Below are 41,773 nucleotides of genomic sequence, written 5' to 3'. Positions count from 1 at the left end.
GGAAGGGGGAGGTCGCCCCCTCCGGCACCAGGCCCTCGCGGCGCACCGTCTCCAGCCACCCCTGCTGAAGCAGGGCGGCTGACCGGGGGCCGTCCTCGGGCCGCACCAGCACCTGGAACTTCGGAGTGCAGCCGACCTTGGCGCACGCCTCACGGTGGACGAGGGCGGGGACGTCCGCGCCCAGGAAGGCCTCCACCAGCCTGCGGGCGTCCGTGAGTGACACCTCCGCGCACGGCACCAGCTCCGAGTCCGCCAAGATCCTCTGCGCTTCGTCTGGAGTCATGAGGCTAGAGGTCGCTCTCTTGGGTGAGCTGGTTGAGCCGCAGCAGATAGGGGGCACGGTGAGCACGGCGGCCCATGGCATGAATTGTCCTCCAGGTTGCATGAGCAGGCAAGCAGCCCGGAGTCCTGCGATCAGCGGGAGCTCCTCGAACAGTCTCCGGCACAAGCTGCCAGGATCAGGCAGTTGTTGGCATTGGGAATGGCCATCACCCCAACAGATTGGCGATGTCCTTCACCGGCTGCGGAGCGGCCTCGGTGCTCCCCAGCGCGCCCATGACGCCTCCGAAGAGCATGGAGGCCGGGTTGGCGCGGCCCTTCGTGATGGACCCGACGACGCCCTCCGCGACGCCCTTCAAGGTGTTGACGTAACCGGTCGCGGCGCCCTCGAGGACTCCCTTGAAGCCCCCTTCCGAGTTGCCCACGCCCGTCAGGACGTTGCTGACCCCCGGCAGGAACCACAGGGCCTTGCCCGCCTCGCCCGCGAACCACTGGAAGTTGTCCTTGTTGCTCCCGTCCGCCTTGACGTGGGTGTCCTTCGTGGTCGGCAGCTGGTGCTCGCCCAGGAAGGAGTATCCCTTCTCGGCGAAGTCCTTGAGCATGCCGGCCTCCGTGCCGTGGCGCGCATCGCCGCTCTTGGTGATGCCCTCGATGTTGCCGTCGCCCTTGCCGTTCTGGACCTTGTTCGCGCGGTCTCCACCCGTGGAGGCCTTGGCGCTGTCGATGAACTCCAGCACCTGCGTCAGCCGGTAGACGCCGTCGGCGTTCTGCTTCGGATCCTTCAGGTCCAGCTTGGGGTCGACGCCCGTCTGTTTGCACAACTGCTCGAACTTGATGTCCTTCTGGCGGCCCAGCTTCTTCAACACGGGCGAGTCGTCGACGATCTGCGCCGCGGACCGCGTGTCCCCGGCCGGCCGCTTGTCGTGGGCGCTCGGGACGCCCGAGGCGGAGGACTGCGCAGCCGGAGCCGCCGGCGGGAGCTCCGGCGTGCGGGGCTGCCCGCGGAGGATGACCGCCGCGGGCTCGAAGCAATCCACCGGGCTGAAGCCCCGCGCGGGGGTGCCCCGGGCCCCCACGTCCTGAACGGGCCCCGCCGACAGCTGCTGCTTCGGGGTGACGGGAGCGGACGGAGCAGCGTTCGGGCGCAGCACGGAAGACGAGAGGGCCGAGGGCTTGGCGAGGATCATGGGGTCACCGGGTTCGGGACATCGGTGCGCTGCCTCACTGCAGCGCGGATGCCAGCCAGGTGCCCCCCCGCAACCCGTCGATTTCCCTGGGATGGGATGCCTTGGAGAACGCGCGCCAGGCCCCCAGCCGGTGACCGTGGTCACCAGGGGGATGGCGCCAGTCACCAGGGCGCCCGCGCCTGCCCGGAGGCTGCCTGGGGAACGGTCATGTTTCACGGGTGGGGGTTTCGGACGTTTCGCGGCCCCGCGGGGTAAGGGCACGCTTTGAGTCAGGAGGCGTTACTCCCATGGGAAGGCAGCGTCAGCGCTGCCTTCCCGGCTTCCGGCCGAAGCTGGAAGTGCCACCCCGGGAGGAACCCATGTCGCTGAAGCTCCTGTCGCGGACGGTCGCGTCCGCCTGCGTGCTGTTCCTGCTGTCGGCGTGCCGGAGCGCGGGCAATCCCATGCCGCCACCCGGTGACACACCCTGCCGTGGCACCGCGTCCGTGCAGACACCGGTGCGCGAGAAGTTCCTCTCGGTCGCGAAGCCGGTCCCCGGTGAGTACGTCGTCGTGCTCAAGGCGCCCCGGGAAGGAGACGTCGCGCTGGCGCCGGTGGTGGACGCGCAAAGCCTCACCGAGCGCTTCGGCGGCAAGGTCTTCCACGTGTACGCGCACGCGCTGCGGGGCTTCGCCACGCGCATGAGCGAGAAGCAGGCCCGTGACATGTCCGCCGCGCCCGAGGTGGCGTACGTGCAACAGAATGGCGTGGTGACGCTCGACGAGAGCCAGCCCGATGCGACGTGGGGGATTGACCGCATCGACCAGCGCGACCTGCCGCTCAATCAGCTCTACCTGTACCAGACGCAGGGCCGGGGCGTGCACGTGTACGTCATCGACACGGGCCTGCGCCCCACGCACCGGGAGTTCGCCGGGCGGGCGGACATCGCCTTCGATGCCGTCGGCGATGGTCGCAACGGCGTGGACTGCAACGGCCATGGCACCCACGTGTCCGCAACGGTGGGCGGCAACGTGTATGGCATTGCCAAGAGCGCGTCGCTGCACGCCGTGCGCGTGCTGGACTGCGCAGGCTCCGGGACGACGGCGGGCGTGGTGGCGGGCGTGGACTGGGTGACGGAGCACCACCAGTCCCCGGCGGTGGCCAACATGAGCCTGGGCGGCGGGGAGGACGCGGCGCTCGACGATGCCGTGCGCCGCTCCATCGCGTCGGGCGTGACGTATGTGCTGGCGGCGGGCAACGAGAACCAGGACGCGTGCAAGCGCTCTCCCGCGCGCACCGCCGAGGCCCTGACCGTGGGTGCCACCACCCGCGCGGACCGGCGGGCGTCCTTCTCCAACCATGGCGACTGCGTGGACGTCTTCGCGCCCGGCGAGGACATCCTCTCGGCCTGGGCCAGCGATGACACGGCGACCCGAGCGCTGAGCGGCACGTCCATGGCCTCCCCGCATGTCACCGGCGTCATCGCGCTCTTCCTGGAGGCCCATCCCACCTCCGCGCCGCAGGAGGTCAGCACCGCCATGACGGGCAACGCCACGCCGGACAAGGTGGCCAACCCCGGGCGCTGCTCACCGAACCGGATGGCCTACTCGGGCTTCATCGCACCCTCGCGGGCCCCCACCGTCCGGAACGGCGGGGAGTAGGCACGCCCCGGGGGGGAGAGCAGGCAGGACGCAGTGCGCTCGACGTGGCGGAAGGGGCCTTCCGCGTGCTCACGGAGGTGGATGTGGCGGAGGGACTGGGGTTCAGAAGCCCTTGAGGAACCGCTGCGTCCGCTTGGGGTCCTTGATGCCGTCAGGTGACATGATCATGTAGCGGTCATGCGCCTTCTGGGCCTTGGCCTTGTTGCCGACCAGGGTATAGGCGTTCTCCAATCCCAGCCAGGCCCGCCGGAGGCTGGCCTTCTTTCGGGTGACTTCCTCCAGCAGCTTCACGGCCTGCCTGTGGTTGGCGGGCGTCCCCGGCTGAAGCTTGATGAGCGTCAGTCCCAGCTCCAGCTTGGCCTCGATGGAGTCCGGCTTGAGGGACAGCGCGTTCTGGAGGACGGCGGCTGCTTCCGGGTACCGCTCGTCCCGGACGGCCGTGCGGCCCACTTCCAGCATGTCAGCGAAGGTCTCTGGCTTCGCGATGCGGCCCGAGGCCGATGACAGGGCGTTCGCGTCGTCCAGGACCTTCACCACCGTCGCGCGGCTGGAGTGCGTGACGGGGGCAAGGTCCATGAAACGCTGGTAGTGGGTGATGCTCGCATGTCTGTCGTTGAGCCGTGCGTACAGGGTGCCGAGCTGTAGCTGGCAGTCCGCGTCACCGGGAAACCGCGTCTCGCACTGGAGCGCCAGCTTCAGGGCCGGCTGGAGCTCCCCTTTCTGGATCAGCGCCTGGGTGTGTTGCTGCAATTCAGCCAGGGACAGGTCCGCCCCCAGGGGCGTCTCCGCCGCCGCGTCACGAGGGGACTCCAGGCCGCTCAGCGCCGCCGCCACCGACGCGCGCCGTGCATCGTCGGGCGGTGCGAACCCCAGGAAGGCCCGGTAGTGGAACGCCCCCAGGGCGTCGTTGTGGAGCAGGGCGTGGGTGCTGGCCAACATCAGGTGGCAGTCCGCGTTCTGCGGGAGCGCGGTGAAACAACGGGTGGCCAGTTGCAACGCTTCCTCCAGCTTCTTCTCCTGCTGGAACTGGCGCACCTGGCCCTGGGCCCGCGCGACCGCCGTCGCCGTCCAGGCCTGCCCTGCCATGGGCGGGTGGACGTCCGAGGGACGCGCCAGGGGGAGAACCTCCCCGGGAGTGATGGCGTGCGGTTCGACAGCGTCAAGGAACCAGAGGCTCCCGGCGCCGATGGCCACGGCCCCCACGCCCAAGCCCAGCAACAGCTTCCGGGACATGGGCCTGGACGGAGCGAGCGCGGCGGGGGAGTCGCCATCGGGGAGGGGAATCTTCCCGGTGTCGATGGCGGCCCTGGGCCGGGAAGGCGTCCTCGCGAGCTGCGATTCGCCCTTCCGCCACGAGCGCAGGTCCTCCAAGAACGAGGTGGGAATCGACAACTCCCGTCCCTGCTGTATCAGGTCCTCGCGGAACAGCATCCGCACCAGGTGCGCGATGCTCAGCGAGGAGAAGCTCGGGTGGTAGGCATGGAGGAAGCGCCCCAGGGCCTCACCGAAGGCATGGCTGGAGTCGAAGCGCTCGCTCTGGTCCGGGTGCAGGGCCTTGCGGACGATGTCGTTGAGTTCCGCGGGCAGGTTCGGACGCGCCTCGCGGAGGGACGGCAGTTCGCCAGTCGCCACGCGCAACATCACGGCAGGGGCCGGGCCATCCAGGGGCAGCCTGCCGCACAGCAACTCATACAACACGATTCCCGTGGCCCAGACGTCCGAGCGGGCATCCACTTCCTCTCCGCGCGCCTGCTCCGGGGAGAAGTAGAGGTATTTGCCCTTCACCACGCCGGGCGCCGTCTTGAAGCCGCGGATCAGCCGCGCCTTGGCGATGCCGAAGTCGACGATCTTGACCTGCCCCTCGTAGCCGATGAGCACGTTGTCCGGGGAGATGTCCCGGTGGACGATGCCCAGGGCCGTGCCGCTGCTGTCGGTGCGCGTATGCGCGTAGTGCAGGCCCCGGCACATCTCCATCACGATGGAGACGGCGATGGGGACGGGGAGGGCGGGCATGCCGCTCTTCACGGCGCGCTTGAGGACGCGGTGGAGCGGTTGGCCGTCCACGAACTCCATGGCGAGGAAGTACTCGCCCTCCACACGGCCGAAGTCGAAGACCTGGGCCACGTTGCCATGGGACAGCGTGGCGGAGATGCGCGCCTCGCTGATGAACATGGAGATGAAGGCCTCGTCGTTGGCATACTCCGGCAGGACCTTCTTGATGAGGACCGGCTTCGTGACGCCCGCGTCGCCCATCAGCTGGGCGCGCCACGTCTCCGCCATCCCGCCCCGGCCCAGCCAGGACACCAGCTCATACCGTCCGAAGGTGTCGCCAGCTTCGAGTGCCATGGGCCGGCATTCTAGACGCAGACACCCGGGAACGCGGAATCCGGAGCTTCGGCGGATGTCCGGTCCGCGAGCATGCGGACCGGCGGGGTGCTCGCTCAGGAGCAGGCGCCGTGGCGGAACGGTTCTTCTCATTCAACTGGGGCGCGTCCTCACCGCGCCGCTCCAGGCAGAGGGCCGCGTGGGCGGAGTACGGCCTAGGTCACCAGCCCATCGAGCGCCTTCTTCATGGCGGCCATGCCGGCTTCGATCATCGGGCCGACGACGGCGCTGGCTTCGTGAGGAAGGAAATCGGCGGTCCAGACGACCCGGCTCCCCGTGCCCTCCGCGAAGACCTGGACCGCTCCGTTGTAGTGGGTCAGCGGTCCACCTTCTGCTCCCCACACGAGGCGCCGTCCGTCGTCGTCGACCGTCACGATGGGCTCCCGGACCACCATCCCGTTGCCGAAGGTGACCACGCGGGCTCCCGGCTCGAGGCGCGTGTCGACAACGAACCCGGGCACCAAGCGCGTGTGCAGCGCGCCGATGTCACGGATCGCATCCCAGACCCACTCGGGCGCGGCACGCGTCGTGATGTCCTTGCGGATTGAAGCCATGGTCTGTGCTCCTGGTAGGGTGCCTCTTGGGTTGAGCCACACCTCTAGAAGTTGCTCGCCATCTTCTCTTGGAGAATCTTGCGATCTCCGCGCGAGGCCTGCCGGAATGCGCGCGGCGAGACGCCCGCCGCTCGGCGGAACGTCCGCACGAAGTTCGAGAGGTCCCCGAAGCCAACGTCGTACGCGATGCGGGTGATGGGGGCATCCGTCGAAAGCAGGCGCGCAGCCTGACGAAGGCGCATGCGCACGAGATACTGGTGCGGCGTGACACCCAGCACGCCGCGGAAGACGCGGAGGAAGTGGAACGGGCTCAAGCCGAGCTCCGCTGCGAGCCCCTCGAGCGTCAGCGGCTCACCCGCCTGCGCTTCGAGGAGGAGCGCGGCTTCCACAGCCCGCCGTCGATCCCGCGCGTGCATCCGCAACGGCGCCTCGCGTTTCCCGGAGACGGTGCCCACGAAACGCGCCGCGAACACGAGCGCCACCTCGTCCAGTCCGAGGTGGGTTCGTCCCTCGGCCGTCTGCTGCGCGAGCTCCCCCAGCATCATCAGGGCCGGGACCGGTGGCAGGGCGCCCACGCGCCACACGTCCAGGGAGGCTCCGAGCGCATCCACGAGCGCGTCAGAGAGCTGGAACGATAGGCACTCGTCGCCCGCGAGATGATGCTCGTGCGTACAGCGGTAGTCGTCTCCCGCATGCCCGACGAGCGTTGCGCCGGCCACGAGTTCATGCGCCGTGCCGCGGGAGTGGTATCCGAAGCTTCCACAGCGGACGTATGACAGGGAGAACGCCGCGTGCTGCTCCTCGACGGAGCCCTCGCCCGGCTTCGCGTCGCACCGGTAATCCAGGACGGCAACGGAGCGCGAACGGTGCAGGACGGTGACTCGCATCAGCGCGGGCTAGCAGGGAAGGGGGAGGAAGACTTGGAGAATCTTGCTCGAATGCTCAACCGGCGCGCGCAGCCCGACGGGGTCCTTCACGTCAGAGAAGCTCCGCGAGGCGTGCTCGATCCGCATCGACCTGGAGCTGGCGGGCAGCGATGGCCGCCGCACGCCCCAGGACCCCGGTATAGGTGGGAAACGAGAGCGGAACGCGAGCCAGCTCATCCACTCGCATCCCCGCCGCGATGGCGATCGCCGCCGTCTGGACCAGGTCGACCGCCCGCTCACCCACCACGTGGCAACCGAGGATCCTCCGCGTGGCGCGGTCGACGATGAGCTTGCAGAACCCGGTCGTCCGACCATCGATGAGGGTCCGCGTCGTCGAGTCGAAGCGCACCACCGCCACGACGACGTCGTGCGTTTGACGCGCCTTCGCTTCGGTCAGGCCCGCTTGCGCGTATTCGGGATCGGTGAAGCTGCCAATCGGAGACACCCCGTCCGTGACGGCGATCATCGGCGTGTTCGCCGTGTTGGTGCCTGCGACGAACCCGTCCTGCATCGCCTGGGGGACCAGCATCATGCGCCCGGTCACGTCTCCCGCGGCGAAGATGTGCGGCGCGGAGGTTCGCAGATGGGCGTCGACGCGCACGAAACCTCGCGAGTCGGTCTCGACGCCCGCGGCCGCGAGGTTGAGCGCGGAGGTGTTGGCCGTCCAGCCCACTGCGACGACGACGAGCGCGGCCTCGGCGCTGTCTCGCGCGCCGTCCCGGGAGAAGACCATCCGCACGCCCCCCGGCGTCCTTTCAAAGCGCTCAATCGAGCCAAAGGCCTCGCGCACCACCATGCCGGCCTGACGAAAGGACTCCGCGACAGCGGTGGACACATCCTCGTCCTCGGTCGGCAGGATGCGCGCTCCCGCCTCGAAGAGCTGTACCCGCGTGCCGAACGCCGTGAAGATCGACGCGACCTGGGCTCCCGTGGCGCCACCGCCGACGACCACCATCGTCGGCGGAACAGCGGTCAGGCTCCACGCATCGCTGTGGGTCGCCGTGAACTCGAATCCCGGGATCGGGAGGCGCCGGCTCACGCCGCCGGAGCAGAGGATGAACTTCTCCGCTCGCAATCGCAGCCCGCCCTGGGTCTCGAGGGTGTGTGGGTCCACGAAGCGCGCCGCGCCTGCGTGCTCGTGCACGGTGACCCCCGCTGCGGCAATCTGTTCGCGCAGGGCCGCCTGAGCGCGAACGTCGCCGGCCACCTCGCGCACCCGGGTGAGCAGTCGCGCGTAGTCCAGCACGGGCTCGGACACGGAGATGCCATAGCGCCCCAGTTGCCGGGCGTCGCGGAGCAGCCGTGCCGCCTGCGCCAGCGTCCTCACCGGCACCGGTCCGTCGTGGGCCGCCATGCCGCCGAACTCGTCGCGAGTGACGAGGGCGGTCCGGGCGCCCAGGTCGCCAGCGCGGAGCGCCGCGAGCAGCCCCGCAGGGCCGGCACCGATGACCACGACGTCCATGCTCGCCGGTCCGTTCATGTCCGCAGCTCCGCCAGCCACCGCAGCGCTCTCAGCCCGGGCATGAAGCAGTACTCGCCTCCGCGCGTGATCACGAACCGCGGCAGGCCTTGCAGACGCCTGGGGATGGGCCGCTTCGGGAATGAGAACACGCCGGTCCCGTCGTTCGCGCCGGCGACGGGGTCCTTCGCATCTCCCAACCCGAGGAAATCACCGCCGTTGACCCACTCGGCTTGCACGAACTCGAACTGCCGTCCGAGGTGCGCGCCGATGAAGGCAAACATCAACCCCCGGTCGGCGCCATCGTCCTCGATGACTCCCTCGGGCAGCTCGGGCCCGTAGGCGGTTCCGCGCCGGATCATCCGATGGAGCCTGACCACTCCGGCGACGGACGCATCGCGGGGGTTCGCTCGCCGGACGTGCGACGCGGGGGGCGTCTTGTAGCCGGTCGGGTCATCCGCGAAGTGGAAGTCATTGTTGCGCGACGCATCGGCGCCCAGGTCGGGAGCGTCGTGGTGGGGGCACAGCGCCAGCGGCGCGCCGCTCCGCCACCGCCCCATCATCTTCGCGGCCATGAGCTCTTCGTCCTCCGGGCTGCTCGCGGTGTTCTTCAGGTACTGCCTGAACGTGGCCACCCGCTGATGAAGCTTGCGGAAGGCGACGTACGTTCCATTGCGCCCCAGGACGTCAGGCTGGGGCCTCGGGGACACGCCGCCCGTTTCGTCGGGGTAGCCGAGGACGAACTCGCCTGCCTTGAGCGGCTCCTCGTGGGGATTGCTTCCTGGAATGCCGCTGCCTTCGACGGCCGGATGGCTGATGCCGTCCTTGAATCCGAACGGCTCCTTGCCGGTGCTCAGGGCGTGGCAGTCCTGACGCCAGATCGCCGTGATGCCGCCAAGCTCGCTCAGGGCCTTGCGCGCGCGCTCCAGCGCGGCTTCGAGCTGGACCTGATCCGGCGAAAGCGCTGTCAGCACGACGTGGACATCGCTCGTTCCCAGCGGCGGTTCCCAATGTTCGGGGCTGCTCTCGCCGTCGTCTCCCAGCGCCTTCGCCCGGGCGGCCATTCCCTGCCGGAACTCCCACGCGAAGGTGTCCAGGGAGTCCCGCGGTACGCCCAGCGCCTCGAGCCCGTGATACGTGAGCGCGACGCTGAGCGAGCAATCGGAGGTCGGGCTGCTCGGATGGGCGGCCGCGGTCACCGCCGAGCCGAGCCGCCGCATCAACTCCCGTCCCGCGCTCCGGTCGTCGATTCGCAGGAGGATGTAGGTCGCGACGTACGGAGAAGGCCGGGGCCGCAGCACTCCGCTCTGGATGTCGTCAAGTTCGAGCATCTCAATGGGCCGTGGCGAGGTTCTTCCAGAAGCGCACGAGGCTCTCGTCCGCCCCGAACAAGGTGCTGAAGACGGTGGAGTCGGCTACCAGCACATCGCCAGCCCTGCCGTCGCCCGGCGGCAGCCACACCAACGCATTGAACTCGGTGTTTCCCGCGTTCGTGAAGGGGTGGGGCCGGGTCCGGTCGATGGGCTGTTTCGCCAGGACGCGGACTGAACGGGAATCCTCCGCCGTGACCGCGTAGTGCGGCAGGTGCAGGTGGAAGTTGAAGTTCTGGACTCCGGTGAGCCAGCCCCGCGTGTCCAGCTCTTCCATCACCGTCAAGGGGGCGCTTCGGTTCGTTCCTTCGACGACGGCGGGGCGGAGACCCCAGCGATTCTCGACAGGGATTCCCAGCCCCTTCATCAGCGAGCGCGTATAGCCGCCGAAGCGTTGCTGACGAGGCACCAGCGCGTCGCCATGGTGGGCGTATTCCAGGGCGCGCTCCTTCAGGTCCGGCGAGTGCCCGACGTCGTGGTGCGGGCCGATCACCAGACAGGTTCCTTCGCGCTCGAGGAATGCGCGGACCGCTTCTATCTCCTCCGGGGCAGCCTCCTGCCCGGTGACGTTGTGGTCCAGACCGAAGATGAGCAGGGTGTCCGCATCGGCGAGGACCCGCTCGTCGAGCGGCAGGGTGAAGCCCGCCTGGTCGACCCGCTGAAACATGGGGACCTTGTTCCCGGTGACCTCTTCCATCACCTGCTGGAACTTCACCCACGCCCAGAAGAAGAGCTCCAGTGAGCCCGCGACTCCCTGTTGGAACCTCAGTGGGTCCGCCCACTGGGGGGACTCGTAGTCTGGCCAGAGTACCCGGCGGACCTCGGCCATCGTCGAGAAACGATTGTCCATTTCGTCAGGCGTCCGGTTGGCTTCTCCGGGGTAGCTCCAGGACGTGTAGACACTGACCCGCCGGTGCCCCCTCGAGTATTTCCTCGGCGTGTGGTTCTGGTTGTACGTCCGCCCGAACGCTTCGCTCATGACTGGCCCCTACTGCATCTGCTCGAGCATCTCGGTGAACGCGGCCTTGAGCTTCAGAGCCTTCTTGATCTCATCGCTCGTGAAGTACGGGTATTCGCCATACTCAAGAAAGCTGGTGCACTGATGGTCTCGGAGGAATTTGACGAACGCAGGCGTGTTGGTCTTCCAGTCCAGGGGAAAACCCTCGAGGTTCTCGAAGGCGGTGTTGATTCCAGACCTGGTGAAGAGAACGACCGCGTCCTCGGTGTATTTGTCGAAATCGGTGTCGAAGATACCCTGGTACATGAACCGGGTGTCATCATCGAAGAGCACCCAGCGCAGGTAGTGGAGCTTGAGCGGCGCGAGAAAGCCGGGGTCGGCCTTGAGCGCTTCGGCGATCCTCTGGCCGTAGCCGCGAATCGTATCAGCGCGCCCGGGCTTGACGTTGGCGACGATCGTGAAGCCATAGCAGGCAGGCGTCTTCGGAAAAATCGGACCGTACTTCCCCCTTTCGAGGTGCTCGGTCGACCTGGGTATGGCCACGGCCTGGGGCTTGATCTCCATCGAGGGGCTCCCTTTGCTCGGACACTTCAAGTTCGTGGTGGATCCCGGAATCAGCAAGGGCGCCATCGCTTTCGAGCGGAGGAGCACACGAGGAGTAGCAAGGCGGGGCCCCCGTCCCGATGGCCACGGGAAAGAGGCGGTCGGACGGAGGGGCGTCTTCATCGTCTTCGTCGAGGCGCTCGACGATGGCGGCAAAATGGTGGTCAAGCGTGGCGCCAAACGGAGCCCCGCCATTGCTGTGGATGCGCCCTGGCGCCAGTCCGGCCGCATGCTGACGGGAGGCTGGGGGCTTCTTCAGGCGAGCGCCTCGGTCTGGATGCCGCAGGACTTGCACTTGCGCGGCTTGAAGTACGAGACGGCCCCGGTGGTGACCCGGGTGGTGACCGCGCCGGCCAGCCAGCCAACGGTCGCCGAGTAGGCCGTGGTGGCGACGATGGAGCCCAGGGCCATCCACCACCCGCCCGCCGCGGTCACCACGCCCGCCGCGCCCATCGCGCTCACGGCGCCCACGGTGCCCACCCCCAGCTCCGCGTAGATCGTCATCCCCGAGGCGCAGTGCGCGCAGTAGACCTTCTTGCACGCCGAGCAGCGGTGCCACAGCCGGACCAGACTCACCCGGCTGCCATGCACGGTCCTGCAGCCGCTGCACGTCAGCCCGGCGTGGTTGCTCGACGTGTACCAGCCGACAAGCCGCGCCACGGGGCCGACATACGGCAGGGTGGGGATCCAACTGCCTTTGAGCGTCAGCCCGAAGCTCCCGAAGTCCGCCTTGTCCCAGGCGGAATCCGTGCTCAGTGCCTTGTCGAAGGTGTCCAGGATGTCCAGCCGGCCCTTCGGTGACGGGCTGCCCGCGCTGACCACACGCGCGTAACCGGGGTCGGTGAACTCCCCCCACATCTGGGAGGCTTCGGCATAGGTGGTCGGCAGGAGTTCATTGTCAATCCCCAGACACGAGCCGAAGATCTTCCAGCCATATTGGATCTGATCCGACTTCAACGACTGGAGGCGCTTGTCGTAGCCGGCGATCCGCTTCTCCCACGTGGCGATCTCGGCCCGCACACCATCTGCCCCCTTCGGCGCCAGCTGGGTGGCCAACTGGTCCGCCCAGGCCTCTCCCATGCCCTTTGCAAGCAGCCCCTCGTTGAGCTCTTCCTTCGAGAAGGTGCTGTCCCGCAGTGCCTTCTTGAGAAAGGTCAGGGCTTGCTTCTCCCACGCACTTCTCTCCTCGACGCTGAAGGCCGGCGTAAAGGAGAACGTGAGCAGGGTGAAGAGCGCGGACCCCTGGTTGTAGAAGGGGCGAAGCGTGTCCTTGTCCTTGTGCGTCTGGAATCGCGCGACGTGCATGATTCCGAGCAACAGCGACGTCGCGAGGAATCGCTTCCTGTCGAGGATGCGATCCAGGATGTACGCCGTCTCGAAGACGCGCGACTTCACGAGGCCCTTCTTGGTGACCACCTGGGTCTTGCTCAGCAGCGCGATGATGTCCTTGTGGCGGTACGTCTCCTTGAAGGAACTGCGGAGCGCTTCGAGGTTCACGCGGAAGGACTCCGCCGTGGCGTCGATGGCGGAATTGAGTCGGGTGAGGAACGTACCCGCGCTCATCTCCCCGGTGATGGTACGGGCCGTCGCGGCGGAGGTGCCCGTGAACAACTCCGCCGCGATGTTCTCATCATTCAGCGCGACATCACTGTTGCCGAGCAGGTTGTTGAACAGCTCCAGCATGGAGACGTAGTGGACGCCTTCCTCGACGACGGTGTGCTTCGCATACTCTTCCTTGTACGCGAGGAAGATCTTCAGGATCTTCGCGAAGACATTGTTGTTCGCTTGAGCCAGGGCAAAAAAGCTGTCGCCGCCCATCGCCTCATCGAGCTCGTCGTCCCGGTTGACGAATTTGTACATGAACGCCACGGTTCTTGAACCTCCGCACCGCGAGCAACGGCGGCGATGCTCGCACCCTAGCGCGAAGGATGCGCCGGCCGCCCTCTCTCTCCACCCGTGGCAGCGATCGATACAGGTGGATCCGGACTCACCTTGAGCGCGTGCCGAAGCGCGGCCGTCCCCGCCCGCCGCCCTCAAGAGGGCCCCCATTCGTCCTGTACTTCGAGGACCTGCGGGCCCTGCTCGACGTGTGAGCCGCCTGAACGAGCTCCGAAACGCCAAGGGCCTGGGAGCGCAGCGACAGGTGGGGTGAGAGAAGCAGCCCACATGGGGCAGGGTGTGCGCGCAGGCAAGGAGTGGAACCTGCGCACGCCCTTGGGGCGCAACTGCGTGCGGATGCGACGCATGTTGCGTGCGGCGCGCACGCAGCGGGAGCACGGCGCGCGGCACCTGCCCCACGAAACACCCCGGACCGCCGTGAGCAGCGGATTGGCGCCCGTCTTGCTTTGTCGGCATCACGTGCCGGGCCACGACTCACGCGACCCCGGGAGGGACGTAACATGAACAACGCCAGTCTGCTGCTCGCGCGCCTGCTGTGTTGCCTGTTGCTCGCCTGTGCCGCCCTGGGCTGCACGGCGGAGTCCCCGGACGAGCTGCCCTCCACGTGCGCCCAGGACTCGGACTGCGTGACGGAGGGCGGGGTGTGCGCCACGCGGCCGGGCACCACCGAGCGATCCTGCTGCCTGCCCCACGCCGAGGAGTGCAACGGCGTGGACGACGACTGCGACGGCCAGGTGGACGAGGACTTCGACCTGCAGACGAGCGCCCAGCACTGCGGCCAGTGCAACCACCCCTGCACGCTGCAGGAGGCGTGCGTCGCCGGCAAGTGCGAGCTGCGCACGGAGACGAGTTGCTCCAACGGCGCCGACGACAACGGCAACAGCCTGGTGGATTGCGAGGAGTCGAGCTGCAACGACCAGTCGTGCGGCGCCGGCTGCACCTGCCGCAATACCCGCAGGGCCGAGTTCGCGTGTGACAACGCCAATGATGACGACGGAGACGGCTCCAGGGACTGCGTGGACCCCGACTGCGACGGGGCCTCGTGCGGCATGGGCTGCACGTGCACCGGCCTGCTGCCGAAGGAGACCCTCTGCGACGACGGGCTCGACAACGGCGGCAACGTGGGCGCGGACTGCGACGACCTGGACTGCGACACCCAGGCGTGTGGCGCCGGCTGCGTGTGCACCGGCACGGCGCGCACGGAGACGCTCTGCAACGACAACGTCGACAATGACGGCAACCATGGCGCGGACTGCGCGGACGTCGCGGACTGCGAGGGCGTCATCATCCGCCAGCCCGCGGGCCAGGTGCCCTCGGCCATCTGCATGGGCGGGCAGTCGCGCGAGACGGACTGCGCCAACAGCGTGGACGACAACGGCGACGGACGCATCGACTGCAAGGCCGGCAACGCGGACGCCAACTGCGTGAGCGGCTCGTGCGGCCCCGGCTGCATATTCACGAACTGCGTGCGCAAGGAGACCGTCTGCAACGATCGCATCGACAATGACGGTAACAACGGCACGGACTGCTCGGACTCCGCGGACTGCCCGCAGGGCACCGCGTGCACGAGGGCCAACGGGGCGCCCGGCACGTGCCAGTCCAACAGGACGTGTGGCTGAGCGGACCCGAGGGGGGGCGAAGGGGCAGCGCGAACGAGCCCGCGTGACGGTGCGGCCGGCTCCCCCCGAAACGGCCGGCAACTCCTGACACCCTGGGTCCCTTCATGCTTCGGGAGCCCTCTCCCGGCCCGAGGAGGCCGCGGCCGAGGTGGCTTCGGCGCTGGCCACGGTGGAGGCCGAGCTGGGTTCGTGTGGGGCGGTAGCCTCAAGTGTCCCGCAGGCCCTTCCGGGCGTTCCCGCGGCCACTCGCGGCGTAGGGTCCGTGGCTTGCGCGCCGGACCCGGGGCCGGGGAAGCTGCCGCCCCATGAAATTCAATCCCGCCGTGCTCATCATCACCGGGGGATTCAGCCTGTTCTTCCTCGTGTACGGCGTGCTCTGAAGCAGCGGTCCGCCCGGGGCAACCAACGCGCCCGCCAGGTGGGCCCTCATCCGCCGAGTCGCGTTCCTTCGTGAGGAGCAGCCCGATTTCTTCCGTGGGTCCGTAGTCCTTGCGGGGCTCCTGGATCCAGGCAGCCTGCGACGAGTCGTCTCCCACCTGCGCCTGAAAGCACCCATGCCTCCTCCGCGCCTCCTGACCTTGTTGGCCCTTGCCTTGCTGTCGGGATGTGGTGGGGGGGGAGATGCGCTCACTGGCGTGTCCGTGACGGGCCCGGACAGGACTGCCTCCAAGGTCTGGACGGTCCTCACAGCGGTCGTGGAGGGGACCGGGACGTTCTCCCCTGACGTCACCTGGAGCATCACGTCCGGAGTCGGCAGGCTCTCCACCGTGACGGGCACGTCCGCCACCTACGTTGCCCCGTTCGTCCGGGAGGACGCGGCGGTGACCCTCCAGGCGGTGTCCCAGGCGGACCCGTCGAAGGTCGGCGTGTTCACCTTCACGGTGAGCCGGGCCCCTGCCGCGAGGTTGATGGCGGGCACCCATGAGGGGCTCCTCTCCGTGACGTCTTCCTCCCAACCAGCTCCCTCGCCCCAGGCCCAGAAGTACACGCTGGCGGTGGTGAGCGACACCCAGGTCGTGCTCACGCCCGTCCCGGGCTTCCCGAAGGGAGTCCTCGTCGACGTCAAGGAAGACGGCACGCTTGCCTTTCCTCCGCAGGAAAGCGCCATCACCCTCTATGACAAATACTGTCAACAGCAGCAGTACTTCATTGGAGACGGGTCCTCCAGCGCTCCGGGAACCGGGACCTGGGATGACCAGGGGAACCTGTCGCTGACGTGGATTCTCCGTTACGAGCGGGTGTGCACCATTCCTGGCACCCAGGTCCCCGGAGCGCCCCGCTACACGTATACGGCTTTATCGACCCATGTGTTCACGGGCGTCCGGCAGCCGGCCGAACCCCGGGCTCCCGCCATGGTGTTCCTCGCGGACCGCTTCACGGGGACCTACTCCTCCTCGGAGGAGACGACGCCGGCCCACCATCCGCCGAGCACCGGGAGCCAGACACAACCGTTGACCCTCCATTTCCAGCAGGTCGGTGCCACCCGGTTCCTGTTCCGGCAGGTCTATCCCTACGCGGAGGGAATCCCCGTCGATGTCTTCGAGGACGGTACGTTTGAACTGCCTCCCTTCACATATCCTCGGGTCGTCGAGGCACCGGGTTGCCAGCGGCAGTTCCATGTCGGAGAGGTGAGCTCCCTCGTGCCGGGAACGGGGACCTGGGATGACTGGGGGAACGTGACCCTCGAATGGGTCAGCCGGAGCGACAACGCCTGCGCCAGCAACGACGGTGACGACTACGTCACGCGCACCACCAACACCTTCGAGGGCAAGCGGCAGGTGTGGTGAGAGGGTAGGGATTGGCGGCAGGCTCAAGGACGAACCTTCACGAACACCTGCACGCCGATCATCCCGAGCCTCGGCACGGTCCGTTCCTGGGCACCCCCGCGTCCTGGACGCCGAGCGGCACGGCCACCTCGAATGGCAGCACGTTCGCGACCTGCAAGGCGACCCTGACTGGCATCGGGGCGAGTGGCAGTTACACCTGGGCGCTGTCGATGCAGTGATGCGCTGATGGCCGGGGCCTCGCCCGATGCAGTTCAGACGGGGCCCCGCGCCGCGGCGGAGCGGAAGCCGGCTTCAGGGAGCCAGGACGTCGAACTGGCAGGAGGAGGCCCCCAGCGCGACCGTGTAGGCCGTCCACAGGTCGATGCCATAGGTGCCGGAGGTCGGCGCCGTGAGGGTCCGCATCCAGCGTTGATCCACGCGCTCGATGGCTCCCGGGTATCGCGTGCCCTGCATGTCCTCGAAGGCCGAGGACAGCTGGAGCTGTCCCGGGTTCGTCTTCCACTCACAACTGAGCTGGTAGCGCTGCCCGGCCGTGGCCTCGAAGGAGAAGAAGTCGTGGTCCGAGGGATCCGCGATGAAGACGGACACCGCCTGTGACGGGCCCGTCAGCGGCGTGGCCGTGGCCAGGGTGTCGCCATGGTCGTCCGCGCCGAAGTCCTCGAACTGGAGGGTGTACTGTCCTTCCACCCAGCGCGCGGGCACGACTGGATCAAGGTCCACGTGCACGAAGTGCGTGGCCTGGGACGCCCTGAAGGCCGTCGTGCTCATGTCTCCCCCCTGCAGGGAGGAGAAGTCGCTGCCGGGTGCGGCGTTCCGGAGCCGGCAGCCCTTGTCCCCGTCGATGGTGCACGACACCCGGTAGGCGTGACCGGCCACGACGCCCAGGGAGAAGATGTCCTTGTCCTTGAGGGTTTCCATCTTCGCCTGCACGGACGCCGTGCCTGCCGAAAGCGCGGTGGCGGTCTCCACGGTGTCCCCGTGGTCCTCCGCGCCCAGGTCCTTCAACACGACCGTGTAGGGCTGAAGGGGAAGCGTGACCTGGTTGTCCTGGATGGAGGCGTAGAGCACGCCACCCGGAGACTTGAAGGCCGTGGCGGCATGGGTCTCCCGGAAGTACATCCCGTTCACGAAGGCCTGGGGCTCCTTGAGGGAGTCGAAGAAACCCAGTTCCCAGAACATCGTGGGGAAGACACTGTCGAGGACATAGACATGCCCCTCGACGGTCTGGAACGAGAACAGGTCCCGTTCGCCTTTGTGTTCGCCGGTCCCCATCCGGGGCTGCTCCGAGGGCGTCCAGGACGGCGCCGTGGTGAACAGGTCGCCGGAGTCGTCCAGCCCCATGTCCACGAACCGGAAGACGAAAGGCAGACGGGTGGGCACGGTGACTTGGGAAACGTCCACGGTATGGACCGCTCCCGCCGTGAGCCCCGACCAATGCCAGGAACGCGCAAAGGGGTCGAGGCCAGAGAAGCGCTGATCGACCCGGTCGATCGACCTTCCCTGCGCGTCCCGCATGTCCAGGACGTAGCCCTCGTTCGCGGCCTCGACGATGAAGTCGTAGTGGTGCCCGGCCTCGGCCACGAAGGCGAACCGGAGCGGCGCCTCCCCGCCTCCCCGTGGAACGCTGTGGACCTCCGTCTCCGACGGCATCAGCAGCGTGTAGCCCTCCGGGATGAGGGGCGGTGGCTGTTCGGTCGAACCGGCATCCGGGTCGGAGCCGGCATCCGGGTCGGAGCCGGCATCCGGGTCGGAGCCGGCATCCGTCCCGGCGTCGACGGTGGTGCCTGCGTCAGGGGCGGGGTCGTCCTTGGACTCACAGGCACCCAGCGCGAAAAGACAGGCGACGAGCATGACGGCAGACAGCGGGTGTTTCAGCATGGGCATGGAATGGGCTCCCCCTCAGGAGGACGCCCACCCTATGCGACGGCTGACATGCCGCCAATCCACGCTCAGTAGGGGCTCGACGCGGGGCGGATGATGATTTCACTCACGTCCAGGTCCGCCGGCTGGCTGATGGCGTTGCTGGCGGGGGCAGCGCCGAAGCCGGAAGAGGCAAGTGAGCCGCCTTTAGCAGGGGCGAGGCAGGAGCGCACGCCGCAACAGGATGGGGCCGGGTTGCTCAAGCAGGAGCTTCGCGCTGGACGTGTTCGCGTGCGGCAGGTGTGGAGGCAGGCTTGAGGGTGCTGGCGTCCCTGACGGCACCAGCCTGGTGGACTTCCGCAGGCACCGTCACGGGAGGTCCTCCACGTAGGCAAGGGGTCCCGTGGGGGTGTGAGCGACGGCGCGCACGCGCTGTCCACGCGCCTCTTCTGCCGAGACTCACAGAGACGATTGGGAGGGACAGCCGATGAATCCAGGCCAGGGGTGTTTGAAGCGAGAAGAGGACGCGCGCTGCGCCCGCGCGATGAACGGAGCGCACGAACCCCGCTCCACATGGCAGGAGCAGGTCGGTCGCGCCGTCCATGGTGAACACGTTGAAGCCCCCTCTTCACCGTGGAGGAGACACCCAGGAGCGCAAGGGCCATCGGCGGACAAGCCGTTCGCTCGCCGACCGTCGCGCGACCACGCCGCGCATCACGCGATCACCACTGGCCGCCGCGCCAGATTCGGCGATACTTTTCCGACCATGCTCCAACGGCCCTGGCCCCTCGAGCTCGCCGCGCAGCAGCTGATCCGCGATGACGTCGCCGTCGAGTCGCGTCTGTCCGTGGTGGGTCTCATTCGACTCGACGAAGTCCTGGCTGGCCGCATGGCTCGCGGTATCAAGAGGGAAGACGTCGAGTCCTGGATCGACCTCCATCGCGCCTGGATCAACGAGCGTTTCGGGTCCGAGGACCTGGTGCCCGCCTTCACTCGGTGTTCTCGGCTACGGGCCGTCTCCGAGCTGCGCATCGACTGCAACTGGCTCGGTGTCACGGGGGTCGCCGAGGTGCTTGCGTCACCGCTCCTGCATCACCTGGACGAACTCGAGCTGGCCGTCGGGCTCCACACGGTCGAGGCATACGAGCCGCTGGCTCGGCGCAAGATGACCCACTTGCGCCGCTTCGGCCTCGCGATGCCCGACGCCCAGGATGGTGACATCCCTGTGGGTGATGATCTGGCCGACCTTCTCGCTGCTGCCGGTCTCGAGCGTCTGGAGAGCCTCGCGCTCCCCCGCGTCGGCATCGGCCCGGCGGGGCTGAGTCGTCTGTTCGACCTGCCCGCGTTGGCCTACTTGGACCTCGCACGTTCCGCGATCGGCGAAGAGGGCTGCCACGCCCTGGCCCGGGCCTCGAGCCTGTCTCGTCTTCGTGGGCTCGATCTCGAGGGCTGTCTCGGATTCGACGATGCCGGCGACTCGGCCTTGCCTGGCCCCGGCTTCTCGGCGCTCATCACGTCGCCGCGCCTGGCCGTCGCGCATCTCGGTCTGGGCGACGTCCCGGGAGCCGTCGCGATCGTCGCCGGCTCGGCGCGCATGACGACCGTCGAGCACCTCGTTCTCTCGGAAGTCGAGGATGACGAACTCGCGTCCCTCATCGCGTCTCCCTACCTGACCGCTCTCCGCCACCTGCGCCTACGGAGCTGCAATCTTTCGAGCACGAGCCTCACCGGGTTTGGACGGTCTCAGCTTCTTGCCGCACTCGAGTCTCTGACCCTGAGCAACGATCCCACGGCGTCGCAGCAAGGTCTCGTCGCTCGGCGCCTGCCGCGCCTGCGCGAGCTCCGTCTGGAGGTCAACCACACGACCGCGGACAGCCTCGGCCGAGCCGACTTGCCCAACCTCACCGAGCTACACCTCGACTTCGACGCAACGGCCCTGAGTCAGGATGAGGAGGTCGAGGGAACCGATCTGGATGCTGTCATCGCTGCGCTCGTGAGCGCGAAGGGCATGCCGCGTCTGACAGGAGTCGTCATGTCACCTGTTTCGCCCGAACACATGGCCAAGCTCGTCGGCCGCTTCGGTACGGGATTCCGGACCAAGGAGTACTCGCTGACTGGCTCGGTCCGGGAGCGTTGAATCGCGACCCGGAGCCGATTCGTCAGGCGTCAGGGGCCGCCGGCTCCCTCCGCAGCGAGCCGTAGCTTCGCACTCGTATCCGCGCACCGCGGCGGGCTCGAGTCGTCCGCCATGCAGCGTCGTGCCGTGACCATCAACGTCGCGCCCGCGCGCTCCCGAGCACCAAGCCCCGCAAGCGGCAGCTTGAGCGCGTCGCTCCATTCGCCATCACCGCGATCCCACGACGAGACCGCGCCGACCAGCGGCACGCAATCCTCGCCGCGGCGCGCCTGGAGAGACTTGCCCGGCGCCATGACGATTCCCAGGTCCTCACTGGACGAGCTTTCACCTCCAGGGTGACCTCGTCGAAGCGACGACCCCCGCGCGTTGCGTCGCGCGCCCGGAGGAGGACGTAGAGCTGGCCACGGCCCCAGAGGAGTGCGAGCGAGGCACCGAGGTTTTCGTCGCGCGGCGCAATCACGAGGCGGGCCGCGCCTTGCCATGGAAGCGCTCGGATGGACTCGAATGCGTCGATTGGCCCATCCTTGTGCAGCCGGAACGTGGTGCGGCTGGTGGTGTCGCGGATGCTCACTGTGCGCGAGGTGGCGGAGGAACTGGCCGTTTGCCGGGCCACCGTCTCATTCACGTTGACAGGTTCCGCTTCCTCCTCGGTTTGGACCCGGACTTTGTCTACAAGCTGTCGCAATTGTGGACTGCATACGACAGGGGAGACGCTAATCAATGGGTCTACTTTCTTCGTTCCTTAGCGAATCACCCCTACAACGCGAAGCTCCGTAGTCAGCTTGCTTGTGCAGCAGACGAGTGGGACACACTGATCAAGGCCTACAAACTCACCGTGGCGCTGCCCGGGGCGAAGACTCCGTGAAACCGGGTAAGGTTTGACCGAGGCGGAGGTACCAGGGACTCCACGCGACGTAGCAGCGTAAGCATAGTGGGGGAGGCAGAACCCCAATCTGGAGACCCTCATCGTCACCCGCACCCGAGACCTCGGCGACGGGTTCGCGGTGCGGCGGGCGCGGCCCTCGGCCCGGCGGCGGATGGTCGGGCCCTTCATCTTCCTCAACCAGAGGGGGCCCGCAGTGTTCAGCCCGGGACACGGGTCGACGTGCGACCGCACCCGCACATCGGCTTGGCCATCGTCACCTATCGGCCCGGCGAGGTGAACTGGATGACCGCAGGGCGCGGTATCGCCGACTATGTCCAAAAACTTCATGGACACTCCACTAGGGGGCAGGCCCGACATCGCGCCACGCTCCGGCAGTGCGATCATGAAGGAGCCTGACACGACGGTGCTGGCGGGTTGTCACCTGCAGTGCATCGCGCTGCCACCTCCGGGAGGGAAGCCAACGGGAGCGCAGTGTTTAGCCTGCCTGCCTGGGGCCGGATACCTCCAGCCCGGGAGGCAACATGCGGAAGACTTGCGATTTCCTCGTCGCCTTGGCCATGGCTACAACGCTCGCGGGGGCGCCCGCCGCCCAGGCCAGCGATGCGGTGCGTTTCGATGCGGAGGCCCCGGTTGCCTTCAACCTGGGGGGCGGCGGCGTCCAGTGCGGTGACACCCTCACCCAGCACACGAAACTCACGCACGATCTCAACTGCCCGGGGACAGCTCCCTTCGCGCTCCGGATCGCCGGTGAAGGCATCGTCCTCGACCTTGGCGGCCATACCGTGCGCCGCACCGGCCCGGCGAATCAGAACTCGGAAGGCATCGCGGTCGATTTCAGCAGCATGGTGCGCAACGGCACGGTTCAGGGCTTCGGCTTTGGAGTGATTACTCCCCTGAGTTCAATCGCGGCGAACCTGCGGCTGCACAAACTCGCGCTCCTCGATAACGGAGATGCCGTCCACAACCGCGTCTTTACGAACTTCCTCATCACGGAGTGCCGCCTGAGCGGGAACGCCAGAGGGCTGTCCAACGAGTTCGCTTCGTCCTTTGGCTCCTTCGACGTGAGGTCTTCGGTCTTTACCCACAACGGGACCGCGATGACCGCGGACTTCCATCAAGTTGACGTGCTCGACTCCACCTTCACGTCGAACGAAAACGTCCTCCATTGCCGCAACGGCATCGTTCGCTTCAGGTCGAGCACGCTCGCATGGAACGCCTCCGTGGCCCTGATGCAGGTCGACATCGGCGGGCCCCGCACCTGCGGCGATCTGCGGTTCGAGAACTCGCTCATCGCGAACAACACCGCGTTCGCACCCGCGCCCGCGCCTGCGCCCGCTTCGGTGTGGCATCTGTTTAGGTTCTCGATGATCAACTCGCTGGCCGTCAACAATGGTGCGGGTCTCCATGTCGCGCCGACGAACATCTACATGGACGGCAATACCTTCTATGACAACGCAGGAGGATTGACCCTGTCCGACCTCCCACATGAGATCCCCTTCAGGCTGACAGGCATTGTCCGTGGCAACCAATTCCTGGCCAATGACGGCGATGGCCTCCGGGTCCTGGCTCCCAGCACGCCCACGTTGATCAACAACGTCGCGCTGGGCAACACCGGCTGGGGCATCCATGCGCCAACGGCATTCAACGGGGGCGGGAACGTCGCGCGGAACAATGACGCGGGCGACTGCTTCGGCATCGTCTGCGCCCCCTACTGACAAGGACAGTTCCGCGTCAGGGCACGTCCATGGCCGTCGGGTCGGCCTTCCAGCGATGGAGCTGTTCCTTGGAGGGAAAGCCCTGCACGCGGTAGCGCTCCGGGTACATCCCCAGCTCGGGCGAGGGCTGCACGGCTTCTCCCCCGGCCTGGCGCACAGCTCGGCGGCACCCGTCAGCATCCCTCCTCGGCACCTCTGCACCCGCCCTCACCCTCAACAGGCCTTCTCTTCGCCCTATGCGTTGAGCGGTGGGACTGGGCGACGCTGCTGAAGCGCGGTTTCGACTTCGACGTCTGCACCTGTCCTGGCAGCGGCAGGCGGCGGAGGGTACTGGCGGTGCTGAAAGGCCGCGGCGTCAAGGAGGTTTTGAGGCACCTGGGGTTGCCCACGGTCCCCTTGCCCCTGGCAACTGCGCGAGGCCCGCACAGAGGGGCTACCGGACGCCGAGGTGAAAGTGGCCGCCAGTTCCGCCGATACGTTGTGCGTGACGCTGTCGGTGGTTCCGGCCTTCGCCCAGGACGAGGGCGGCAAGGCGCAGGGCGGCGGTGAAGGTGGTGGCGCCCGGATGCAGAAGACGACCAACGTCGACTTCGAGGACGACACCATCGAAGGTGACCTCACGAAGCCGGATGGTGAGTACGTCGAAGCTCGCAAGTCCGCGAAGCACTCCAACCTCATCCGCATCCGCGAAGACTTCGAGACAAGGTCATGCAGTCCGTGGGTGAGCTGTAATTCCCCACGAATTGCCGGCGGGAACCTTCCGCCAGCCCCGTTGTCCAACGAGCGCGAGAGCGAACCGGGAGCCCCCTTCATGGCCGTACCCCTGACACTCAAGGTCTTCAAGGGCGACACGCTGGTCGCCTCCAAGGACTACGAGCGCGACATCATCAAGATTGGTCGTCTTTCCTCCGCGCACCTGTGCCTGGAGGACGACAAGGTCAGCCGCATCCACTCCGTCATCGAGGTCGCGGGCGACGGCTCCATGTCCATCATCGACATGGGCAGCGTCGAAGGCACCTACGTCAACGGCAAGCGCGTCAACAAGGGGCAGATCTCCTTCGGTGACGAGGTCCGCGTGGGCGGCACCACCATCCGCCTGGAGAGCCCGGCCGCCGTGGCCGCGGTGAACCTGGCCGCCGCCGCCGCGATGGCGGCGTCGGTCGCGCCCACGCAGAAGAACAAGGTCGTGGCGCCCGCCGCCAAGGCACCCGAGGAGGCTCCGGAAGCCCCTTCCGAGGACGAGGAGGCCGCGCCGCGCGTGCGCACCGTGCGCCGCACCAAGTCCAACGGTCCGCTGGGCGTGTCGCTGCGCCTGCTCTGGGGTGATCAGCGCGTGGGCGAGTTCTTCGTGCCCCCGGGCGCGAAGAAGGGCTTCACGGTCGGCAGCGCCAAGGGCGTGGACTTCGTGATGGACGACGCCAGGCTGGGCGGTCCCTCCTTCGAAGTGCTGCGCACCGACGGACAGACCTTCTCCGTGCGCTTCGCGCGCAAGATGAAGGGCGAGCTGACCCGCAAGGGCGAAACGCTCGACCTGGAAGCGGTCATCGAGTCGGGCAAGGCCTCCAATGAGGGCGAGTCCTACGCCGTCACGCTGGAGGCCGACGACTTCTTCTGGGTGGACCTGGGCGGCCTCACGCTGGAGGCGCAGCTCCAGTCGATGCCCAAGCGCGTGGTCGTGCCCGTGGGCGAGAACCTCGACTACACGGCGCTCAACATCTTCCTGGTGATGTTCTTCATCGCCACCGCGTTCGTCATCCACTCGATGAACAGCAGCGGGGAAGGGGATGAGTACGCGGACGAGCTCGCGGGCAACGACGCGCGCATCGCCAAGCTGATCATCAAGGCCCCCGAGACCCAGAAGAACAAGTTCCTGGAGAAGCTCAACCAGCAGAGGGAGAAGAAGTCGGGCGAGATGGCCCAGAAGACGCGCGCTGACGAAGGGCAGATGGGCAAGAAGGACGCGCTCAAGGCCAACAACCGCACCGTGTCCAAGGGCGACCTGAACAGGAAGGACGAGGCGCGCGCCCTCACCGCGAAGATCTTCGGCGGCGGCAAGGGCGGCATCTCCAACATCTTCGGCAAGTCCGGCCTGGGCGGTGAGCTCAAGAGCGCCATGGGCAACGTGTTCAGCGCCAAGGTGGGCAACGCGGGCGGCTTCGGCGGCATGGGTCTGCGCGGCAGCGGCGGTGGCGGCGGTACCGGTGACAGCATCGGCATCGGCGGCATTGGCACCAAGGGCCGTGGCGGCGGCAGCGGCGGCTACGGCACGGGCGTGGGCACGCTCGGCGGCAAGCAGAGCGTGGACGTGGGCATCACGTCCTCCGTCCTGGAGGTCATGGGCTCGCTGGACAAGGAGCTCATCCGCCAGGTCATCCAGCGCAACCGCGGGCAGATCCGCTACTGCTACGAGAGCCTTCTCAACCGCTTCCCGAAGCTGGGCGGCAAGGTCTCAGTGAAGTTCATCATCAGCGCCACGGGCTCGGTGGCCACGTCCAACGTCGCGCAGTCCACGGCGGGCAACTCGGACCTGGAGACCTGCGTCGCGGGCCGCGTGCGCATCTGGAAGTTCCCCGAGCCCAAGGGTGGCGGCTCCGTGATCGTCACCTACCCGTTCATCTTCAAGCAGGCCGGCGACTAGCCTGGACTCGACTTCATCCGTGTGCCGCGCGGGCGGCCCTGGCGACAGGGCTGCCCGCTTCTTCATTTCCTCCTCCCGTCCCCGCGAGGCCCCGGCAGGAGCAGCGGAGGTGCGGAGGAAGCAGCCAGGTGTCGGGCAAGGACACGAAGCGGACGTGGGTGCCCGCGGACTGGCTGGAGAAGCAGGGCGAGACGGGGGACATGCGTCTCCCCATCTCCATGCCGCCGACGGGCAACAGCGCGGGCACGCACCTGCGCAGCAACGCCAAGGCCGTGAAGGCGGGGCCACCCCCCGAGACGCGCTAATGCAACCTGGCCTGCAGCGACTTGACCCACGCCAGACGGCCGTTCCGCGTCCGGGCCTGCTCGAGTGCGGCGCGTGCGCCCGCGAGGTCCCCCGACGCGGCGAGCACGTGGCCGCGGAGGGCGAGGAGGCGCGGGTCCTCCGGCGTGAAGGTCAGGGACTTGTCGATGGCGGCGCGCGCCCGGGCGAGGTCGGCCGCCAGCGGCGAGGGCCGCGCGAGCACGACCTCCGTCTCCAGGCGCCAGCCGTCGGGGCTGCTCGCATCCTCGGCCTTCATGAGCTGCGCGTACCGGTCCGCGGCGGTGAGGGCCGGGAGGGGGTCGAGCCCGCGGCCCGCCAGCCACGCCGCGCGGTGCAGCTCGACCTCCGCCATCCGGCCCCGCATCGCCGGGTAGACCCCGGCCTTCACCACCTTCTCAAGCAGCGGCCTGGCCCGGGCGAACTCGGGCCCGGGGTCCCGTCCCGCCAGCACCGCGGCCTGGACCTCGAGCACCTCGAGCTCGGCGAGCTGGGCGGCGGCGACGATGTCGGTGTCGACGCGCGTCCGCAGCGTCGCGGCCCAGGGAGCCACCGCGGCCAGCGCGTCGTCGGGCCCCCGTCCCTCGAGGAGCACGGACTCGGCCCAGAGGACCGCGATCTGCACGCCGAAGCCGGCGAGCGCCGACTGGCCCTCCCCCCTCGAGAAGGCCTCGCCGATGATGTGGACCGCCTCCGCATAGCGCGCGTCGGCCGCCTCGCCGGCGGACCAGCGCCGGGTGGCGTCCTGGCGTATGGCCTGGGCGAGCATGATGCGCGATACGATGGGGCGGTCTCCAATCTCCGCCACCCGGCGCGCCGCGACGAGCGCCGCCTCGATGTCCCCGGTCGAGTCGCCGCCGCGGATGCCGGTGGTCTCGGCGCGGTCCGCGTACATCTGCGAGAGCAGCGAGGGCGGGACGCTCGACTCGGCAGAGAGCTCGCCCGCGCGCGTCGCCGCCGCGATGCCCTTCTCCCAGGCCCAGCCCACCTCGTAATGGGCATCACGCAGCTCGCGCGCGTAATTGAGGCAGGCCCAGGCGAGCCGCTCCCATGCGGAGCGGTTCGAAGGCGCGGCCCGCGTCGCGGCGTCGGCGGAGGTGACCGCGGCGAGGAGGCTCGGGCCCGGGTCGGTGCCGAGCATGCGTGCGAGCCGCCCCTTCTCCGCGAAAATCTCGGAGCGCACGACCAGCAGGTCCGGGTCCTTCGGGTCCAGGGCGAGCCCCTCGGCGAGGACCGCGAGCGCCGGGTCGAAGCGGTCGGCGCGGACCGGCTCGCGCTGCTGGCGGACCATGCCCTCGTGCATGAGCGCCTGGGCGAGCAGGAGGCGGGGGCGGGGGGCGCTGCGTCCTATCTCCGCCGCGCGCCGGAGCGCCGGGAGGGCCTCGGCGAGGGGCGTGAGCGTCCCGTCAAGGTCTCGCGTCTCGTAGACCTCGAGGGAGCGGCGCAGCCAGGCCTCGCCCTCGAGTGTGCTCGCCTCGAGCGGGTCGGCCCCGGCCTCGCGCGCCCTCCGGGCGAGCGCGGCGGCGTCGGCATGGCGCTCCTCCACGAGCGCGATGCGGGCCTCGAGGAGGTCGCGGTCGGCGCCGGTCGCGGCGGGGACGAGCCGCAGGCGCGCCACGGCGGGCTCGCGGAAGCGCGCCCGGAGCGCTGCAATCCGGCCCTCCTTCCGCTTCGGGTCGTCGATGCGCGGCAGCTGAGCGCGCTCGCGCGCGTAGCGCTCGCCGTCCAGCAGGCCGAGCGCGAGCGCCGCCTCGGGGTGATGGAACCCGAGCGTCCACGCCCGCTCGAGCGCCTCGCGGGCCGGGTCGGCGTCATGGAGGAGCTGGAGGCCGCGGCCGATGGCGAAGGCCCGCGCGGCCGCTCCGGCGCTGCCGTCCGCGCGCCGCAGCGCGTCCACGGAGGAGCGGATGGCCGCGTACACCGGCGAGAGGTCGTGCGCGGGCGACAGGTGCGCGATGCGCATCGCGTTCTCCATGCGCTGCGCCTCGGCGCCCAGCCGCGCGGCCTCGAGCGCGTCCAGGCCCGCCCGCCGCTCGGCGAACGCGGCCCACGCCAGGCCGAGCACCACCGCCGCCGCCGCCACGGCGGCGGCGCGCGCCGCCACCGGGTTGCGCCGCGCCCACTTCGTGGCGCGGTAGGCGAGCGTCGGCGGCCGCGCCAGCACCGGCTCGCTGCGCTGGAAGCGGCCGAGGTCCTCGGCGAACGCGAGCGCCGAGGGGTAGCGCGCGGCCGGTTCCCTCTGCATCGCCCACGCGGCCACGAGCGCCAGCTCGCGGGGGACCGCGGCGCCGAGGGCCGGCGGCTCATCGGCGAGGATGCGGCGGAGCAGGATCGCCGGCTCGGAGCGCCCCGACGCCTCGGCGAGCCCGTGGAACGGCGGGTGCCCGGCGAGCACCGCGTAGAGGGTGGCGCCGAGCGCATAGACGTCGGCGCGGAAGTCCACCGGGCCCGCGCTGGCGAGCTGCTCGGGCGCCATGTACTCGAGCGTGCCCGCCGGAAAGCCGGAGTGGGTGAGCCCGCCCTCCTCGCCGCGGGCGAGGCCGAAGTCACCGAGCCTCGCCAGCGGCACGCCCGGCCCTTCCTCCACCAGCACGTTGTCGGGCTTCACGTCGCGGTGCACGAGCCCCTGGCGATGGGCGGCGTCGAGCCCGAGGGCCGCCTGGCGCACCAGCTCGACCCGGGTGGCGAGCGTGAGGCCCGCGGCGAGGTCCGCGAGCGTCTTGCCCTCGACGAGCTGGAGCACGAGGCACGCGCGGCCCTCCAGCGAGCCGACCGCGTGCACACGGACCACGTTCTCATGCTCCACTCGCGCCTGCAGCCGCGCCTCGAGGACGAGCCGCTCGGTCTCGCGCGGGTCGTCGCCGCGCAGGAACTTCACCGCCACCGCGCGCTCGAGCGTGGAGTCGAAGGCGCGGTGGACCTGGCCCATCCCGCCCTCCCCGAGCAGTCCCTTGAGCACGACGCGCCCGTCCAGCGGCTGCAGCTCCACCGTCATTGCCCCTCCGGGAGGGCTTCGGCCATCCGCCGCGCGACCTCGACCAGCTCCGCGTCGCCGTAGTTGGAGAACCCGATGCGCAGCCCCGGGACGGCGCCGCCGTCGAAGGCGAACTGCCGGCCGGCCTGGAAGGCGACCCCGCGCTCGAGGCCGCGCCGCGCCCAGGCGTCCACGTCCAGCCCCTCTCGCGTGCGGGCCCACAGGGCGAGGCCGCCCGTGGGCGGGTCGAAGGTGAGCGCGGCGCCGAGGTGCTCCGAGAGCGCGTTCGCGAGCACGTCGCGACGGTGGCGGTAGATGGGGTGCATGCGGTTGAGGTGGCGCTCGATCTCGCCGTCCTCGAGGAGCTCCGCCATCGCCCGCTCGAGCGCGGGGTCACCGTGGCGGTCGAGCGCGTCGCGGGCGGAGCGCAGCTGCGCCACGAGCGGCGCGGGCGCGTGGACGAAGCCGAGGCGGAGCCCGGGGCTGAAGATTTTCGAGAGGGAGCCCACCAGCACCACCACGCCCGCGCGGTCCTCCGCGGCGAGCGGCGGGGGCAGCGCTCCTTCGAACTGGAACTCGGCGTCGTGCTCGGACTCCAGCACGGCGAACCGGTGGCGCGCCGCGAGGGCGAGCAGCCGCGCCCGGCGCTCCGGCGAGAGCGCGACCACCGAGGGGTACTGGCGCACCGGGGTGGTGAGCACCGCGCGCAGCCGCTCCGTCGAGAGGAGCCGCTCGAGGGTGTCCACGTCGAGCCCCTGCGCGTCCACCGGCACCGGCAGGCAGCGCGCGCCGGCGCGGGCGCAGGCCTCCCACGCGTCCCGCGCGCCGAGCGCCTCGACCGCCACCGCGTCGCCCGGCCCGAGCAGGGCGTGGGCAACGAGGGCCAGCGGCAGCTGCCCGCCGCGGGTGACCACCAGGCGCTCCGGCGCGGCGGCGACGCCGCGGGCCGCGCGCAGCGTGCGCGCGAGCGCCTCGCGCAGGGTGGGGTGGCCCTGCGGGTCGTCCACCGCGAGCGTGCCGCGCGGGTTCACGGTGAGCGCGCGGCGGTAGGCCCGCGCGAGCGCGGCGCCAGGCAGGAGGCGCGGGTCGGGGTTGCCGGTGGCGACGCGGAGCAGATTGCGGGCGGCGTCGGGCACCGCGGGGTCCAGGGGCCGGCGGAGGTCGAAGCCCATGCCGGCGCCCGTGAGCTCCGCCGCGGGCCCGGGCGGAGTCTCGGAGGCGCCCGGAAGGCGCCGCGGCGGCGTGGGTGCGACGGTGCTGCCCTCGCCCGGCGCCGCCACCAGCCATCCCTCGTCGGCGAGCTCGCGGTACGCGGCCATCACCGTGTTGCGGGACACGCCCAGTCCCTGCGCGAGCGTGCGGTAGCCCGGGAGCGCGTCGCCGGGCCGGAACCGGCCGCGGTGAATCTCGGACATGAGCGCATGCGCAATCTGCAGGTAGACCGGGCGGTTGGAGCGCGGGTCGAGGGTGATGGTGGGGATGCCGGGGGCCACGGCTGCTCCGGTCGCTGGCGGCGTGGCCACACGATACGTCGCGGGCGGCCGCTTCGCTCGCGGTGAAGTGAAGGTGAGCCAGCCGCCTACCCCCGCTCAGGGGTGGCCCAGCCGACTTGTCGCGAGTGCACCTCCCCCGTGCCGCGGGCCAGGGGAATAGTCGGCCTCGATGTTCCTCTCAATCGGAGTCTCCATGCCTCGCGCCTCGCCCCGCACCTGCTGTGCACTCCTCCTGGTCTCGCTCGCGGCGCTTGCCGCGTGCGGTGGCGGGCCCACCGACGGGGCCGGCGATGGAGAAGCAGACGGCGGCCAGGGAGTCGCCGGGGACGGAGGAGACGGTGGTGGAGCAGGCGGCGGCGACGGGGGTGGACGAGACGGCGGAGGAGGAGACGGCGGCGGCGTGGCAGCGCCATCCGCGCCCACGAACCTCGTCGCGCGGGCCACGAGCTCCCAGGGCGTGGAGCTCACCTGGATGCCGCCGTCCGGAGCCTTCACCGGCTTCGAGGTCGAGCGCTCCGTTGCGAGCGGCGGGCCCTTCGCGCTCATCGCGAGCCCACCTGCCTCGGCCCTGGGCTACGGCGATATGGGCCTCGCCACCGGGAGCACCTACTTCTACCGGGTGCGCGCGGTGAATGGCGCCAGCGCGTCGGCGTTCACCTCCGTCGTGGGTGTGAGCACGGCCGCGGCGGTGCCGCCCAGCGCGCCGACCGGCCTCACCGGCGTGCAGGAGGTGGTGGCGTCCGCCGGCGTGGCGCGGCTCTCCTGGACCGACGCCGCGACCGACGAGACCGCCTACGAGGTGCAGTACTCCAGCGAGTTCATCCCCTGGGGCTCGACAGTCACGCTCCCCGCGGGTTCGACCGGCTGGGTACACGAGAGCCCGGTCTTCGGCACCAACAACTACCGCGTGCGGGCCGTGGGTGTCGCGGGCGCCTCCGCCTGGGTGCAGGTCTCCGTCTACAACGGCCCCATCGTCATCGCCACGCTCTGCCCGGCCACGGAGGGCACGTCGGCTTCCGCGCTGTCGCAGACCTCGCTCCGGCTCGGCTGGACCTGGAACATCTGCGGCGGCGTCGCAATCGAGCGCGCGCCGTCCGCCACCGGCCCCTGGGCCGAGGTGGCCCGCTTGGGCAACTTCGTCTTCGGCGGGCCGCCCAACGGTACGTGGGATGACACGGGCCTCGTGCCGGGCACCCCCTACCACTACCGGTTCCGCACGCTGCCCCTCTTCGCCCCCACGCCCTCCGGGCCGCCGTGGTCGCCCTCGGGCTACACGGCGCCAGTCTCGGCGACGACGGTGCCGCCTGTCGTCATCGCCACGCCCACCGGGCTCACCGCGACGGTCACCTCCGCCACGAGCGTGAGCCTCGCCTGGACCGACGTGGCCCAGGACGAGACGGGGTACTCCGTGGAGTACGCCACCGGGGCGGCGGGGCCCTTCACCGAGGCCTTCCGCCTCGGCGCCAACATGACCATGACGAGCGTGAGCGGCCTCACGCCCGCGACGGCCTATTGGATGCGCGTGCGCGCGGTGAAGGGGACGACGAGCTCCGCGCCCTCCAACGGAGTCTCGTTCACCACCGCGACCCGCGCCGTGCTGCGCACCACCGGTGACGCCACCGTGATGGAGAGCACCGCGCTGCTCTCCAACCAGAACGTGACCCTGCCCTCCGGACCGAATGATGTGGGCTGCTTCTTCACCTGGACCATCGGCCCGGGCGGGCAGGCCCTCTTCCACAACTGTGGTGGCTCGGCGCTCCGGTTCGACACGGCGGCGCTCTCGGGGAGGAACGTGCTCGTGGCGGCGCTCGTGATGTACCCCTGTGCCCTCGCCCCACACCCCGTGTCCGACGCGCACTACCTGGTCCGGGCGCTCGCCGGGCCCTGGAGCCCGTCCACGGTGACCTTCAACACGCTGCCGCAGGTCTACACGGCAGGCTCGTGGTGGCTGCCGGCGCCGACGGCCGGCGGCGCGCAGGCCTGGGACGTGACGACGGTCGTGAAGAACTGGGCGAGCGGGACCTGGCCCTCGAACGGCCTCTACGTGGGGCAGTCCCCCATCACGGACCGCGTGCCGAGCTGGGGCGGGCAGAACTGGGACAACCAGAACCAGGTCACGAGCTACTGCAGCCTCGAGCAGACGGGCGGCTCCATCAACTACGTCCCGGCCCTGCACGTGGACTACCGGTAGGGGGATGGCCCGTGGTTCTTCGATGCGGATGCGACGGGATTCCCGGGCACTGCTCACCGAACCGGATGGCCTGCTCGGGCTTCATCGCACCCTCGCGGGCCCCCACCGGAGGGGACCTGCGCCGCTTCGCGTGGGGGCTTCCATCCTGGGCGTGAAGTGCGAGAGTCCACCGCTCGACCACCGCACGAGGGCGCGGACCATGTGTACGTTCTGTGATCTGGGAATCTGTTGCGACCCCGGGCATCGAAGCGAGGCGCTGCTGCGCGAGTGGGTGCGCGACACGTGCGCCTTCTGCTCGATGGGGAGCTGCCTGACTCACGGCGCCTCGGGACCGCCCGTCGGCGAGACGACCATTCCCCTCTTCGATATCAAGCGGTCGCTCCGCTCCAACAGCTCCTCGACCACGCTGACGAAGGTGTCGTCGACGCCGCGTCGCGGCATCCTGAGCGGCACGGAGGACCGGACGTATTGGAATCCAAGCCAATCGGACGAGGCGCTGATCATCTCGCGGCTCCTCAAGTCGCCCATGGGGACGAAGCACGCCATCCCGAAGAACATCCATCGCTTCTGGACGGGCGGACCGATGAGCCCAGCGGTCGTCGACGACCTGGTCTCCGACGGCGCACGGGCCAGGCAGGCGGGTTGGACCTGCTACCTGTGGTACTCCGCCGAAGTCGAGCGGGTGCTGGACGGTCATCTCGACGGAGAGATCAAGAAGAGCGAGGGCATCTTCATCTTCTCGAAGCGGCCTCCGAAGCCCGTGGACAAGCGGCCGACGCGCGCCAACCAACGGCGCAGGTTGGAGCTGGCGGGCTTCCGGGTGGTCCCCATCGAAAAGCTCGATGACTCCAGCAACTGGCTCTCGGAGCTCGCGACCCTCGTCGGGGGCGCCGCGCTGATGCGCAACTGGGATGAGGTCAAATACTTCTCCGACCTCGCGCGGCTCCTGTACCTCAACTTCGTGGGAGGCATCCACATGGATGTCGACATCTCCCTGGGGGACATGGACCTCACCCAGACCTATTTCCACAACGACCCGGACGGTGAGGTGCCGCTCATGGGCAGCCTGCTGCGCGATCAGTCCGATCCGATGATCCCGAAGCTCCGCTTCCTCAAGCGGATCCGCCGCCGGCCCCTGCTCACGAAGGAGGAATACGACGGGTACATGGAGGCGCTCTCCGCGCTGGTCGAAAAGGGAATGCTCGCCGCGGGCATGCTGAACGCGCTGATCGCGTCGCGCCCCAACACCACCCACCTTCAGGACACCCTCGACGAGTTCCGCAAGGCCATCCTCAAGAACAAGGGCCTGATCAGCGGCATGGCGCTCGCCCGCGTCATGCTCTTGGGCAAGAGCCGGGAGGGGGATGTCGAACAGGCCATGAAGTGGACCGTCCCGCCCTATCTCGTCCGCCTCGACCCCGACACCGACGAGAGCAATCTCTGACGGCGGACGACGACGTCCCCTCAGGGCGCCGGCGGCACGAGCGCTGAGTCGCATGCCTGGGGATGCCGCCACGCGCGCAAGCCGGCGGGAAGTACGGGCGGGTCTCCTGTGTCTGTCCTCCTCAACCCCCGGACAAAAGGACCCAGATGCTTCGACTCCTGAAACTTGCGCCCCTTGCGCTATTGGTGCCCTTGGCGGCCCAGGCATCCGTCGTCTGGAAGGGAGACTTCGAGACCGGCGACCTGTCTCAGTACACCGAGGCCTGGTTTGTTGCCCCGGACCGCATGCAGGTGGTGGGCGACCTTGTCCGTGACGGGAACAAGGCGCTGAAGGTGACCGTCCAGCAGGGAGACGACCCCGTCAACGCCAGCGGCAACCGCAACGAGCTGTTCCACGGCACCTATGAGCCGGTCGACTCCGAGTACTACTACAAGTGGAGCACCCTGTTTCCCCAGGACTTCCCCAGCTCACCCCGGTGGCAGGTGTTCACGCAATGGCACCATGACGGCTGCTGTGGCTCCCCGCCGCTCGAGTTCTTCGTCGTCAACGACACGATGAACATGCGCATCGGAGGAAGCTCGGGCGAGGTTCTATGGCAGGCGCCGGTGCACCGGGACCAGTGGAACGACTTCGTGATGCACGTGAAGTGGTCGCCCGACCCGAATGTCGGCTTCGTCGAGCTGTACTACAACGGCCAGCTGGTGGTGCCGAAGCGCAACATCGCCACGCGCTACCCGGACACGGCGGGCTACATCCAGCTTGGCTACTACCGGGATGCGACCATCGCGCAGACAGCTTCGCTCTACCATGATGGCTTCACCATGGCGACGACGCTGGAAGAGGTGATGCCCGCGGGCGGGGACCCGTCCACGCTCGCCGCTACGGCTCCCTAAGGATGCCTTGTGAGCCGCGCCTGGCTGTCCAGCGCGCGGGGAACATCCGCGCGGTCCGCCGGAGCTTGTCCACCGTGCTGACGTGCGGTGGCTGGATGTTCACCCCGTACGACAAAGGCGTGTACCGCGATGCGAGAGCAACGCCCGGGACCAACGCCGCGAGAAGCAGGGGCTTGCGGAGTGGCTTCCATTCCACATCCCTGTCTGGGTCGTGGATGACGATCTTCCAATGAAACAGGCTCGGTTGCGCTTGTGGATTTGATGGGATTCATGAACAGGACATCCTGGAGGGGGCTTCTGATGCATCGGATGAGGAGTCAGGTGTGGGGCGCGCTGGGTGTGGCGCTGCTCGGCTGCGGCGGCCCCCTGGAAGGCGAAGCGCTGGAGGCGCTGGGCACGCAGGAGGCGGGTGTCGCCGCGCTGTCGCCGAAGGCGCTGGCGCCGAAGAAGGTGATGCCGCTGGGCGACTCCATCACCCAGGGGGCGGCAGGGCACGCCAGCTACCGGTGCCAGCTCTGGCGGAAGATGACCGCGAGGGACAACAGGGCGGACTTCGTGGGCACCCTGTCGACGGGCTATCTGGGGGCGAACACCTGCTCCTCGGGCGGGTTCGACAGCGACCATGAGGGCCACTGGAGTTGGCGGACGGATCAGGTGCTCGCGAACATCTCCAACTGGGCCGCGAGCACACAACCCGACCTGGTACTCATCCACCTGGGCACCAACGACACGTATCATAACCAGACAGAGGACAGCACCGTGTTGGAGCTGGAGCAGATCATCGACCGGCTGCGCGTGGTGAACCCACGGGTGAAGGTGTTCCTGGCCCAGGTCATCCCCACCGCGGGCGCCATGCTGGCGCTGAAACTCCAGTCCCTCAACCAGCGCATGCCCTTGCTGGCCGCGGCCAAGAGCACGGAGGACTCGCCTGTCTACGTGGTGGACCAGTGGACTGGCTTCACCCCCTCAACGGACACGTATGACGGGGTCCATCCGAATCTCATCGGTGAGGAGAAGATGGCGGAGCGCTGGTACCAGGCCATCCGCGAGCACCTCTGACGTCACCCGCGTCCGAGCGTGCTGGCCCGGTTGCCCGTGCTGGCCTCGAACACCTCCCTCCACGTGCGCGCGGCTCTACCGGGGGCAGTCCGTATCGCCTCGGCAGGCCTGCTTGAGCAGGCGTGTTCAGCGGGAACGCGCTTGCGAGCAGTGGGTTGCTCTGCTTGGGAGCGGCGGCAATCGAACCCGCGGCCCTATTCGAAGACGCCGATGCCCGGGTCGGAGCCATTGGAGGGCTTCGAGGGCTTCGAGGGCCGTGACGGCGCGGTGCGCACCGGATCCAGCCGCACTTCCACGCGCTGGGCCGTCGTGTCCGCGCTCCGGCTGTAGTTCAGCGTCCGCTCCATGTCCTGGTGGCCCGCGAGCTTGAAGCGCAGCACCGTGCTCTTCGCGCGCGGCAGCATCAGCTTCGTGGGTGTGGTGCCAATCTGGGCATCCCCGTCGAAGATGGCCGCACCGGGCGGCGTGGAGACGAACTCCACCGTCACGTCCTGCGGAAGCGCCTGCGGGGGCGCAGTCGCGGGCGGCTCGTCCTGCACGCGCGACGGCGGCGCGGCGACCGGCGCCTTCGGAGGCGTCATCACCACGGGGGCCGGAGGCGTCTCGCCCCCACCACGCGACATCACCACCGCCACGCCCGCGCCCAGCAGCACCAACGGTACGGCGAGGAGGGCCACCTTCTTGCCCGCGGACATGCCCGGGGGCGGCGGGGGAGCGACCGGCTCCGCGCGAGCCGCGGAGGCACGCGCGCGGTTGGCCGGAGAGAGCGGGGGGCTGCCGATGCTGGAGGCCCGGGGCGCGGCCTGCGAACCCGCCGGAGTGGTGCCCCGGGGCGGAGCCATGCCCACGCGCGACGCGGAGCGCGCGCTGGCGCCCGTGCCCGGCCCGGGCGCTCGGCCCGCGCGGCTGCCGGAGCCCAGCTTGCTGCCCGAACCCGCGCGACTCCCGGAGCCGCCCGCGCCCGGACGGCTGCGGCTGCCCGTGCCACGCTCGGCGCCGGCCGCTCCACCCGTGGGGCGTGCGTCCAGCTCCTCGGGCGACAGGTCCTGCACTGAATCCAGCAGCGCGTCGATGAACTCCTGCGCGTTCTGGAAGCGGTCTTCCTTCTCCGCGGAGAGCGCCTTGGCGAAGAACGCGTCCAATTCCGGCGGCACGGGCGCGCCCTGGCGCTTGCTGTTCACCGGCGGCACCGGCTGCGTGAGCGCGGCGGTCAGCGCCTTGCGCACCGTGTTCGCGCCGTAGGGCGAGCTGCCGGTGAGGCAGAAGTAGAGCACCCCCGCCATGGAGTAGAGGTCCGAGCGCTGATCCACGGACTCGCCGCCGGCCTGCTCGGGCGGCATGTACTGCGGGGTGCCCAGCACCTGGCCGGTGGAGGTGAGCTGCTCCTCCTCGTCCTGCTCCAGCGCCTTCACGAGGCCGAAGTCCAGCACCTTGACGAAGTCCCGCCCGTCGAGCGCCTGGACCATGATGTTGTGCGGCTTGAGGTCGCGGTGGACGCAGCCCTCGTCGTGCGCGTGCGCAAGCCCCAGCGTGGCCTGCTCCATCAGGTTCACCGCGCGGCGGAGCGTCATCGGCCCCTCGCGCTTGACGAGCTCCTTGAGGCTCTCGCCCTTGAGCAGCTCCATCACGTAGTAGCAGGTGCCGTCCGCGGCGCGGCCGAAGTCGAAGATGGTGATGACGTTCGGGTGGCGCAGCCGGCTGGCGATCTCCGCCTCGCGGCGGAAGCGCTCGAAGAACTGGGGCGCCGCGGCGAGCGACGGGTTGAGCGTCTTCACCGCGACCGGCCGCTGGACGGAGGTCTGGGTGGCCCGGAACACCATGCCCATGCCGCCCTGGCCGAGCACGCTCTCGATCTTGTAGCGCCCGTCCAGCACCTGCCCCAGGAGCTGAAGGCTCTGCGCCGCGCACAGGTGATCTTGACCTTCGGTACTTCCGCAATGGGGGCAGGGGGCGGCCATGGGTGGCGGGAGTATAGGCAAGCGGCGCGCCATGCCCAACCGGGGAGATACGCCCCCTGGGCAGCCGGGCAGGCATCTGAGGCGTTCCCGTGGGGCCTTCGGGCTGTTATCTCCCGCCCCCGCCATGAGCCTCGTCATCGCCCAGGACATCAGCCTCGCCTACGGAAAGAAGGTCCTCTTCGACGAGGACAACTTCACACTCGGTCCCAGGGACCGGGTGGGACTCGTGGGGGCGAACGGGACGGGCAAGTCCTCCCTGATGAAGATCATCGCCGGGGCGGCCCAGCCCGACGGGGGCACCGTCCAGTACAGCCGCCGGGCCCGGGCGGGCTACCTCCCCCAGGAGATCGCCGGCCTCCCGGAAGGCACCGTCGTGGAAGCGGTGATGAGCACCGTCCCCGGCCGGGATTCGCTGGAATCCCGCCTCAAGGAAACCGAAGGGGCCCTGGCGGCCGCCACGGACGAGGAGGAGCAGCTGGAGCTGGCCCAGACGCTGGCGGACCTCCACGCGGAGCTGGACGACTTCGAGAACCGCTACGGCCGGCACCACGCCGAGCGCATCCTCAAGGGCCTGGGCTTCAAGGACGCGGACCTGTCCAAGCCGACCCAGGCCCTGTCGGGTGGCTGGCGCATGCGGGCGGCGCTCGCGGGCCTGCTGCTCCAGGACCCGGACCTGCTGCTGCTGGACGAGCCCACGAACCACCTGGACGTGCCGACGCTCGCCTGGTTCGACGGGTTCCTGCGCCGCTCCAACAAGGCGATGGTCCTCATCTCCCACGACCGCGACTTCCTCAACCGGCAGATCAACCGGGTGGTGTCGCTGGAGATGGAGGGCGTGCGCGAGTACACGGGCAACTACGAGGACTACAAGCGCCTGCGCGCCGAGGAGATGGTGCTCCTCCAGGCGAAGGCGGAGAAGGTGGAGCAGCGCCGCGCGGAGCTGCAGGGCTTCATCGACCGGTTCGGCGCCAAGGCCACCAAGGCGAAGCAGGCGCAGAGCCGCGCGAAGATGCTGGCCAAGCTGGAGAAGGTGGCGGTCCTCGAAGAGCGGCAGACGATGAAGTTCCGCTTCCCGGAGGTGGAGCGCAGCGGCCGGGACGTGGTGCTGATGGAGGGCATCACCAAGCGCTACGGCGCGCTCACCGTGTACGACGGGCTGAACGCGCGGCTGGAGCGGGGCCAGCGCATCGCCGTCGTGGGCGCCAACGGCGCGGGCAAGACGACGCTGCTGAAGATGGTCGCGGGGGAGCTCGCGCCGGACACCGGCAAGGTGACGGTGGGGCACAACGTGGTGGTGGGCTATTACGCGCAGCACCACGCGGACAAGCTGGACCGCCACAACACCATCATCGAAGAGGTGCGGCCGCTGGCGGCGGACAAGCCGGAGAGCTACGTGCGCGGCGTGCTGGGCGCGTTCCTCTTCAGCGGTGACGACGTGGAGAAGCCCATCGGCGTGCTGAGCGGTGGCGAACGCGCGCGCGTGGCGCTGGCGAAGCTGCTGCTGGTTCCGTCCAACTTCCTGCTGATGGACGAGCCGACGAACCACCTGGACCTCGACTCGTCCGAGATGCTGATCGAAGCGCTGAAGCTGTACGGCGGCACGCTGCTGTTCGTCAGCCACAACCGCAGCTTCATCAACGGCCTGTGCACGCACGTCTGGGAGGTCGCGGACGGCAAGCTCACGTCACACCCGGGCAACCTGGACGCGTACCTCTACCACCAGGAGCAGCAGCGCCTGGCGGCCGACGGCGCGGAGTCCAGCGCGACCAACAGCAAGGGCGGCGCCGGGAGCGCGGCGGCGGTTTCGGAGAAGGAGCGCAAGCGGCTGGAGGCCGAGGCGCGCCAGCGTCGCTCCGTGGTGGAGGGCCCCATCAAGAAGGAGATCGCGAAGCTGGAGGAGCGCATCGCGAAGGTGGAGACCGAGCAGAAGGCGCGCGAGGCGCAGCTCGCGGACCCGGTGCTCTACAACGACTTCGCCCGGGCGAAGCCGCTGATGGACGGGCACCGCGTGGGCAAGGAGGAGCTGGAAGACCTCTATGCCCGGTGGGAGGCCGCGCAGGAGAAGCTGGCGGCGGCGCAGGCCTGAGCCCGCGTCAGCGGCGGGGCTCAGCCCAGCTTGGATCCGGACGTGGGACGCGCGGACTCGAAGAGGTCCTTGCCGAGCAGCTTCGTGACCAGCTTGATCTTGGCCTCCAGCGGCAACTGCCTCTTGATGACGGGCCCGGAACCGCCGTTCACGTTCGGCTGGTTGGGGAAGCGGTGCGTCTTGCGGTAGGCGTCACGGGCGGCGTCGCTCCAGATGCTCATGGTATGGCTCCGTAATCAGGTCGGTTGCTGCGTGTGTTGATGGGTACGCAGCCCCTCCGCGCGCGGTTACAGGGCCCTTGTTTTTGGATTCATGGCCCGCATTCATTCCACGTCGAAGACCTTCCGGACCGGGGCTCCGCCGCGTTCAATTTGCAGCTCGATGCGCCGGGCACCCCGCAACTGCGTGAAGGCCTGGAGCGCCTTCTCCATGTCCTCCAGGTCCAGCCCGTTGACGCGCTGGAGCACGTCCCCATTGCGCAGCCCGAGCCGTGTGTAGAGCGAGCTCCGGCCAGGCGTGGACCGCCTGTCACGAATCGCGGCGCGGTGACGGACAACGCGTCATGACACGGGGCTACTTGAAGATCTTCGACAGCAGCCAGACGACGGCGGACTCGGCGGCGCCGGTGTTCAGGTGCCGGGACCTGCGGTCGAACGTCTCACTGGGGCGCGCCTTCGTCAGCTCATCCGTGTAGGGCGCGGAGCCTTCCGGCGCGCAGCTCCCACAGAACAGCCGCTCCTCCCAGACGAACCCGTAGCGCGGGTCCATCCTCCGGCCGCACGTCGTGCAGGACGGCACGTCGCCCAGTCTCACCTTGGGCAGCAGGCTCATCCCCCGGGGGTCGTCGTATGCGTGTTCGAAGTCCGCCGCCTGGATGGGCTCACGGGGCTCCGGGGCCTTCGGCTCCGGCGTCATCGCCTTCTGCAGCCGGGCCAGCTCCTTCTTGTCCAGCGCCACGCCCCGGCACTTCACGCAGACGTCCACCACTGCGTCCCGCAGGTCCACGGCGGGGAGCGGCGCGCTGCCACACCCGGGACAGGTGGGCGCCTGCCGCCCGCAGGACGGACAGCCGGGGACGTACTGGAGCGATGCTTCACATCCCTTGCACCGTCCGGGCTTGCCCTTCGCCGCCTCGAACACGGCGTCCAGCGTGGGGCCGCCGACCACCGCCCCCAGCACCTCCGCGTCGAACCAGCCCGCGCCGCACGCACCACACTCGTCGCGCGTCAGCCCGCGCGCGTAGGTGTTGCGCATCGTCGTCTGGCAGTAGGGACAGGGGCACGGCTGCATGGCCCCTCCAGCCTAGCGGGTCTTTCCCGGGAGCGGGAACCCGGGCCCCTCAACTCGCGCGGCGGCGCTTGTCGCGCTTCGTCCGGGGCTCGGGCGGCTTCGCCACGACGGGCGCGGGCTCGCGAAGCTCCTCGGGCACGGCCAGGGACTGGGAGGGGCGGG

The 41,773-nt window shown here is 69.1% G+C and carries 30 protein-coding genes and 1 pseudogene; 13 read left to right on the top strand and 18 right to left on the bottom strand.

Features of this window, described 5'->3' with window-relative positions; translation table 11 throughout:
• Together D7X12_RS11755 and D7X12_RS11750 are read right to left on the bottom strand one after the other, a co-directional pair.
• A partial coding sequence (locus tag D7X12_RS11755) for a hypothetical protein (RefSeq protein WP_120625361.1) occupies positions 1-283 on the bottom strand: 283 nt, incomplete at its 3' end.
• Positions 284-488: 205 nt separating this feature from the next.
• The gene (locus D7X12_RS11750) at positions 489-1,466 is read right to left on the bottom strand and encodes a hypothetical protein (protein WP_120625355.1); all 978 of its coding nucleotides are present in this window, start codon (positions 1,464-1,466) and stop codon (positions 489-491) included.
• 359 nt (positions 1,467-1,825) lie between these two features.
• On the opposite strand from D7X12_RS11750, the gene D7X12_RS11745 reads away from it, so the two are divergent.
• The gene (locus D7X12_RS11745; RefSeq protein WP_244224499.1) at positions 1,826-3,106 is read left to right on the top strand and encodes a S8 family peptidase; all 1,281 of its coding nucleotides are present in this window, start codon (positions 1,826-1,828) and stop codon (positions 3,104-3,106) included.
• A 102-nt stretch (positions 3,107-3,208) separates the two neighbouring features.
• Here the strand turns inward: D7X12_RS11745 and D7X12_RS11735 are convergent, their stop codons facing one another.
• The 8 genes from D7X12_RS11735 to D7X12_RS11700 form a co-directional block, all read right to left on the bottom strand.
• Positions 3,209-5,452 carry a serine/threonine-protein kinase gene (locus tag D7X12_RS11735; RefSeq protein WP_120625354.1) on the bottom strand — a complete coding sequence of 748 codons (2,244 nt, stop codon included), beginning with the start codon at positions 5,450-5,452 and terminating at the stop codon, positions 3,209-3,211.
• Between the two features lie 194 nt (positions 5,453-5,646).
• Positions 5,647-6,045, bottom strand: a complete 399-nt coding sequence (locus tag D7X12_RS11730; RefSeq protein ID WP_120625353.1) for an SRPBCC family protein — start codon at positions 6,043-6,045, stop codon at positions 5,647-5,649.
• Positions 6,046-6,089: 44 nt separating this feature from the next.
• Positions 6,090-6,932, bottom strand: coding sequence for a helix-turn-helix domain-containing protein (locus tag D7X12_RS11725; RefSeq protein ID WP_120625352.1), 843 nt, complete (start codon positions 6,930-6,932; stop codon positions 6,090-6,092).
• Positions 6,933-7,023: 91 nt separating this feature from the next.
• Positions 7,024-8,433 carry a dihydrolipoyl dehydrogenase family protein gene (locus D7X12_RS11720; RefSeq protein WP_158620034.1) on the bottom strand — a complete coding sequence of 470 codons (1,410 nt, stop codon included), beginning with the start codon at positions 8,431-8,433 and terminating at the stop codon, positions 7,024-7,026.
• A 14-nt stretch (positions 8,434-8,447) separates the two neighbouring features.
• A complete protein-coding gene (locus D7X12_RS11715) occupies positions 8,448-9,761 on the bottom strand; it encodes a Dyp-type peroxidase (RefSeq protein ID WP_120625350.1) in 1,314 nt (437 codons plus the stop codon).
• Position 9,762: 1 nt separating this feature from the next.
• Entirely contained in the window at positions 9,763-10,779 is a 1,017-nt protein-coding gene (locus D7X12_RS11710) for a hypothetical protein (RefSeq protein ID WP_208718961.1), read from the bottom strand.
• 9 nt (positions 10,780-10,788) lie between these two features.
• Positions 10,789-11,322 carry a hypothetical protein gene (locus tag D7X12_RS11705; RefSeq protein WP_120625348.1) on the bottom strand — a complete coding sequence of 178 codons (534 nt, stop codon included), beginning with the start codon at positions 11,320-11,322 and terminating at the stop codon, positions 10,789-10,791.
• 294 nt (positions 11,323-11,616) lie between these two features.
• Positions 11,617-13,221 (bottom strand): hypothetical protein, encoded by a 1,605-nt coding sequence (locus D7X12_RS11700; RefSeq protein WP_147443615.1) that lies wholly within the window; start codon positions 13,219-13,221, stop codon positions 11,617-11,619.
• A 539-nt stretch (positions 13,222-13,760) separates the two neighbouring features.
• Between D7X12_RS11700 and D7X12_RS43695 the strand changes: the two genes are divergently transcribed.
• Together D7X12_RS43695 and D7X12_RS11690 are read left to right on the top strand one after the other, a co-directional pair.
• On the top strand, positions 13,761-14,879 hold the full coding sequence (locus D7X12_RS43695; protein ID WP_208718959.1) for a hypothetical protein: 1,119 nt from the start codon (positions 13,761-13,763) through the stop codon (positions 14,877-14,879).
• Positions 14,880-15,514: 635 nt separating this feature from the next.
• On the top strand, positions 15,515-16,666 hold the full coding sequence (locus tag D7X12_RS11690; RefSeq protein WP_120625346.1) for a hypothetical protein: 1,152 nt from the start codon (positions 15,515-15,517) through the stop codon (positions 16,664-16,666).
• Between the two features lie 291 nt (positions 16,667-16,957).
• Here the strand turns inward: D7X12_RS11690 and D7X12_RS11680 are convergent, their stop codons facing one another.
• Positions 16,958-18,550, bottom strand: coding sequence for a hypothetical protein (locus tag D7X12_RS11680; RefSeq protein WP_120625344.1), 1,593 nt, complete (start codon positions 18,548-18,550; stop codon positions 16,958-16,960).
• A 463-nt stretch (positions 18,551-19,013) separates the two neighbouring features.
• On the opposite strand from D7X12_RS11680, the gene D7X12_RS11670 reads away from it, so the two are divergent.
• Positions 19,014-20,663 (top strand): hypothetical protein, encoded by a 1,650-nt coding sequence (locus D7X12_RS11670; RefSeq protein WP_158620033.1) that lies wholly within the window; start codon positions 19,014-19,016, stop codon positions 20,661-20,663.
• Between the two features lie 29 nt (positions 20,664-20,692).
• Here the strand turns inward: D7X12_RS11670 and D7X12_RS11665 are convergent, their stop codons facing one another.
• Positions 20,693-20,956, bottom strand: a complete 264-nt coding sequence (locus D7X12_RS11665; protein WP_120625341.1) for a hypothetical protein — start codon at positions 20,954-20,956, stop codon at positions 20,693-20,695.
• Between the two features lie 744 nt (positions 20,957-21,700).
• Between D7X12_RS11665 and D7X12_RS45480 the strand changes: the two are divergent.
• The 4 genes and pseudogenes from D7X12_RS45480 to D7X12_RS11625 form a co-directional block, all read left to right on the top strand.
• Positions 21,701-21,852: pseudogene (locus D7X12_RS45480) on the top strand (pirin family protein); the annotation flags it as partial.
• Positions 21,853-22,070: 218 nt separating this feature from the next.
• Positions 22,071-23,264, top strand: coding sequence for a right-handed parallel beta-helix repeat-containing protein (locus tag D7X12_RS11645; protein ID WP_120625338.1), 1,194 nt, complete (start codon positions 22,071-22,073; stop codon positions 23,262-23,264).
• 454 nt (positions 23,265-23,718) lie between these two features.
• Positions 23,719-25,902 carry an adventurous gliding motility protein GltG gene (gene gltG, locus D7X12_RS11630; protein WP_244224498.1) on the top strand — a complete coding sequence of 728 codons (2,184 nt, stop codon included), beginning with the start codon at positions 23,719-23,721 and terminating at the stop codon, positions 25,900-25,902.
• A 128-nt stretch (positions 25,903-26,030) separates the two neighbouring features.
• Positions 26,031-26,207 (top strand): hypothetical protein, encoded by a 177-nt coding sequence (locus tag D7X12_RS11625; RefSeq protein ID WP_208718957.1) that lies wholly within the window; start codon positions 26,031-26,033, stop codon positions 26,205-26,207.
• Here the strand turns inward: D7X12_RS11625 and D7X12_RS44990 are convergent.
• Together D7X12_RS44990 and D7X12_RS11615 are read right to left on the bottom strand one after the other, a co-directional pair.
• Positions 26,204-29,218 (bottom strand): serine/threonine-protein kinase, encoded by a 3,015-nt coding sequence (locus D7X12_RS44990; RefSeq protein WP_120625337.1) that lies wholly within the window; start codon positions 29,216-29,218, stop codon positions 26,204-26,206. The two genes, D7X12_RS11625 and D7X12_RS44990, sit on opposite strands and share 4 nt — an antisense overlap.
• Positions 29,215-30,690 (bottom strand): aminotransferase-like domain-containing protein, encoded by a 1,476-nt coding sequence (locus D7X12_RS11615; RefSeq protein ID WP_244224497.1) that lies wholly within the window; start codon positions 30,688-30,690, stop codon positions 29,215-29,217. The genes D7X12_RS44990 and D7X12_RS11615 overlap by 4 nt, the downstream gene beginning before the upstream one ends.
• Before the next feature lie 400 nt (positions 30,691-31,090).
• On the opposite strand from D7X12_RS11615, the gene D7X12_RS11610 reads away from it, so the two are divergent.
• The 4 genes from D7X12_RS11610 (at position 31,091) to D7X12_RS11595 (ending at position 36,277) form a co-directional block, all read left to right on the top strand.
• Positions 31,091-32,881, top strand: coding sequence for a fibronectin type III domain-containing protein (locus D7X12_RS11610; RefSeq protein ID WP_158620032.1), 1,791 nt, complete (start codon positions 31,091-31,093; stop codon positions 32,879-32,881).
• A 199-nt stretch (positions 32,882-33,080) separates the two neighbouring features.
• Complete coding sequence (locus D7X12_RS11605; protein ID WP_147443614.1) at positions 33,081-34,325, top strand: hypothetical protein; 1,245 nt, start codon at positions 33,081-33,083, stop codon at positions 34,323-34,325.
• A gap of 191 nt (positions 34,326-34,516) precedes the next feature.
• Complete coding sequence (locus D7X12_RS11600; protein WP_244224496.1) at positions 34,517-35,218, top strand: polysaccharide lyase family 20 protein; 702 nt, start codon at positions 34,517-34,519, stop codon at positions 35,216-35,218.
• Between the two features lie 300 nt (positions 35,219-35,518).
• The gene (locus D7X12_RS11595) at positions 35,519-36,277 is read left to right on the top strand and encodes an SGNH/GDSL hydrolase family protein (RefSeq protein WP_244224495.1); all 759 of its coding nucleotides are present in this window, start codon (positions 35,519-35,521) and stop codon (positions 36,275-36,277) included.
• A gap of 194 nt (positions 36,278-36,471) precedes the next feature.
• On the opposite strand, the gene D7X12_RS11590 is transcribed toward D7X12_RS11595, so the two are convergent.
• Positions 36,472-38,235: a serine/threonine protein kinase gene (locus D7X12_RS11590; RefSeq protein ID WP_120625333.1), complete on the bottom strand. Its 1,764-nt coding sequence runs from the start codon at positions 38,233-38,235 to the stop codon at positions 36,472-36,474.
• Between the two features lie 124 nt (positions 38,236-38,359).
• Here D7X12_RS11590 and D7X12_RS11585 point away from each other — a divergent pair, with 124 nt between their 5' ends.
• Complete coding sequence (locus tag D7X12_RS11585; protein WP_120625332.1) at positions 38,360-40,321, top strand: ABC-F family ATP-binding cassette domain-containing protein; 1,962 nt, start codon at positions 38,360-38,362, stop codon at positions 40,319-40,321.
• Positions 40,322-40,341: 20 nt separating this feature from the next.
• Here the strand turns inward: D7X12_RS11585 and D7X12_RS11580 are convergent, their stop codons facing one another.
• From D7X12_RS11580 to D7X12_RS11575, 3 genes are all read right to left on the bottom strand, one after another.
• Entirely contained in the window at positions 40,342-40,542 is a 201-nt protein-coding gene (locus D7X12_RS11580; RefSeq protein ID WP_120625331.1) for a hypothetical protein, read from the bottom strand.
• A 102-nt stretch (positions 40,543-40,644) separates the two neighbouring features.
• Positions 40,645-40,788, bottom strand: coding sequence for a hypothetical protein (locus D7X12_RS42885; protein ID WP_158620031.1), 144 nt, complete (start codon positions 40,786-40,788; stop codon positions 40,645-40,647).
• 106 nt (positions 40,789-40,894) lie between these two features.
• Positions 40,895-41,611, bottom strand: a complete 717-nt coding sequence (locus tag D7X12_RS11575; protein WP_120625356.1) for a zf-TFIIB domain-containing protein — start codon at positions 41,609-41,611, stop codon at positions 40,895-40,897.
• Between the last annotated feature and the right edge of the window lie 162 nt (positions 41,612-41,773).

Source organism: Corallococcus sicarius, from assembly GCF_003611735.1.
GTDB classification, from domain to species: domain Bacteria; phylum Myxococcota; class Myxococcia; order Myxococcales; family Myxococcaceae; genus Corallococcus; species Corallococcus sicarius.
This window is presented reverse-complemented; position numbering and strand designations above follow the sequence as displayed.

Excerpts from the sequence above, each read along its gene's own strand:
- D7X12_RS11750 (WP_120625355.1), bottom strand. The coding sequence starts at position 1,466 with ATGATCCTCGCCAAGCCCTCGGCCCTCTCGTCTTCCGTGCTGCGCCCG.
- D7X12_RS11745 (WP_244224499.1), top strand. The coding sequence starts at position 1,826 with ATGTCGCTGAAGCTCCTGTCGCGGACGGTCGCGTCCGCCTGCGTGCTG.
- D7X12_RS11735 (WP_120625354.1), bottom strand. The coding sequence starts at position 5,452 with ATGGCACTCGAAGCTGGCGACACCTTCGGACGGTATGAGCTGGTGTCC.
- D7X12_RS11730 (WP_120625353.1), bottom strand. The coding sequence starts at position 6,045 with ATGGCTTCAATCCGCAAGGACATCACGACGCGTGCCGCGCCCGAGTGG.
- D7X12_RS11725 (WP_120625352.1), bottom strand. The coding sequence starts at position 6,932 with ATGCGAGTCACCGTCCTGCACCGTTCGCGCTCCGTTGCCGTCCTGGAT.
- D7X12_RS11720 (WP_158620034.1), bottom strand. The coding sequence starts at position 8,433 with ATGGACGTCGTGGTCATCGGTGCCGGCCCTGCGGGGCTGCTCGCGGCG.
- D7X12_RS11715 (WP_120625350.1), bottom strand. The coding sequence starts at position 9,761 with ATGCTCGAACTTGACGACATCCAGAGCGGAGTGCTGCGGCCCCGGCCT.
- D7X12_RS11710 (WP_208718961.1), bottom strand. The coding sequence starts at position 10,779 with ATGAGCGAAGCGTTCGGGCGGACGTACAACCAGAACCACACGCCGAGG.
- D7X12_RS11705 (WP_120625348.1), bottom strand. The coding sequence starts at position 11,322 with ATGGAGATCAAGCCCCAGGCCGTGGCCATACCCAGGTCGACCGAGCAC.
- D7X12_RS11700 (WP_147443615.1), bottom strand. The coding sequence starts at position 13,221 with ATGTACAAATTCGTCAACCGGGACGACGAGCTCGATGAGGCGATGGGC.
- D7X12_RS43695 (WP_208718959.1), top strand. The coding sequence starts at position 13,761 with ATGAACAACGCCAGTCTGCTGCTCGCGCGCCTGCTGTGTTGCCTGTTG.
- D7X12_RS11680 (WP_120625344.1), bottom strand. The coding sequence starts at position 18,550 with ATGCCCATGCTGAAACACCCGCTGTCTGCCGTCATGCTCGTCGCCTGT.
- D7X12_RS11670 (WP_158620033.1), top strand. The coding sequence starts at position 19,014 with ATGAATCCAGGCCAGGGGTGTTTGAAGCGAGAAGAGGACGCGCGCTGC.
- D7X12_RS11665 (WP_120625341.1), bottom strand. The coding sequence starts at position 20,956 with ATGGCGCCGGGCAAGTCTCTCCAGGCGCGCCGCGGCGAGGATTGCGTG.
- D7X12_RS11645 (WP_120625338.1), top strand. The coding sequence starts at position 22,071 with ATGCGGAAGACTTGCGATTTCCTCGTCGCCTTGGCCATGGCTACAACG.
- D7X12_RS44990 (WP_120625337.1), bottom strand. The coding sequence starts at position 29,218 with ATGACGGTGGAGCTGCAGCCGCTGGACGGGCGCGTCGTGCTCAAGGGA.
- D7X12_RS11605 (WP_147443614.1), top strand. The coding sequence starts at position 33,081 with ATGTGTACGTTCTGTGATCTGGGAATCTGTTGCGACCCCGGGCATCGA.
- D7X12_RS11595 (WP_244224495.1), top strand. The coding sequence starts at position 35,519 with ATGCATCGGATGAGGAGTCAGGTGTGGGGCGCGCTGGGTGTGGCGCTG.
- D7X12_RS11590 (WP_120625333.1), bottom strand. The coding sequence starts at position 38,235 with ATGGCCGCCCCCTGCCCCCATTGCGGAAGTACCGAAGGTCAAGATCAC.
- D7X12_RS11585 (WP_120625332.1), top strand. The coding sequence starts at position 38,360 with ATGAGCCTCGTCATCGCCCAGGACATCAGCCTCGCCTACGGAAAGAAG.
- D7X12_RS11580 (WP_120625331.1), bottom strand. The coding sequence starts at position 40,542 with ATGAGCATCTGGAGCGACGCCGCCCGTGACGCCTACCGCAAGACGCAC.
- D7X12_RS11575 (WP_120625356.1), bottom strand. The coding sequence starts at position 41,611 with ATGCAGCCGTGCCCCTGTCCCTACTGCCAGACGACGATGCGCAACACC.